Here is a 57,671-nt window from a genome sequence, read left to right as displayed (position 1 = left end):
GGTACTGCTTGTAGCCCACATGCTCCATCATGCCGATGGAGCAGATTCCATCGAATCCGGACTCGGGCACGTCGCGGTAGTCCATCAGCCTGACCTCGGCCAGATCCTGCAGGCCCTCCTGACGAATCCAGTTCTGAGCCCACTCGACCTGCTCCTCAGCCAGAGTCACGCCGATGACGTGAATGCCGCGGCGGGCGGCCGCGATCTCCATGGAGCCCCAGCCGCAGCCCACGTCCAGCAGACGGTCGCCCTTGTTCAGGTGCATCTTGTCCAGGACCATGTTGAGCTTGTGCCACTGAGCGTCCTCCAGGCTGTCGTCCTCCTTCTCGAAGACGGCGCAGGTGTAGGTCATGGAAGAGCCTAGGAAGAGCCGGTAGAAGTCGTTGGACTGGTCGTAGTGGTAGCTGACGGTGGCTGCGTCGCCCCGGCGGGTGTGGGGACGAATGCCCTCAGTCAGTCGCTTGGCCAGGGAGGGCCCTTCGATGGCCGGCGGCTCGGGTACGCGTACCCCGTGTGAGAAGACGGCCGCAGCTGCCCGGGCCAGCTCCATCTTGCTGGGATGCTTGACGAAGTGCTTGAGGCCCATCAGTTCCTTGAGAACCTGGTAGGGGTTGCCTGGCAGCAGCTCGGGAGAATCCAGATCGCCCTGCAGGTAGGCCCGGGCCAGACCCAGGTCGTTGGGATTTTCCGTGATGTAGTACATGGCACGGGAATTCTTGACTTCCAGATGCAGCGGCGCTTGGTCCTGCCCGAAGACCGACCCATCGAAGGCGGTCACCTGCACAGGCGCGTCAGGGGTGAGGAAGAGCCCGATCATCTCGGCTACAGTCATCTTGCTTTTGGCCATGAAGCCCCCTTGTGTGACCCGGACATGACCGAACATGGCGGGTCTGGTAGTTAGTGGATACAAGTACTGTCTTCACCCTACCCCTGACACTGGTCCCTATCAGTGTCATGTTCAGTGAATTATTCCGCATGGGAAACCTTGCCTGGGTACAGACTCTTTGGTAAGGCTGAACAGGGAGGCGAGCAGGAAATGACCAGCAGCGGATCAGCGTCGGCCGGGGCAGATGAGGCCTGGATTCAGCACACGCTTGCCAGATTGGGGCATTCGCGCTTCCGGTCCGGTTTCTCCCTTTCGGCCAAGGATCGCGCCTACGCCCGCGCCAAGGGCAGGGATACCATCGACTGCCACGCCCATGAGATGCTGGCCAAGCGTGTGGGGCCTGCCCACCCTTTGAAGGACGGCAAGCAGACCCCCTACCGCGGGCATCCGGTCTTCACGGCCCAGCATGCCACGGCCACCTGTTGCCGGGGGTGCATCGAGCGCTGGCACCGCATCCCGCGCGGCCGGGCTCTGACCGATGCAGAGGTTGATGCTCTGGCCAGGCTGGTCATGGCCTGGATCGAGCGCGATTTGGTCAATCATCCGGTCCGTCAGGACAGGCGGACCGGATGATTCGTTCAGGAAGCTTGCTTCTGGACTTGTATGCTTGCCTGAGTCTCCAAATCAGCTCTTTCGCGCCAAGATTGAGCATAGTTGCCATAGATGGTGCGGATTCGAGTGTCGACAGGCAGGGCTGGGGACTCGTTTTCTGTGTTGGTTCCCCAATTCACCCATCCGGATTGTGGCCGCTGTACGATCTGGAAACCGCCTGATGGTTGTGATGTCAGCCATATCATGCATCGCCCGTTACTGCTGTTGAATTCTGCAGTGCAATCAGCGGCCCCTGGGAAGATGGTTTGGTCTTTCAGGGATGAGACATCAATTGCCTGACTTGGCATATGCCATGGACGCTCGTTCGCATCAGCGGTCACGTGTGCCTGGGCGGTCACCTGAGCCAAATGTTCTCGGATCTGCGCATCGGTGAGAGCGTGCTCCCAGTATGAGAACAGCCGCCAGTACAAGTCCCAGTGTGCATTGGTCAAATCTCTGTCCAGAAGATTGCGGAAGTATGCGAATCTTGCTGGTTCTTCCTGGGGGTTTTCCTGGTTCTTGGACTCGTTGATGATGGAAGCCACCTCTTGCTTCAACAGGGCTGCATAGGGATCGCCTTCTCTGTAAGGGGTGCGGTTATAGGAATCAAAGCGGTCAAAGACCAGTCCTCCTTCGCCGCTTTCAAATTCATCCCCAACTGTGATGCGATCTAGGGCACAGCGGCCGTTGACTTCAGTTTCGAAGTGATCCACATGGTATCGGCGGTCGAAAAAGTCGACATCACGGTAGAAAGTAAATTCGACCGAGAAGGATTTGCCGCGCAGCTCTGGACGGAGACCATCGGGAATGCGTCCGCTCAGCAAATAGCGGTGCATGACCGGTCCGCATTCCTCAACCGTTACGTGTGCCACCACATGCTCGGGCGGGTTGATAAGCCCATTCTCAGGGGTGAAGAATGGACCATAGAAACCGCCCAGGGCGTTGTTGCCGCTCCTAAGCAAGTCGACCTGCTCCTGCTTGCTCGTGAAGTGTCGGATTCCCCACTTGGATGCGCCTTCTCCCGATCCTGTGCCTCTGCATAGTTCAAGATCGAAGTATCCGGTATCCAGTCTGCATATGGCATCACGCTCGTGGAATGGTTGTATTAGCTTGATGCCTCCCGTGGCTTCAGACGGTTCAGATGTGGAACTAGCTGCACTTTCCGGTTCATATGATGAATCGTCAAAGACTACAATTTGGCCATCATGCGGTTCTACTATGCCCAGATAGACCGAGTTTTCAGGCGTACTCTCCCCAGCTAGGCGTTGGAAGGGGACAGTCCCTTCTTGCTCGACTTGAGCAGTCAGAATCGGCTGGTCGATTGAGCTGGGCAGACGTATGCGAATCGGTCTGGGGCCCGAGTGTGCTGGTCCGGAATAATGAATCCGATAGCGTGCGGATATATTCATGGCTGTTGCCTCCTTATGCGTCTATGCTGGCTGCTCTTCTCCTCAAGAAGGAGAATGAGAAGGAATTCTGCTTCATGCCATCAATCAGGACTGCAATGATGATGACTACGCCTTTGATCAGCTGCTGGGTGAAGAATGGCACATTCATCAGCACCAGACCGGTTGTTAAGACTCCGAAGATGACCGAACCGATGACAGTGCCTGATATGCGTCCTTTGCCTCCGGCAAGTGAGGTGCCGCCGAGTACCGTTGCAGCGATGGCATCCATTTCATAGCCATTGCCAGCCGTCGGCTGTGCCGATACGACCCTGGCGGCGAAAATGCAGCCTGCCAGACCGGCGCATAGCCCGGCGATCAGGTAGACGGACATAAGGACTGACTTGACATTGATGCCTGCCAGACGGGCGGCTTCTGGATTGCCTCCTACTGCGTAGACATGAGCTCCATACCGGGTTTTGTCCAGGACCACCCACATGACCAGATATACGACGACCATGATGATGAAGGGGATCGGTATGTGCCAGATGTACCCATTGCCGATCGCTCTAAAAGACAGATTATTGTCAACAATCGGCAGTCCGCCAGTGATCGTGTATGCCAGTCCTCTCAGGAATGTCATAGTCCCGAGAGTGACGATGAAAGCGGCCAGGTTGCAATAGGCAATAAGCAATCCATTGACGAGTCCAGCTATTGCCCCAACGATGATGCCAAGGGATACGGCAATCAAAGGATTCATGCCTGAGCGGGCTGCCAGTACAGCCACACATCCGCTGACAGCGATTGTCGAGCCTACAGAGAGGTCAATGCCGGCCGTAATGATCACCAGCGTCATGCCTGCCGCCAGGATGGCATTGATGGATATGGCCCTGGCTACGTTGAACAAATTGCTCAGCGTGCCAAAATTCGGTGCCTTTACCAGCATGAAGAGTATGAGCAGCAAAAGGACGAAGGGCATGCCGACCTTCTCCCAGATTGCCGCAATATTGACGTTTTTGCCTTTCATAATGCTTCTTTCATGTTCCAAATGACGGTTGCCGGCTTCCCGGACGATGCATACGGACGGTGGAGCGGAACCATGTGTTTGCTGTCTTATGAGTCAGTGGAGCAACTGCGGTTTGCTCACTCCGGTGGCATATGACATCACGTTTTCCTCAGTCGCCTCTGTGGCTGGAATATTGGCCACCACCTCGTTCTGCCGGACTACTAGAATCCGATCACTGACTCCCAATACCTCAGGCAAATCAGAGGAAATCATCAGGATCGCCTTCCCTGCTTTTGCGAGGGAATTGATCAAGCCATATATCTCTTGTTTGGCGCCCACATCTACTCCACGGGTCGGTTCGTCAAGGATGAGCAAGTCCGATTGCTTGAGCAGCCATCGGGCTAGAACGGCCTTCTGCTGATTGCCACCGGACAAATTGTTGATCTCGGTGTGCTCCATGGTCTGGTCGATGTTGACCTCCTGCATGATGTTCCGAACAGATGCCCGCATCTTGCCCTTGCGGAGAAGATGCATGTATTGGAACTGATCCAGCGATGAGATGGCGATATTTTCTTCGACGCTCATGACGGGGAAGATGCTCTGGGTCTTTCGGCTCTCCGGCAGGTAGGCTACTCCATGATTGATTGCTGATTTTGGAGAGTGGAAAAGAACCTTGTTCCCCTGAAGCTGGACGCTGATGGACGCGCAGCGGTCGGCTCCTATTATGGCACGCGCCATTTCTGTCCTTCCGGCGCCGACCAGCCCGGACATGCCCACAACTTCGCCGGCGTGGACGCTGAATGATACGGGCTGGTCGTCTTCCTTGATTCTAAGATTCTCGACCTTCAGAACCTCGGCGCCTTTCTGCCGGGCATCGTGCTCATAGAGTTTTTCAACCTTTCTGCCGACCATTTTGGATACGACCTGAGATTGGTCGACATGGGAGAGCTCGTCGGTCAACACAGTCTGGCCATCACGGAGTACGGTAATTCGATCAGCCAGACGCCAGACCTCCTCCATGCGGTGCGAGATGTAGATCAGTCCAGTGCCCTCGTCGCGAAGAGTGCTGATCAGGGTGAACAGCTGTTCCGATTCGGCTTTCGATAGGGAAGCAGTGGGCTCGTCCAGAATGAGTATTCGGGCCTTCTGGGCGAGGGCCTTGGCTATTTCGACCATTTGCTGTTCGCCGACGCCTAGTTTGCCCAACTCCGTATTTGGATCGATGTCCGCCTTGATGACCTCAAGCTTGCTTTTGGCTTCATCCTTGAGGCGCTTTTTGTCTATCAGACCGTACCGTGTCTTTGGCTCTTGACCCAAGGCCAGGTTTTCTGCGACAGTCATGGTCGGCACGACGTTGAGCTCCTGATGGATAATGGCAATGCCTTGATCCGTTGCCTGCTTGGGGGTTCGGATCTCAACAGGCTTGCTTTCGATGGCAATGGAGCCGGAATCGAGGCTGAGGTTGCCTGACAGGATGTTCATCAGCGTCGATTTTCCTGCCCCGTTTTCACCCATCAGAGCCAGAACCTCATGGTCATAAAGGTTTAGGCTAACGTTGTCGAGGACTGTTACACCTGAAAAGCTCTTGCAGATGTTCCGTAGCTCCAATAAGGCGGCTTTATTCTCTGACATGCTCACCACCCTTTGTACTTGTTGACGTTGTCGCGAGTGATCATTTCGCTGGGAATCAGGATGGTCGTTTTCTTGGGTGTCTTTCCTTTGACCTTGTCCTGGGCGAACTTCACGGCCTGATCAACCATGGCCCTTGGATTCTGGGTGGCTGCACCGATGAAAGGCGAACCTGCTCGCTTGAGCTCGTCCACTCCTTGTGGGCTGGCATCGATGCCTGTGACGATGATCTGGTCCTGCCGCCCGGCTTGTTCCACAGCCAGGGCTGCCCCGAGGGCAGAGGGGTCGTTCATGCCGAAGATGCCCTGCACGTCCTTGTTGGCGGTGAGCATATCGGTGGTCACTGTCAACCCTGTGGCTCTGTCGTTCTTTGAGGCCTGCTGGGCTACCACTTTGATTCCAGGGTATTTCTTGAGCGCTTGCTTGCAGCCTTTGATCCTATCGGTGATGGTTTGAATGGGTGTTCCATCAACGATTAGGATGTTACCTTTGCTTCCCAGCTTCTCTGAGAGGTAAGAGCAGGCAAGCTGCCCAGCCTGCACGCCATCGGTGGTTACGATAGCATCAGCTCCTTTGGCTGGGGTGTCTACAGCCACAACGATTATGCCTGCGTCTCTAGCCCTCTTGATTGCCGGTTGCAGGCCGCTTTCATCGACGGCGGATACGATGATCAGATCCACGTTCTGCTCGATGAAAGCAGAAATTTGGTTATCTTGGGTAGCCAAATCGAGTTGGGCGTCCTGAACGTTCAGACGTGCTCCGATTCGTTTCGCCTCCTTTTTTGCCTCCTTGTCCATGGAAGAGAAGAAGGGATTCGACATATCTTGAACCATCAGACCAATGCTTTTGATTTCAGTTCGCTTTGGTGCAGACTGCCTGTCTTCGTCGCCATTGCTGCAGCCGGTTAGAGCGAGCGATGCGGACAGAATTGCCGCCATCGCGGCGATGATTTTCTTGGATCTCATAATTTAATTTACCTTTCGCAAAACGGTCAGGCAGCCCCCGTTGGATACCTGCAACCGCACGATTCTCTGATCTTCAGTGATGCTTCAATCGTTTGGTGAATGGGTTCCATCGTCATTTGTGGTTTCCCATCCGGTTTCGAATCGTCGTCACCTCCTTTTCTGTCTTGTTTCTGATCAATCAGTGCAAGAATATGTTCAGCGGCCTTGGCGCCGATTCCATAGCTGTCTTCCGAAACCAGGGTGATGCGTGGTTTCAATAGGTCGGACCATATGAAGTCATCGAACGCCACTAGCGCCAGGTCGTCGGGTATCTTAATCGCCCTTGACTGTAGGGCAGTCATGATCCCTAGCAGTATTGGGTTGTTGCCGGCGATAATGACATCGGGCCGGAATTTATCATGATCCAAAAACTCGTCGAGTGCTTTCCTCGTGGAGAACTGATCGTTGTTGCATTCCAGAACGCGGATGGCGGCTCCGCATCGCGCAGCTGCTTGGCGGAGTCCTGATTCCCTGATATATCGGCTGTTCCAGACCGACGGGTAGATGACTAATAGCCATCGTTTGAAGTGATGCTCTGCCAAATGGTTCCCCAGTTTGTTTGAGGCATCCTTGTTATCTGTTGTGACATAGGAGAAGTCTTCGTGAGCTGATCCAGGAGTCGAATCGACGAAGACTACAGGCATCTTCCACTCCCGCAGCCGTTGCCGGGATGAATCGCTCAGTCCCAGGGTTGATATTATGCCTCCAGGGCGCGTTTCCAAGACATGCTGAAGCAGCAGGCTCTCGGCAGACTCTGAGTAGTGGCCGTCAATGGCGATGTCTGATATGAGCAGGTTTTCGCCCCTTATTTGGAATATGCTTTCGATTCCGCTAATCAGATCCAGGTAGTAGGGATTTGACATTCCTGCTGTAAGGAGACTGACTGAGTGGTGAAGTCCCTTGCGCAGATCCCTGGCATTGACGTTGGGAATGTAGCCCTTGTCTTCAGCGACTTTCAGTACGGCGGCACGTGTGGTTTTGGAGACCCCGCTTAGGTCGTTGATGGCCCTTGACACGGCATACACGGAAAGGTTCAGCTCGTCCGCAATGTCCTTCAAAGTAACGCCAGTGTGTTTCATCATCGAATCCTAAACGTTTATTATTAGCAATATAAAGATATTATCAGGTTAATTTTGTCGGGTCAAGTTATATCTGGAGACGATGGGCGATGATGGCATCTTTTTAATGGCGTCGGACCCTGTGGTCTTTTGCTGTTAACGAAGTGCTTTACTGGCTCGGGGGTATCTCTCCGGAACCTCTGGGGATCAATTCAGTAGGAAGCAGGATGTGGCGAGGTTCGGCAGTCAAGCCATTGATGCGTTCGAACGCCATGTTTGCGGCTATTCGGCCGATGTTCTCAGGATTCTGCTTGATGACCGTGATTCCAGGATCAAGCATGTCAAACATATCGGCGTCATCGAAGCTGATGATTGCTATGCTCTTTTCCAGTCCTCTTGTTCTCAGGGCGCGAATCACGCCTCGGGCGATGAGGTTTTGCCCTGCAAAGATCGCGGTAGGCCGTTTGGTTCGTGCCCTGTCTATCAGTCTGCATGTGACAGTGTATGCTTTGCATTCATCCATATCGTCAACCAGATCAATATTGCCCATCGGCAGGGAGCTCTCTTTGACGGCGGCAAGGAAGCCTTTTCTCCGCTGGCTTACGGTATACACGTTTTTCTTGGCTCCTAGGTAGGCCATGTTCCTATGCCCAATGGATAAAAGCGCCCGGGTCCCATTGATGGCACCGGCATAGTTGTCAGACATGACGGTGTCTGAAGGCAGCCCCATAGAGGTGCTGTCGGCAAAGACGACAGCCAGCCCACGACGCATTTCGGGAATCAGGTAGTCCTGTGAGCTGGCGGCTGTGACCAGGATCAGTCCGTCAATCCGCCGGCTCAGCATTTCGTCTACGGTCTTGGAGTCCCTGTCTTGATTACCGGTAAGCGCCGAGGCCAGAACCAGACTGGAGTGCTGCACGGCGACGCTGTCGATGGACCAGTGCACCGATGAGGAGAAGGGGTTGGGCCTTGCTCCCAGCAGAACCCCGAGGGTTCTGCTGCTGCTTTTGCCGCGTTTCAGATCGGCTGCATGCACGTCGGGCCGATAGTGCAGCTCCTTGATGGCCGAAAGGACGCGCTCCTTGGTCGTTGAAGAGACATAGGGCTCTTCATTGATCACACGGGATACCGTCTTTGGCGCGACTTGTGCAAGGGCCGCCACGTCCTTGATGGTGGGGTGGCTGTTCGCATTGCCGCTGTTCTGTGTCATATCTAGCATTGTCCCCCGTGAATTGACAACGGTCTGTAATTAGTATAGCTTTACATATGTCAACGTTGTCAGACAACGTTGACATATAGTCACTATGAGGTGGCGTTGGTTACGTCCAACGAAGGAGAGACCATGAAACTATCATTCGCTAAGAGGGCATGCACCTGTGCGGTGGCTGCCCTATCCTTATTTGGTTTCGGGGGGTGCGGTTCTTCGCAGCAGTCGGGCACTATCACTTGGCTCAGTGCGAGGCCTGCCAGTGAAGGAAGCATAAAAGCAATCAAGCAGATCGCTAACGAGTACGCGAAGTCGCATCAGGGTTTCAAGCTGGAGTTCCAGAATATCTCTGATCGACCTTCATATAACCAAAAGTTGAAAGTGCTGGCATCCAGTAACCGTTTGCCTGAGTTATGGGATGCGGATCCTGACCCGTACTTCGCCAAGCTTGTCAAGGACGGCCGTGCTGAAGATATTGGAAAACTCTACAAGGACATTGGCGTAACAAACCGCTTTTATCACATATCCACCAAGTACCCGACAATGGCTGATGGCAGTCTGCACCTAATGACTTTCAATGCTAATGCGGAGTACTTTTGGTACAACAAAGATGCCTTCCGCAAAGCAGGCATTGCAGAGGAGCCTAAGACCTTCGACGAGTTGCTGACAGACCTTCAGAAGCTCAAGGACACGGGCGTTATTCCGATCGCTCTTGATGGCAAGGACCAGTGGCCTTTTTATAGGTTCCTGGGGATGATTCCATACAGGGAAACCGGCAATGAGTTTCTTGCCAAACTCAAGGTCGGAAAGGAATCTATGGCCAGTCCGACTGGTCAAGCCGGAATCGCTTTCCTCCAAAAGATGTCAGCTTATTTCCAGCCTGGTTTCACGAATTCGGATGCTACCGCCACTTTGAATCTGTTCAAGAGCAAGCGTGCCGCGATAACGTATGACGGTACTTGGAACCTCCCGTCCTACGTTGACGATTCCGGCAATCTGAAATCGGACATCGGTTATTTCCGCCTTCCCATGCTTGGTAAAGGAGACAAAACTGCGCCCACGGACTTCTTTGCTAATTCAGGCATCGGCACTGCCGTCAGCAAGGGCAAGCTAACTCCTCAGCTGAAGGATTTTCTCAAATATCTATTCGGCAAATACGGTGATGTGGCTTTGAACGATTATCGGGTCATTCCTTCAGTCAAGCCCAAGGGCAGCGTTAAGACCCCACGCATATATCAGGACGTCCTGTCCGACATAGCCAAGGTCAACGATTATGCACAAGTCTGGGATGTACAACTTGATGCAAATACGGTCAGTGTGCTTGGACGACAGTGCCAAAGCCTGCTGGTGGACAATACCTCTACCCATGAGTTTGCGGCCAATGTCGACAAAGCCATCGCTCAATATAACAAGGCCAAGTGAAGACCGATATGGAAAGATCTAATCCAGCGGATTCCATCCCGCCACAGATGGTGCGTCGGAGGTGGGCCTGGCCAGGTCATCCGTCCAAGGGGAACAGAGCCATCAGTTCGGGAGCCGCGTGGCCCTATTACCTGCCTGCGGTCATCATCTTTACGCTCATAGTGGTTGTCCCTATCATCTGGTCGTTCGGCGCAAGTCTGTTTGACTGGAATGGGATAGGAGCCATGCGATTTTCTGGCCTAGCGAATTTCAAACTGATGCTGACCGATAAGGTATTCCGCGCGGCTTTCCTCAACACCATTTTCTTCACCCTTCTGGGTACCTGCGTTCAGATGCTCATGGGTTTGGTGATGGCCCTGTTGGTCTTGTGTATCGACCGATTTAGGACCATCATCAGAACGGTTTATTTCATTCCGTGCGTCATTTCCTCGGTCGCTATCAGCCAGATCTTCGCCCAGATGCTGGCTGTCAATCCGCCGGGGGTTGTGCCGGCAGTAGGCAGTCTGTTCGGGCTGGCTCCTCACGCTTTGCTCTCTGATCCTCATTGGGCCTTGGTGCTGGTGACGCTCATCGATGCCTATAAGTTCGCCGGCATATACATGGTCATCTATTATGCGGCTCTGCAGTCAGTTGATGCCGAAGTGCTGGAAGCGGCATTGATCGACGGCTGCAATTGGTGGCAACAGCTCATCTATATAAGGGTGCCTCTGATCAGGGCTGTCTTGGAGGTGACGTTGGTGATGCTGGTTTCTGGATGCTTGAAGGGGTTCGATGTCTCCTACGTGCTTACTGGAGGTGGTCCCGGTTCGTCCAGCGAGCTGGTGTCTACCTACCTGTACAAGACAATCTTCATATCCGGGAATTTTGGCTACGGCAGCGCCATCAGCATCTTCCTGGCGGTGGAGTGCCTGGTAACGCTTCTTATTCTGCGCCGCCTGTTCGGGAGAGGGGACAAAGCATGACTACGAAGCCAGGCAAGAAAACCAGGGGATTGGTATATGCGATTATTGCAGTTTTCGTTCTGGTGCAGATATACCCGATTCTTTGGGTCACACTCTCTTCGTTGAAAAGCCCCGATGAGCTCGCAGATACCTTGGCTTATCAACTGCCTAAGGGTCTGTATTTGGGTAATTATGTGAGAGCCTTTGCCACATCAGGTCTGCTGCGATATTTGATCAACAGCACGATCGTTGCCGTGCTGACCATTCTGGTCACCGTCATGGTCGGAGCGCCTGCGGCGTTTGCCATTGAAAAGCTGCGGTTCCGGGGGTCGGATAAGGTGCTTTCCTATTTGCTGGTAGGACTTCTGGTGCCTTCATTCGCAGCTTTGCTTCCGCTGTTCGAAGTATTTAACAAAATTGGCATTACGGACACCTATCTGGCCCTCATCATTCCGCAATTGGCTTTCAACCTGCCGATGTGCGTTTATCTGTATGCTGGATTCATGAAGGAGATACCGGATTCGTTGTTGGAGGCCGCTCGTATAGATGGAGCCGGAACCTGGCAGATCTTTTCGAAGATCGTCATGCCGCTTTCCCGCAACACCACTGTGACTGTGGCGACCTACAACTTTGTCTTCATCTGGAATGAATTCGTATTTGCCAACACCTTTATGGTTCGTAGCGATATGAAAACCCTCCCGATAGGTCTGAACGACTTTGTCGGTATGTATGGACAGACCGACCTGGGAGCCACATACTCAGCAATAGTCGTGTCTATGATTCCGACCCTCATACTCTACTTCTTCCTGAACAGACAGGTTATCTCCGGCATGGTGGCCGGAGCAGTCCGCGGGTAGAGGCGCCAGCAACAGAATTAAGGAAAATAATGAATAAGCAATTGGATATCAGTAGCGATTGGAGTGTCCTGCAAGATGTCAATGATGTTGGTGAAAGACTGAAGCTATATGAGGATCGCGACTGTACACAGGTCGGACCGCAGATATCAGAGTGGGAGCCGTTGCCGGCTCTGGAGCATCTTCAGTGTCTGTTAGATGAGCAGCCTTATTGGGGACGCCGGCTACGGTATTTCAATCAGGCGCCTTGGTGGTATCGTCGGCTCATTAAGCTTGATAATTCTGAGACGGACGGCAAGATTCTGCTGCGGTTCAGCAATGTCGATTACTTTTGCAAGGTGTGGATGAACGGGCAACTCCTTGGCTCCCATGAGGGCTACAGTGAGTCGTTCGTCTTTGATGTCAGCAATGTCGTACACTCCGGCACGAATATCCTGATGGTCAAGGTTTGGTCACCTTGGGATAGGCAGATAAGGAATGATGACGTTGAGAACCGTACCTATATGGTTGAAAGGAGATTGGTCAAAGGAACCTACGAGCATGATGACGGCCTTATAGCCCGTGACGTGAATCCCGTGGGCATTTACGGCAAGGTTACCCTATCGATTCATGAGTCTGCTTGTCTGGCTGAAGATCCGCGCCTGAGCGTGTGGATGGATGATCAGGGTCGTGGAAGAATAATCGTTAGAGGGAAAGCACTCGGTTGCGGTAATGATCATCCATCTCTGCTGAGAACCTTGGTGCGGGATCCAGTTGATGGCCGTGTGCTGCTTGACGCGGATAAGCAGGTCCAGGGATCTTTCGAGTTCAAAGCTGCCGTTGATGGCGTGACGCCTTGGTTCACTTGGGATCTGGGAGAGCCGAAGCTCTATGACATGACATTGAGCTTGGACGGCGAACAGGTGGAAAGCCGGAAGATCGGATTCCGGAATGTCAAACTTGATCGTGATGAATCGACAACCCGGTTCGTGCTTAATGGAAAGCCCCTGTATGTGCGTGGGACATCCTATTTCCCTGATGTCTATATATCTCGAATGCACAGAATGCGGTACCTGCGTGATTTGCAGGCTATCAAAATGGCTGGATTCAACTTGATCCGGGTGCATGTGCATGTCGAGAAGCCGGAATTGTACGATTTATGCGACCGCATGGGCATTGCCGTGATCCAGGATTCAGAATACAACTGGAACCAGCCCAGGACTTCTGAGTGGGCGGAAACGTTTGTACGGTTGTTTGTCAGTACCGTCAAAACCCTCGATAGACATGCCAGTGTTTTCAGCTGGATATGCCTTAATGAACCAGGCGTAGTGGATGTGCCGAAGGGCACACAGGGCACGGCTATGCAAGTGAGTCCAGGCCCTGCCATCTATCGGGAGGTCACTCGAACAGACCCGACTCGTCCCGTTATCAAAGGCTCGTATTGCGCTGATGATTTGACCAGCGGAGACAGCCACAACTATACGGGATCGTTGGATACTCCTCCCACGTCGTATACGTTGATTGACGGCACGAAAGAGAAGTTCAATACAGAATTTGGTTTCGACGCCCCCGGCTACTTTGGAAATTTGAGGAATCTCGGGACATTGACAGAGCGTATAGCGGCCTTGGAGCCTTTGACAGGAACATTGCAACGTTATCAGACTGAGCTGCTCAAGTATTACATCGAGCACTATCGGTGTCAAAGAGCTGCACCCAATTGGGGATATGTACAGTTCATGTTCATAGACCTGTGCCCACAAAGCTTCTATGGGCTGTTGGATTGGTGGGGGCAGCCGAAACCTGCATACGAGGTGGTTGCCAGGATCAATCAACCCATAGGTGTTTTCCTGAATAGGTGTAGCAAAAAGATCTCTGGATTGGTTGTTGCCAATGACTCCCCCAAGGATCTAGGTCAGGTTTCCGTTACCTGGCGATTCGTGAATTCGCAAGGGTACGAGGTGCTGAAAGGAAATGCATCTATTTCACTTGCGCCTTTTTCAAGCGTTCAGATACAGGAGGTCTCACTCGCTTCACAGCAAAATGACGGCGACGATTTATCGGCTTACTTGACCCTGTGTGACGGAGAAAAAAGAGTTCTGGCATCAAACAGCTATGACAGTGTCTTCAGCCATCCTGAGCATCCGTCGGGCCATCCTGTAAGGCTCAGCCATGAGTTTGGAGTCCGCCTATATTCTGCCTGAACGGCAGTAAGAAAGTGGTGATGGAATCAAGAATCGGCCGGTGGCTTGAAATGATTTTCTTTTCAAGCCACCGGCCAAATACTTTGCGTGTCGTATTTTCGACACATCGACAGTGAAGCAGCTAAACTGTCGCCTTATTCTCCAAGGAGAAAGAGATCTCCCGTATGCAGCTTAGACATAGTCGCCTAAGCAGAGCCTGGATGTTTACGTGGCTTGACAGTGGTAGCTACTTCTTGTTTTTGGCTCCGGAGCGGGGAATGCCCAGAAGTTTGCGAGTCTCGGCAACCAGCTTTTTCGGTGTCTTGCGCACTCCGCTCTCTTCGGCATCCTTGATGATGGTCTTCACGTCTAGGTCGGGGTTGTGGTCTTGTGTGGCCACCAGGTCGCGTGCTTCCTGCCGGTTGAGCACAGTAGGCAGGGTGCCGGGCATGGGGCGTCGGGCGGTCTCCGCTAGGAAGAGCACGGTGATCAGACCGCAAGTTGAGGTGAACATGATCCAATAGGCGGGTGCCAGGGACTTGCCAGTCGCGGTCACCAGTCCTTCCATAATGACAGGTGCGGTCCCGCCGAAGACGGCTACGGCCAGGTTGTATGACAGTCCCATGCCGCCGTAGCGGGAAGCGGTGGGGAAGAGGGCCGGCAGGGTGGAGGCCAGGTTAGCCACGAAGAAGATGACCGGGATGGCCAGCAGAACCAGTCCGCCGAAGACGGCACCGGTGGTCTCATGCTCCAACAGTCGGAAGGCCGGCAGGGACAGGCAGAGTCCAGTGAAGGCCCCCATGAACAGCACCTTCTTGCGGCCAAAGCGGTCGGAGAGGGCTCCGGTGATGGGGATGCAGAAGGCCACCATGAGCAGGACCGGCAGGGAGAGCAGATTGGCCTGGGCCGTGTTGTAGTGCAGGGTGCCCGACAGGTAGGTGGGCATGTAGGCGGTCAGCGTGTAGCTCAGAGTATTGGCCGCAGCCACCAGGATGAAGGCCATGAGCAGCTCCCGCCAGTAGCCCCGGATCAGATCCAGCAGGCTCTTGTGCTGGCTCTTGGTCTTCTCGTCGCTGGCATCCTGGGCCTGACGGAAGGCGGGGGTGTCCTGGACCTTGGCTCGGAAGTAGACCGCGATGGCAGCCAGCGGCAGGGCAATGATGAAGGGGATGCGCCAGCCCCAGGCCAGCATGGCCTGCGGGGAGATGGAGAACTCCAGCAGGGAGACCAAGGCTGCTCCGAAGGCGTAGCCCAGGTAGGATCCCACATCCAGCAGGGAGGCGAAGAAGCCGCGGTGCCGGTCCGGCGAGTATTCGGTGACCATGGTCGAGGCGCCCGCGTACTCGCCGCCCGTGGAGAAGCCCTGGATCAGCTTGAGCAGGATGAGCAGAATGGGCGCCAGGGGACCGACGACCGCATAGCTGGGCAGAAGGCCGATCAGCAGAGTGGCCGCGGACATGCTCAGCAGGGTGAAGGCCAGAATGCGCTGGCGGCCGATCTTGTCGCCCAGCTGGCCCAGAACCACGCCGCCCAAGGGCCGAGCGATGAAGGTGACGGCGAAGACACCCAGGGAGAAGAGTCGCTGTACGGCATCAGATGCGTCGGACAGGAAGACACGGCCGATCGTCACTGCCAGGTAGCCGTAGACCCCCACGTCGTACCATTCCATGAAGTTGCCGACCACGGTGCCGGCGATGGCCCGCTTGAGAGTGGATCTGTCCACCACGTTGATGTCGGTCAGATGCAGGCGTTCGCTCCAGCCCCGGTGCGGCCGCTGGTTGCGCTTCTTGGCCTTGCGCTTGGCTGCGGCCTGCTGTTTCTTGACCTGCTTGGCTGTCTGCCTGTCGCGACGTTCCTGCTCATGTTCGCTGCTATCTGCAGCCGCAATTTTATCGTCCTCTGCCATTGTTCCTTCTCCGGCCACTAGGCCGTTGTTCGTCTTTTCCGCCGTTGTGATTTCCCTGTTTGCCTCTTCCTTTAGCGGTTTTCACAAAAATGCCATAAATATACAGCTTACCACGCTGTTTTCTTCAAGGTGGAATGATGTAGCCGCGCTACCGAACCCGGTAGTTTTGTATTACTGATTAACTAAATGGATACAGATTTGAAGATGAGGCCGGCGTATCTTGTTTCTGGGGTCGCAATTCAGAACTTTTTTGGCTGTTGTCGTGTACGTAGTGGTATATTCAGCTTGTCAAGAACATCGCAGGGGAACGAAAGGGGTAATGATGTCTGCTTTCGCTAAAGGTTGGTTTAATGCCCTGCCCCGTATCGCGGGGGGGGGGGTAGGCCATAAGCTAATCCATAATTCATGCATTCTCCTCCCTGATGTTTACCCAAATCAAGGAGACTGAAGAATGGGTTACAAAGAAAATATTGCCGCTCTCGCTTTTGACCACAGTGATGATGTCAATGTTGCTTACGGCAATGCCAAAAATCAGCTCAATATGATTCGTACGGCTAATCTGGAAGGGCCGGACAGAATTTTACCTGATGACTTTTCGCAGCAACTGACTAAGCTCAATACCTCCTTCAACCAGCAACTTCCCGATAAGCGTTCTGCAATTGAAGCAGAAGAGAAGAAACTGAAAACACAACATCTTATCTTCCTGCTTGTCAAGATTGCATTGATTGTGCTGGGCCTTTTGTTCCTTGTGAATGACAAACTTCGTGTTCTTGGTCTCATAATGGTCATCGCCGGCATAATTTGCCACTTCGTTTTCAAATCAATTGATGCAAACAAATCTGCCGATCTCCTTGCTGAGTGGAATGGATTCTTCGACGGTTTTGTCGACTCCATTGGGCACGGTGAAACACTGCATTCGCCTTCTACCGGTCTTTTCAAGAAGATTGATGATCTGTTTCTCAAGAGCCTTGATGATAACGCCCGTGGCTTTGAACAGCAGCAGCGACAGATGCAGAAGAACATGGAGGCTCAGGCTGAACAGTCTCGGCGTGCTTTGGCCGCACAGGCCGAGCAGACGCAGGCTATTCAGAAAGGCATGGCTGACATGAGCAGATCGATGCGGCGTCGTTGATGCATCATGCCTTCTGTTGATTCGGATATCGTGTGCCCCGGCTGCGGGGCACCACTTTCGGCTTCGAGTAAGCAATGTCCTTATTGCGGAAGACCTGTTGTTCTAACCTCATTGAACTTTAAACAGGTTCGTCGAGCCACTTACAAGGACTCGGCACGATTCCTCGATAAGTACCAGGAGGTGCTGAAGGATTCGCCCAACGATCCGAAGGTGCTGGCTTCATTGGGGTACGTCCTTTTTGATAGGGGCCAGTACCAAGAAGCTACTGAGAACTTGGAAAAGGCTGTAGAAAATGGTTCTAACGATTCCGATGTTCTTTTCCATATTGCATTAAGCAGGTTCAAGTCTCAAAAACCGTTCAAGATAAAGCTCAAAGAGGCGGAGTCAATAATGGCGACTCTGGATTCTGCGATTGAGATGAATCCACATCCCCAGTATCTGTGTGCAAAAGCAATATTGATCAAACGACTTTTTGAGCAGCGCTACATCAGGTATTCACAATCATCCAAGGAGGTGATGGAAGCGGCCAAGCAAGGAGGACTGACTGATTCCGACAGCCAAGAGATGAATGAACTGTTGATGAAGTGACGATCGATGCTGAAGTTTGTGATTCGGGAAAGGTGTGAATAGGAGTGAGTTTCGAAGACTACAGCGTTGCCATAGATAGGCGTAAGGATACGGCTATGGAGATCTGCGGCATTTTCGACGAGGATGAAGTGGGCAGGGTGGAACCTGTTTCCTACATCCAGCAAATGAACGGTCATATGATGATCACGGTCTGGATGTTCGGAAATAAAAAAATATACTCCGCCATGTTCGAACTTCAGCCTGATAGGGCTGGAGACGCAACGCCTCCTGGTCGCACTTTCTTTGACGTGTATCGGTTCAAGAACATAGTCGATATTCGAGTGGATGACTTTGGGTGCGTCATCAGCATGCGAACCGGGAAAAAGCTGGAACTGAAGTCAAACAGTTATGAAGGTTCGGAGTCCTTCTTGAATTCTGCCCATGGTCTTGTGAGTCTATGGGACGAGTATGACGACTGATTGCTGCTTGACCAGGTAATGGATACGGGTCGAACAATGCATAAGAAAAAGGGGTGTACAGATGGCTGTATTCAAGCGCAACTCCAATGAAGCCGCTTTTGCAGGCGGTGAGAAGCACTTTGTCGACGTCATCAAGAACCGTTCAGATAACGACACACTCATATTCAAAAACCCCGAAGAAGACTTCAACAACGGGACCACCTTGGTGGTAGGTCCTGGAGAAAAGGCCATCTTCGTCTATCAGGGTACGATCGAGCAAATTTTCGATCCAGGTAGTTATACCCTGACTAGTGCCAATTATCCTTTTATATCCCGTTTGAGGAACAGTCTGTCCGGCGGAGTCTCTTCGTTCCACTCGCTGGTCTATTTTGTTCGTACAGCGACCAGCAGGGAAATCAAGTGGGGCACACAGACACCTATCAAGGTCTACGACAAGGCTCTTGGCGACCAGTTCCAAGGGATCGGCGTTGAAACTGAGGTGAGGGCAAGAGGCGCTTATCGCATCAAAGTTGACGACTGCGGCATTTTTCTTACTCAATTGATCGGCAATAACTATGATCTGACCGATCAGGAGTCGATTACCGACTACTTCCGCAACCAGTTTCTTGGCCACATCGTTTCTATCTTGACCACTGAGCTGACCAAATGGGAGGGGCCCCTAATCTCGGTGCCTGCCAATGCTGTAACCTATGCCAAGACAATAGAGGATGAAATCGCGCCTATTGCTGCTGAATACGGCATGAAAGTACTGAACTTCAGCATTTCCGCAATTGACATTGTCGACAATGAAGCCAGACAGGAAGCCCAGGAGCTGGTATCCAAGAATCGCGAGCAGTTCTATGGGCGTATGGCCCAGGGGCAAGGCGAAGCGGCATATGCGCAGGGCCAGCAGTCTGCGTATGAGACTTATGGCACCAACTATCAGCAGGCTCAGGTTTTGAATGCCATGAATGGTGCCGCGTCCAATCCTGGCTCTGACGGTGGAGCTCTCCTAGGGGCGGGTATGGGATTGACCATGGGAGCCGGCATGGGTCAGGTCATTCCCAACATGGTCAATCAGACGATGGGACAGGCACAAGCAGCTCCTCAACCGGCCTCCGTCGACCCTGTAGAGCGGTTGAGCAGACTGAAGGAAATGCTGTCGAAAGAGCTTATTTCCCAAGAGGAGTATGAGGCTAAAAAGGCCGACATACTCAAGGAAATGTAGGTGACTTGAATGAAGTATCTAGTTTCGATTTTTGCAACGGTCCTGACGCTCATAGGTTGTGCGGCTTTCATGGCTGAAATTGGTACCTATGGCTTTGCCCCTCCCGCTCAGTGGATAGTGATGCTCTTCCTATTGTTGTTCACTGTTTTGTGCTGGGTGGCTCAGTCGCGTAGCGATGAAGATGCTGCATCAAGGAACGAAAATCTTTATTACCGTCTGATAGCTGAGAATGTGGTATTTCCGGCTGTTGGTTATCTGATTCAGGGTATTATTGCGATTTTCTACTTTTCAGCTTGGAATGCCCCCTGGTGGTCCGGGAATCTCACCTTGAGGCACATATTGCCTAGTGGATTTTTCATCCCCCTCCTGGTCGAAGTTCTGCTCACCATCGTGGTCATTTCCTTGTGGGTCGGCAACATTACAGCCAACGTGCATACGGTTCGCCAGCAGGTCGTGAGGGACGAAAAGGTCGCCAACCGTGCACAGCTGAAATCTCAGGTGCTCTTCCTTGATTCGTGTTTGGATCCGAATGACAAGGAGGCGACTGATATCAGCAGTCAAATTCAGCGTAAGGTCGAATCCCTGCCGCTTGTTCCCGATGCTACGACCGGTCTCTTCTATTCCCGTGCCATCAATGAAATTCAAGAAGCTACAGCTAAGGGCAGTGTAGATCTTCCTACTCTTCAACATATTCGGGATACGCTCAACAGAGTGCGCTGATAACTCTCGTCACACGAAGCGTCTCATACAATTTTGTGAGGCCCCGAGATGCCTGTTAGCGGAATCGGGTCCGTATTATGCAGTCTGCATAATTGTGCATAGCGGGAACTGTTGTCATGGCTTAAAAAGCGAAGAGAACCCGGCCGTCTTACAGGTCCACCCATTATGGCGTGTCCCTGAAGACGGTCGGGTTCTTTGTTCTTAGGAAGAACCTAGCTCCTGTCAGGCCTTCAGGAAGTTTGGATCAGCAAAGGCGGGGTTGGGATAGGTGTAGAAGCCTTGTCCGGAGTCCTTGCCGGTCTTGCCTTCGTCCATCATCTTCTGGATCTTATCCATGAAGGGCTTGAAGTCAGGGTTGTCACCCTGCTGCTCCTTGGTGATGTTGAAGGCAGTCCGCAGTCCCACAACGTCAAAGATGGCAAAGGGTCCCATTGGGGCACCAGTGCCGATCATCCAGGTCTTGTCCACGGTCTCCGGGTCTGCGATGTCGTGGCCCCAGAGGTGGGCGGCGGCGTTGAGCAGGGGGATGAGAAGGGTGTTCAGGACGTATCCTGGCTGCTCCTTCTTCAGGACGATGGGAACCATGCCGATTTCCTTGGCATAGTCCACGATCTCGTTGAAGACCTTGGGGTCGGTCTGCTCGGAGCCCATGATCTCTGCAGTGTTGTTCAGCCAGACCTGGTTGGCGAAGTGCATGTTCAGGAACTTATCCGGCCTGCCCGTGTCGGGGGCGAAGGTGCTGGGCACGTAGGTGGATGAGTTGCTGGTGAAGATGGTGTCCTTGGGCGCCAGTTTGGCCAGGCTCTGGTAGAAGTCGTGCTTGATGGAGGGCTTCTCGGGGACAGCCTCGATGACCAGGTCAGCGTTCTTGACAGCCTCGGCCATGTCGGCGGTAAAGGACATGTTGTTCAGGCCTGCGTCGAACTGCTCATCAGTGGCGTTGATATCGTGCTTGTAGGAATCCCGCAGGTTCTTGACACGCTCCTCTGCGGCCGCCACAGCCTGGTCGTTGATGTCGTAGATCGTCACTTTCTTGCCCTTGAAGGCTGATTGATAGGCGATCTGGCTGCCAAGCACCCCACCGCCGGCAACCGTGACATTATGAATGTTCGTCATAGAAACCTCTTTCCGTTGCAATGCATCCATGCATCCATCCTTGGATACTCTTCTATTCTACTGGAGATAGCTGGGATTATTCTGGGCGTTCCATGATTGCCGGAAGCTTGGAATAAGGCGCGAAACACGGTTTATCCGCTTGGGCAATCAAATGTGTGAAACATTGAGAATTTTGTCGCTTTGCTCACATGTAGCTTATAGCGGCAGTTGCCGTCGGATGGGAAACGGGTGAACCGAAGACGCAATCGGCCACCTGCATTCCTCGGTATCTGCGAGAGCGAAGAGTCAGCGGACATCAAGAGGACGGTCAGAGAATCTGGCAGAACTCGATGGTCTCCTGGTTGGGTCCGATGACGTTGAAGTAGCGGATTCCGTGCTGCCAGAAGGTGGGAATGGACTGGATGGAGTCCTCTCTGATGGTCAATCCCATCTCCAGGGCATGCTTGTAGGCGGCATCGATGTCTGGCGTATCCAGCGCCCAATGGTTGATGGCTCCGGTGCGCATGGGCGCAGGCTCACCCTCCCAGGTTTCGATGGTCAGATGGCCTAGGCGCAGAAAGGCGCAGCGGTTCTCTCCGTTGGGGTAGATGCCGACCATCTCGAACCCGAGTTTGTTCGTGTAGAAGTCGATGGTCTCGTCCAGATCGCGGGCGATCATGCCCGAGTGCTGGAAGTCAGTGGTGAAAGCCGACATGGTTTGCATAGTGATGACTCCTCCTTGAGGGTTAAGGTACTTGATAGCATGTTAGGGCTGTTTCAGCAGTTCTTGTCAATTCGGGAATGTGACCAATGCCTTGGTCGTTTCACCAATCTTGCCTTCCATGAGTTCAGGAACTTGTTCCAGTTTCAGTTCGTGACTAATCAGGTCGCTGATATTCAACCGCCCGGATTCTAGGAGACTGATGGCATCCATGCAGGAGAGGGGATTGATGAAGGATCCTTTGATGGTCAGTTCTTTCTGGTAAATATCATAGGTGTTCATGGTGAAGTGGGCATCGGGGGCGCCCACCCCGAACATGAGGACCTGGGCACCACGTCTGCACGCTTGGATGGCCTGCGCCTGTGTGGCTGGAAGGCCAACGGCCTCCACGACCAGATCATAGGCCTCGACAGGCAGAGTCTCGCAGTCAGTCTTGTACGTGGCGTGGATGTTGCTCAAACGTCTGCCCAAGGCCAGTTTCTCGGCACTGATACCGGCTAGATCCACCTGGACCAGACCATAGCATTGAAGAATCTGGGCGAAGAGCTGTCCCATGAAGCCGTCCCCGATGACCAGTGCCTTCTGGCTGGGTCGCAATTCCATGAGATTTACGCCGTGGACCGCACAGGAGATTGGTTCCATCATGGATGCTTCTCGCAGCGCGACTCCATTGGGTACTTTGTAGACTACTTCAGCAGGGGCCGAGAAGTATTCCGCCATCCCACCGTTCCGGGTTACACCGATAGCTGACAAGTGACTGCAAAGCCCGGGTTTCCCGCTTCGGCAGTAGTTGCACTGGTGGCAGTAGATGTTGGGATCCACGGCCACATTATCCCCAACCGCTAGACCGGTCACCTGGCTTCCGACGTATGCGATCCGGCCTGAATTCTCGTGGCCTAGTATGATGGGCGGATCAGCTTTAGCTGAACCAGGAAGACCCAGATACAGATCACGGTCGGTGCCGCAAATACCCGCATAAGCAGTGCGGATGAGGACTTCTCCGCTGCCAGTGTGGGGCGTGGGCACATCCTCCAGGTCCAGTTCTTGTGGGTTTTTTAGAACAAGTGCCTTCATGACTCATCCCCAGGTTCCTGTGCTCCGGGTTGTGCGTTGTCGGCAGCTTCCTTGAAATCGGGTAGCTCTATCTGGATTTTGACATCCTCCTGGTGCCCCTGGGCTGCCCTGTCGAAAGCCTCCTGGGCCTGATCCATTCTGTAGGTTCGGGAGATGAAGGGCGTCAGGTTAATTTTTCCTGCTGAAACTAGATCAATGGACTTCTGGTAAACATTGGCATACCTAAAGACGTTCTCTATACGGGTCTCCCTGGCCTGGACCTCGGTAATATCCATAGGGACGATTCCTTCGGCTGGGATGCCGACAATAACGGTAGTGTTGCCCGGTGCTCCCAGTTTCCAGAGCTCCTGGTAGGCATTGAGGTTTCCAGATGCCTCGAAGACACGGTCCGCTCCCCATCCGTCTGTCTCATCCATGACCCGGTCCAGAAGGCTGTCATGGTTGATGTCCACAGGAATGATTCCAGGGATTTGGGCAGCTAGATTCAATTTAACTCGGGATGAGTCGGACACTAAGACGCGTGCGCATCCCCCGGCCATAGCCGAAGCCGCAGTCATCAGTCCAATGGTTCCGGCTCCAATTACGGCTCCGGTGTCACCTGGTTTTATCCTGGCCTTGGTAGCAGACCACATTCCTACTGAAAGGGGCTCTAAGAGGGCTCCTTCCGCGTAGGACATATTCTCTGGCAACTTGTAGGTGAAGGCTGCGGGGTGAACAATTTTTTCGCAGAGGCAGCCATCAACGGGCGGAGTTGCAAAGAAACGGACAGAGGGGTCAATATTGTATAGTCCCAGCTTGGAGGCTTTGGAATTCATATCAGGGATTCCGGGTTCCATCGCCACCTTATCGCCGACCCTGAACCCTTTGACCCCGGGTCCGACTTCAAGAACAGTCCCTGAGGCCTCATGTCCGATGATCATCGGTTTTTGCACGACGTACTTGCCCACTCTACCGTGTAAGTAGTAGTGCAGGTCTGAGCCACATATGCCAACGGTATGAGGAGCTATGAGCAATTCGCCAGATCCGGGTGCGGGTGGATCGGGGACATCCCGCACCTTGATGATGCCTTGTTTCTCTAAAACGACCGCTTTCATTTGCTGCTCCTTTAACCGGGCTAAAAGGGGGGTTGGATTTACATCGTCATTGACAACTTGCTTCCATACTATGCGTCACTGATGGGATGAATATATTGCCCTATAACCAATAGTGGTATTATTTTGACTTCTCATCTGATCTGCGGGGGAAGGACAGCACGAATAGGTTTTCGATAGCTTTGTTGCACTTGATAGTGTCAGATTGCAACGGAGGTTTACGTATACATGAGAGACAGCGCAGTTGATCGTGGGGCCCTTGAGGTTGTGGTGCCACGGGGAGATGAATCAATCCGTTGGCTGGAGCATGGCTACCCGTCCGCTCTGGCCCGGTGGCATTATCACCCGGAGATAGAGATCCATTTGATCAGAGAAAGTAGAGGCTACATGATGGCTGGTGACGGCATGGTCTCTTTTTCTCCAGGGCAGGTCTCGCTTTTGGGAAGCAATGTGCCACACAATTGGATTTCTGATCTGACTGCAGGCACCGTCATCTCGCACAGGGATGTGGCTTGCCAGGTTCATCCCAACCGTATCCAGGCCCTTGCGCGGATCTTTCCTGAGGCTGGCCAGATTTCGGCTCTCCTGCAGCGGGGACATCAGGCGATCGTACTTTCCGGTCAATCCGCTGTCCGGGTCGCCACGATACTGACCGACATGGGGAATCACCGTGAACTTGACCGCCTGATTGACCTCTTGGAGATATTCAGAGTCTTCGTGCAAGCTCCGAGCAACGAATGGTCCACCATGGTCACTCCGGGCTATGAGCCTGATGCTTCGGTAGATATGGCTAACCGGATCAATCAGGTCCTGGCCTATATCAATTCACATATTTCTAGTCAGATCAGCCTGAACGAGGCTGCAGAGGTTGTCTCGATGAGCCCATCGGCTTTCTCTAGGTTCTTTAAGAAGGCCGCAGGGATCAACTTTTCCGACATGGTCCGTAGGTTGCGCATCTCCCGAGCAACCCGCCTCCTGGTCACGACCGACTTGCCCATTGCCCGTATCCGTATCCGGAGCGGATTTGGCAATGTTGCCAATTTCAATCGTCGGTTCAAGCAGGAGATGGGAACGACGCCAAGAGCCTACCGGCAATCCCATCGGTACTGAGTTGACCAACCAATGATACTTATTTGTCAAATATTAATGCTGTCTTGTCATTTTTGGGCGTCTCAAGGAACAAAGAATTGCAGGTGGCTTGGATTAGCGCTATCTTATTTTGTGCAACGGATTGATTAAATAAGATCCGTCCTGTACTCATCCTTGAACACTCGCGATGAAGCGTGTTTTGGTGTCGCAGAAAAGAGAAACAAATGGTAGCAAAACAAACGAAAGCATTGGCAACACTGGTGTCACTGGTTCTGGCTTGCGGAGGCCTGTCTGCTTGTGGCGGGGGGGGGGGGGGGGGCTCCGATGCTCATGACAAGGAACTTGTGTTTCTAGATGGATATCCAGAACGGAAGGATGACTCCCCATGGGGAAAGGCCGTTCAGGGATGTGCACCCGAGGGATACACGATAAAGCGTCAGCTTCAGGACGAGACAATGAATCCCCTGACCATTGCAGTCAAAGAGAACAATGCGCCTGATATCGCCATGATCGACAATCCATCCATGCCAACCGCCGTTGATTCAGGAATGGTGGTCGACATGAAAGAGGCCGGCGTTGATACCAGCGGATTCGATAAGAACATAGCTGCACCAGGAATCATCGACGGCAAGACTTATGGAGTCAGTTACGGTGTCAATACCTTGGGCTTGTACTACAAACCAGATATTTTACAGAAGGCCGGGGTCGATCCGGCTGGCATCAAGGATTGGGATTCGCTTAATGCGGCCATCCAGAAGGTAGTCCAAGCAGGTTTTAAAGGTATTTCATTCTCAGGGATAGCCACTGAGGAAGGAGTTTTTCAGTACCTTCCTTGGTTCTGGGGCGCAGGCGGGGATCTGGAAAATCCTGACTCTCAAGCTGCCCAGGATGCTCGCGACCTCCTTTCAGGGTGGGTTAAGAACGGGTGGGCTCCAAAATCATCCACCACGAATAACCAGTCAGCTGCTTGGGATGTCTTCATGAGCGGTGAGTATGGTTTCGCTGAGAATGGCTCTTGGCAGGCGGAGAGTGCCTCCAAGAAAGGTTACGGAGTGCTTTCCATCCCTGCTAAGAATGGCGGGCCGGCTAAGGTGCCGGCGGGTGGCGAGTTCCTGGTCCTTCCCTTCCATAAGAAGGGTGATGAGACCAAGCAAAAGGCTGCTGCTCAATTCCTGAATTGCTTGACGGGTCGTGACCTTCTCAAGGCCAGTGAATCTACTGGGTATCTTGCTTCGAAAAAAGCGGTAAGAGAACAACAGTTAAAGGATCAGGCCTACTTGCAGAGCTGGGATCAACCTGCGGCAACCGCCCAAGGACGCACCACCCGACTGGGGCTTAAATACGAGAACGTTTCTTCCGACCTCTCCAAGAAACTCCAAGCCGCTCTCAACAAGTAAGTTCATGACCATTCGGTAGAGCGACTCCAGCCGGGAAAGCAACTTGTGACTGGTGGATTCCGATCAGGATGGATAGCCCTCAAGTACTTACGGCTATCCACTTGATGTCGGTAAGGGGCCTAGAGCTGATTACCGTGTCGGATCGGAACAGTCGCCTACCGTGTTTCTTCACTTCATTCACATTCAGATTCTGGGTCTGTTGATTGCCTCCCTCTGCCCAGCAGGAGAGGCTTTGCTTCAACTAGTATCTTCCTGATTTTCATTTTGAAAGAAAAACATGATTTCCTTCCCATCCTCAATTACGAGGAGACCACGGCGGTTCACCCGCCTTGCGGCTTGGGGGTTCGCACTCCCGCTCTGCATTTACTTGCTCCTCTTCTACGTTGCCCCCCTCTTGCAAAACATCTCCATGAGTCTGCACAGGTATACCCGCCGAACCTTCGTGACTGGAGGTGCCCCCTTTGCTGGGCTGGATATATATAAAGAGGTGCTCTCTTCAAACGAATTTTGGACCACTCTTCTGCACACTCTTATCTTTGTGGTCGCCTCCATTGCCGTTCAGTACACTCTCGGACTGGCCCTGGCTGTTTTTTTCAACCAATCGTTCCATCTATCCTCCTTCTTAAGAGGCATTTTCCTGGTCCCTTGGCTTCTGCCCCCAATGGTTTCAGGAACGGTCTGGCAGTGGATGATGGATGCTGACAACGGAATTGTTAACAAGTTCTTGGGTCTATTTGGAGTCGACCCGATTTGGTGGCTGCAGGCAGATCATTCACTGTGGTCTGTGATCATCGCCAACATCTGGCTTGGAATACCTTTCAACCTTGTAATCCTCTATGCGGGTCTGCAGAACATTAACGGAGACCTCTACGAGGCTGCCGCGATTGACGGAGCAAATGCCTGGCAACGCTTCTGGAAAATTACCTTCCCCCTCTTGCGGCCAGTGACTCTCATTACCCTTATGCTGGGCTTCGTCTATACCCTAAAGACCGTCGACATTATCTGGATCATGACCCAGGGTACTGGTACCTCCCAGACCCTTGCTACCTGGGCCTATGCATTGGCTTTCGCCAAGGGTAGCAACATGACAATCAAGTACTCGGAGGCATCCGTTATAGGGACGGTGTTGATCCTGGTGGCCCTCATCTTTGCATTCATCTACCTCTGGGCACAGAAAAAGGAGGATGAACTGTCATGAAACCACGTCCTACATGGTGGAAAACGTTGATTGCGATCCTGATAACAATGGTCATGCTCTTCCCGCTCTACTGGATGATCAACATATCCTTCACCCAGCGCAGATCGATTCGAGCGGCGGACCTGTACCCCAAGGATTTCACACTCTCCAACTATTCGGCCATGATTCATACCCAGTTGCCCTACCTAGGCACTTCGCTCTTGATAGCTTTCAGTGTGGTCATTGTGACGCTTATCATAGCTCTCCCGGCTTCCTATGCTCTGAGCTTCCTGAACTTCGCCGGCAGTCGCAGTATGAACTTCATCCTGATCCTGGCCCAGATGATACCGGCTGTGGTTATGTCATTGGGCTTCTATCAGATCTTCAATGACTTGGGGTTGCTTGACTCCATTCCAGGGCTAATTCTGGCTGACAGTACCTTATCAGTTCCCTTCGCGGTCATCCTGCAGACTGCTTTTATGCAAACTATGCCTAAGTCTTTGATCGAGGCGGCTAAAATCGATGGGGCTTCAAATTGGCGGATATTCATGGAGATCGTCATACCGTTGTCCCGGAACACTATAGTGACGACATCCCTTTTCGCCTTCCTTTGGTCTTGGTCGGACTTCATGTTCGCTTCGACGCTCAATGCAGGAGGCGGCAAAATGAGGCCCATAACCATGGGCATCTATGATTTCATTTCCGCCAATAACGAGGAGTGGGGCCCGTTGATGGCAACTGCCGTTATGGCTTCCGTTCCTACGGCTGTTCTTCTCTTGGTAGCACAGAAATATGTGGCAGCCGGCGTTACTGCCGGAGCCATTAAGGACTGATGAAATTTGAGCCGTACAATCCGACCGACTTGGCGTTCCGTAGAACTCGGATTCAATAAGCAAATTTCATTTAATACACAAAGTTTGGAGAGATCATGACGCAATTCAAGACAACAGAAGACGGTAAGGCCCTTCTCTGGACAGGGGATGGGGAATATCTGAGGATCGAACCATGGGGTCAGGGGCTGCGCGTCCGTGCTTCTATGATGAGCCCGATCTCGTTGGATCAGGATTGGGCCCTCCTACCCTGCAAGGGCCCAGCTAATTCCAGTATCGAGATCTTTCCAGATGAGGATCGGGCTACGGTGACCGTCGGTGATATCCGACTAATTGCGGAAGGAGGGTATGAGTGGAACGGCTCTCGTGGATATGGAGTTTCCACTTGTAGACTCCGGTTCTTCAACAAGGAGGGAAAATTCCTTTTTGAGGAGGGTGACGACGGGGGTTCGCTGAATCTGAAAGCCAGAGACTACCAGTCCATATCGGGTGGTGATTATCGAGCTACTGTTACTTTCCATGCTCCTGATGATGAGTGTTTGTATGGGATGGGTGAGTATCAGCAGGATAGGTTGGATTTGAAGGGGTGTTCGTTTGAGCTGGCGCATCGGAATTCGCAGGCGTCGGTGCCGTTTGTGGTGTCGAGTGCGGGGTATGGGTTTTTGTGGAATAATCCGGCGGTTGGCCGGGTGTCGTTTGCGTCGAATGGGACCAGGTGGTGCGCGGCTTCGACGCGGCAGATTGATTATTGGGTGACTGCTGGCTCGTCGCCGCGGGCTGTGGTGCGTCGGTATGCTGATGTGACGGGGCATGCGCCGGTGATGCCTGAGTGGGGGTTGGGTTTTTGGCAGTGCAAGCTGCGCTATTGGAATCAGCGCCAGGTGGAGGATGTGGTGGAGGGGTTCCGTCGTCGTGGGATCCCGTTGGATGTTGTGGTGGTGGACTTCTTCCATTGGCCGCATATGGGCGATTACCGGTTTGAGGATGAGTTCTGGCCTGACCCTGAGGGCATGTGCGAGCGGCTGCATGCCCAGGGCGTCAAGGTCATGGTCTCCGTCTGGCCACAAGTAGCACTATCCAGCGAAAACTATGATCTAATGAGGCAGAACAACCTGCTGATCCATGCTGAAAAAGGCGAAGATATAGCTATGATGTGCTGGGAGCCCTGTACTTTCGTCGATGTGACTAATCCTGATGCTCGTAGGTTTGTTTGGGATCTTTGCAAGCGCAATTATGCGGACAAGGGGGTGGATGCGTTCTGGCTGGATGAGGCTGAGCCTGAGTACGGGACGTATGATTTCGACAATTACCGGTATTATGCCGGGCCCAATGTGGAGGTGGGGAACATTTATCCCCTGGAGTACAACAAGGGCTTTTATGAGGGTCAGCTGGAGGCGGGCCGGGAGGGCCGGATCGTGAATCTGACCCGGTGCGCCTGGGCTGGTTCGCAGCGGTACGGGGCGCTGGTCTGGTCGGGGGATGTGGGGTCCTCCTTCCAGGATCTGAAGGCGCAGATCACCTGTGCCATCCACATGGGCATGGCTGGCATCCCCTGGTTCACCACCGACATGGGCGGCTTCCACGACGGGGACATCGAAGACCCCCAATTCAAAGAACTATTCATCCGCTGGTCTCAATTTTCCTGCTTCCTCCCTGTTATGCGGAACCACGGCAACCGCAGTCTTTCCCACCCACATGCCGATGACCCATCACTTGCCGCCTTGGATGCTCCGCATGAACGGCTTTTGAAAGAGGAGGGGGAGTTCAAGGAGGTCGTCAGGGCCCAGGATGGTTCACCACGGTTCTATTCTGGCGCTGATAACGAGCCATGGTCCATGGGTAAGGAGGTTGAGGCCATTCTCGTAAAGTACATCACCATTCGAAATAAGATGCGCCCCTACCTCCGTGAGCTATTTGACCAGGCCCACAAAGATGGCGACCCTATCGTACGGGGTCTCTTCTACGAGTTCCCTCAAGATCACAGGGCTGCCAGGTTGAGCGATGAGTACATGTTCGGACCGGATATATTGGTGGCTCCTGTGGTTCAGGCGGGGGCGCGTTCGAGGGAAGTCTACCTGCCAGGCGGGGAAGAGACCATATGGGAGAATCTCTCTGACGGCCAGATTTACCATGGTGGTGCATGGCAGACGGTTGAAGCCCCCTTGGACGTCATACCCCTCTTCGCGCGTCAGGGCAAAGATCAGGGATTAAGAAAAGCTATACAGGAGGCTTCCGCCTGAGCCTTTCTTGCCTTATAAGGCACCGTCGGGCCTAAGAACTCGACGGTGCCTCCTCTGCTTGCATGGTGAAGATGTGTTCTGTGAATATGAGACAGAACTTTTCTTTATCGTTGTTTTATAAGAATGATCCCCAGCCTAAGTGAGCAGTTGATTGCGTCTTTCTTCAGGATGGACCTCAATAGGCCAACCGATATCAAGTTCTTCCGTTTGTTGTCATCATTCTGCATCAGGTCGGGGCACGTGCCTTGGCTTTCCAGATTTCATAACGCACCCATTCGTGGATTAATTTTCATAGTTGGGTGATGGCTATTTTCGTGAGTACCACGATTCTTCTGACGCACCTGAATCACAGCATTCAGAGCCCTAATAGAGGGTTGACCGAGGTATACGCAGATCCGAGGATGACAGCTATGGTTAATAGTCATGGCCGAAGTACCATTCCGTCTGAGAACGTCAAGATGGAATGGCACTTCGACAGGTGCTTGGTTGAAAGGTACAGTCTACAAATCTGCATGCAACCAGACGCTCATCGCTCCTTCGGCGCGATTAGCCCAGGCATAATAGGGGATTAGCGTCATTGTCGATTTTTGGCTGCCTATCGATTCTTGGGCTGAATCATACGATTCGTATAAATTCGACGAGGTATTCTCCTGTAGTTCACATGGCACTTTTAGGGTCATAACACCGCCTAGTAGATCTTTCTGATACTTGGTTTTCACTTCGTTGCCCGGCCAGCTCAGGGCTTCATGGGTGACGCGATACCTATGGAGCGGTTGGTCGTTGTCAACGCTTTCGGCGCAGAAAACCTGGGGGCCACGCATGAATGCCACCTTGTAGGAGTCCGCTCGAACGGTTGATGAGGCGACCATAGCCTTGGGTTCCATATCCAGTGTGAGTGACACTGATACATGATCATCATCAGGTCCGATTTCTATAAATACGAAGCCTTGATATGGCTTTGTTGTGATAGGCTGACTATCCCTTACAACGATATAGCGCTTCTGCGACCAGGACGGTATGCGTATGGCAAAGGAGAATTGGGCCTTCTCTGGGTTGTCAATTTCGAATCTGATCGCTCCTGTTCGAGGGAAGTCGCTTTGCTGTTTGATGACGATTCCGTGGTCAAACTTTGTCTGGTTGGCTATAAATTGATGAGAATAAATGATATCCATGCCATTATGACGATCGACAACATAGATGTATTTATCAATAGAGGCAACTAACCGGGCAATGTTCGATGGGCAGCAGGCACAGCCGAACCATTCAGCACGATGTGTGAGCACATGAGCATAGTCGGGGTTATATCTTGATGCTTCGGGATCTGCGTCAAGAGGGTTGACATAGAAGAAATGCGAGCCGTCCAGGGACATCCCACTGATAGCTCCGTTAAACAGTTCCTTTTCTAGGATATCGGCGTATTCGCTGCGTTGATCAATCTGAAGCATCCTGCGGGCGAACATCGCCATAGCTACTGAGGCACACGATTCTCCATACATCGTCCCATTGGGCAGGTCGTAATCGTAAGTGAAGGCTTCTCCCTGATGTGTGGAACCCACTTGGCCAGTGATATACATCCGGCGATGGACGATATCTGTCCATAGTTTTTGAGCCTCTTGAATCAGTGATGCGTCATTCGTCAGTCGGCCTGTCATGGCTGCCCCGATGCACAGATAAATTAGCCTTACGGCATGACCGTTGGCGGATTCCTGCTGGGTGAAGGGTTTGTCTATTTGGTAATAGGCATGATCGAATCGGTTGTCGTCAAGCACTGGGATTCCACTGGGGCCTTGACGGAATTGCTCGTCTAAGAAGTCCGGATTTTGCCCACGTTCATGAATGAAGAATGAGGCCAGTCTCAAATAACGCCTCTCGCCGGTCACTTCGTAAAGGCGGGGAAGGGCTATTTCAATCTCAGGATGTCCATCTACTCCATGTATCTTGCCATCTTCTGGACCGAAATGTACGTCAATGCAATCTGCCATGCCACGTGCAATGAGCAAGGCTTTTTCGTTGCCTGTGCTTCTGTAATAAGCTGTAGCAGCTTCGATATAGTGCCCCATTGTATAGAGCTCATGCGATTGGCGGAGTCTGCGGAATCGCTCCTTTGGCGCGTCAATTTGGAAAAGGGTGACTAGGTATCCATCTTTGTCTTGGGCCATGCCGATCAGATCAATGAGTCGGTCTGCCAGAGTGCGCAGGTCGTTATCGTGTCGGTATTGAAGAGTGTAGGCGACAGCTTCCAGCCATTTGTAGAGATCCGAATCCTGGAATTGGTATCCCGTGTGATGTCCTGATTTGAGCCCCGCCGCAATTTCAAGGTTACGTAGGGTATGGCCTCGCGTGGGTTCTGACATTTGTCCTGACGAAGGGTCCTTGGGAGTGCTGTATTGCCTTTCGTCGGCCATGACTGACCACTGATAGGGCAGAACTTTTTCCGCGACTAGTTGTCGATAATTGTTCCAGAATTCCGAGGTGATTTTGACTGAAATATTGTTGGAGATTGACATGACTTTCCTTGTGTGTTGAGCGACGGATGCTTTGCTTCCTGAGGACTTTTATCCCTTGACAGCACCGGACATGAAACCTCGCACATAGTATTTCTGAAGGGCGAGGAAGAGAAATGCGCAAGGAATCATCAGGACTACAACACCTGCCTCGGTTATGCCATAGTCTATGGCGCCCAAGGCTTGGGAACGCATGTTGACCATGGCAAGAGGCAACGGTGCGTTCTCTGAACCGACCAGGTAGAGGGGAATCATGAAGTTGTTCCAAGCTTCGAGGAAGGCTAGGAGCCCAACTGTGATCATGGACGGGAGGACGGACGGGACAAGTATGCGAACCAGGGCCGTGAAAGAATTGCAACCATCGCATAGGGCCGCTTCCTCCAGAGATTTCGGAACCGTATTGAAGGCGATGCGCATGATGAATGTACCCATGGGCAATTGGAAAAGCGTCAGAACAAGCCCTACTCCGACCAGGGAGTCATTCAGGCCGATGTTCTTGAACCAAACCATCATGGGAATCAGCAAGGAAGCATAAGGCACCATCAGTATGCTGAGTGTCACCATGAACCCCAGATTTCTTCCAGGATAACGGAAACGGCTGAACGAATACCCAGCCAAGGTACAGACGACAACGGAGAAAACTACGGCAATGACAGTAACGATCACCGAATTTAAAACATAGTGCAGTAGACCTTCCTGGTAATGGGCCAGTTTAAGGTAGTTGGCGAATCCCCATCCTGAGGATTGCGATGATCCGGGTTGTGGAGACACGGAACAGACCACCACCCATACAAGAGGCGCTAAGAAGATCAGAGCGAGTACGGCCTGAAGCATCCGTGCCGTGTATGTTTTCCAACGAGGTGTAGACATAACCTGCTTCTTTCAGTCGTTATCATCGCGCATGCCGCGCAACTGAATGGAATTCAATACAATCAGGGCCATCAACACACATAGCGACAGGGCAGCGGCCATGCCTAGGTCCTTCTTAGATTCAAAGGCGAAGCTGTAAATGAGCTGTACAACGGTCAAGGTGGAGTTGTTGGGTCCTCCGCGTGTGATGATGAAAAATTGGTCGAATGCAAGGATCGATCCTGTTACGCAGTAGACCAAACACATGATGATGGTCGGTCGCATCAAAGGCAGGGTTATCGACGTGAAGATACGCAGAGGGCTTGCCCCATCCATCCTGGCCGCTTCATACAAGTCACCGGGTATCGCCTGTAGGCCGATCATCATGAGGAGCATGTAGTATCCGGAGAAACGCCACACGATTACGACAATTGTCGCCCACATTGCGCTGCGCCCTGTGGCAAGGACCGAGTCGCCCGGATTCATGAGTCCCAGGAAACTGAGGATGCCGCTTACTGGGCCGACCTGTGGAGAGTACATTGCGTAGAAAAGAAGTGACGCGGAGGCCAGACCTGTGGCGCTAGGCAAAAGGAAGCAGGTTCGGAGGATGCTGTTCCACCGGCTTGATTCCTGCACGATCAAAGCCAATCCCAATCCCAAGGCCAGGAGGATCACAGTCACGATGACCGTGTACTCGAGAGTGAAAACAATGGATTGGCCGAGTAATGGGTGCTGGAATACCTTTATGAAGTTGTCAGGGAAGTTGAATCCCCGGCTTCCGCTCATTAGGCCCCAGCGTGAACATGCCATGACGACCAGGAGAAGGCATGGGATAAAGAGCAGGGTGACTATGAACACCCAATCAGGGAGTGCGTAGAGCCATCCTCGTCTAGTCTCGGCCTTTTCGACATCAGTCAAGCCATGATTTTTGGATCTTTTGCCGCGTGCCGGATTCCGCGTATTTTGACCGGCCATTGTGTTTCCTTTCATGGATGGAGATAGAATGCGCATATACGAGTGGGGTATTGCAGACGCTTTTAGCTGTGGATTAAGCGATTTCAATGAGCTTCAAGGTATGAGCAATGGCAAGGTACCCTACTGTTTTCAACTTCGCAGGGCACCTTACCAAAGAGTCGACGGATGAGTATGCCAATCACTGACTGAGGACAGCCGTTATCGCCTTATTGTCGGCTTCGAGCTTTGAGGCATCTCCCCATATTTGATTCTGCAGGAGAATCTGCCATGGTGATCCGGAAGCGTTGAATGCTTCATTGAAATGTGGAGAGACTGGTGTGCGGCCATTTGCTAGAGTGCTGTTCTCGATCTGTATCCGCGGATCTGATTGGCTGTACCCATTTTTGAGCACTTTCAGATTTGCGGCCGTGTCACCTTTGTCAGCGAAGGCACCTTGCTGCGCCTTTTCTCCTGTCAGCCACTTGAGGAAGTTCCATGCCTGGTCGGTCTTCTTTGAATCCTTGCTGATGCCTATGGCATCTCCGCCTAAGAAAGTCGATCCTTTGCCTTCCTTGGTGCCTGGGATAGGAGCGACGCCAAAGTGGAATCCGCCATTCTGCTCGTTCTTTATCAGGGAAGCAATGGCAGTACCGGAGTATGGCATGACGCCAATCTTGCCGTTGAGGAAGGGGGTCGTCCACGTTGAACAGTTCTCTTCCTTGGAGCCTGCGCCGATTCCATTTTTAGTCTCTGCCAGGTCTCTGTATGCTTCATACACCTTCTTAGCGGAGGGGCCATCTAGCAAGGATTTGGTACCTTCCTTATTCATGACTTGGTCTCCGCTGGCCCAAACCATGGGGAAGAGCATAAAGATATCGGCCCCTCCGCATTGGCCGCCGACATAGGTTCCGGCAACCCCCTCATGGTCAAGCGCGGCAACCGCTTTGGCTTGTTGCTGGAATTCCTGAATTGTTGCAGGTCCCTTCTCGGGATCCAAGCCTGCCTGTTTATAGAGATCTTTGTTCCAAACCATGACTGAAACATCGGTGAAGAAAGGCAATGTATAGTTTCGGTTTTCCACCGTACCTGCGTCGATATGCCCCTGTTGCAGGTCTTTAAGATTGCTTAGGCCCTTGATCTGCTTGGTTATGTCAGAGAAAATCCCCTCAGAAGCCCAGTATGGTATCCTCACCACGTCTCCTGACAGAAGATCTGGCAGAGAATCCGTCTGGGAAGAGCTACCTACTTTTCCCTCCATATCTTCACTGGGCACAAGCTTGAGTTTGACGGAGTTCTTATGGGACTTGTTGTACAGGTTGACCACGTTCTTAGCCTGTGATTCCTTATCAGAGCGAACCCAAAGGACCAGTTCGGTTCCATCGTCGGTTCCGTCAGCCGTGATGTTTTTTGTGTTGGCTTCGCTGCTGCTGCCGCAGGCGGCGAGTTGGCCGATGCAGAGCACAGAAGCCATCAGGCCAAGACATAAGCGCTTTGTAATTGATATTGGTGTACGAGGATTTACCATATTGGCCTCCAATGCCCGGAACTCTTCTTCGAGCGGTTTCCTGTATGTACATTCCGGTTTGAATAGACGATTTTTTAGTAGACTAAAAGCTCAATCTGTTCAAACCTTTTCACAATATATAACATCAGTAAAAACATGTCAATTTGGAGTTTCTATTTCTCGTTGTGAAATAAATGAACTCACTATTTTCACTAGTAGTAAACTTGTTTGAGATTAGCGGTTTCGGCATGTATCCAGGGGGCAATATGGAAAAGGGCTCAAGAAAAAAATCTGCAAGACTAGTGGATGTAGCGGAGCGGGCTGGGGTTTCTGTGGCCACCGCTTCAAAAGCCCTTCATGATAATCCACGTGTGAGTGCACGAACCAGGAATCATGTCCAGAGGATCGCCAGTGAGTTGGCCTATACCCCTAATAAACTTGCCCAGTCGCTGGTCAGCGGGCTTACGGGAACTGTCGGACTGGTTACCTCGGATATGCAAGGCCGGTTCTCGACTCAGATTCTGATCGGTGCCGAGAATACACTTGAGGCCGAGTCCTTCTCGGTTCTCCTGACCAATGCTCGGGGCGATCCGTCCTTGGAGGCTTTGCATGTCAGGAAATTGCTTTCCTTGAAAGTCGACGGTTTCATTCTGATGGGAAGGGAGACTGACCCCCGTGCATCATGGGGTTCTGATTTGAATGTACCCTTAGTGTACGCTTATGCTCCCTCTACAGATCCGAGCGATGCTTCAATCACGTGCGATAACGTTGATGCCGGGAAAATGGCCGTCAACCATCTCATTTCCTGCGGTCGTCACAAAATTGCCATAATTGGTGGGGATGGAACCTTCGCAGCATCACAGGACCGGACCAAGGGCTCCATGACTGCACTCAAAGAAGCTGGCCTGAGGCCAGCGGGTCCTGTTCGATTCGGTCAGTGGGACGGCTCTTGGGGAAGGGGGGCCACTCGGTTGTTGCTCGATCAGGATGTCGATTTTGATGCGGTTGTGTGTCAGAATGACCAGATAGCGCGGGGTTGCATTGACGTGTTGAAGGAGCGCGGGATTCGGGTTCCCGAAGATGTCGCGGTTATCGGACATGACAATTGGAGCGAGCTGGTTGACATTTCCCGTCCAGAACTTACCAGCATTGACAATAACGCCATTGAAATCGGCAGTCAGGCTGCACAGATGCTTCTGGATGCCGTAGGGGGTAAGCCCCACCATGGCATCCGCTATCTGCCTTGTCGTCTTATACAGCGGGGATCGACGGTGCTGCTTGATTAGCATTTATGGTCAGCAATACCGGTGGGGATACCTGCGTCAGGCGTCTTCAATGGCGGCGGAGTAAGGCACATAGATAGTGCAATACACTTTCTTGCTTTTCAGGTGTTACTCCGGCAACCTTGTTTGGCAAGTGTCAATCTAGCCTTTTTTCCGACATTGTGATGCACAAGGCTGTTGCAATCGTTCTGTGTAATGTCTGAAAATCTTGTGGATAGTCGAATTATGGGTTTAGGGATCAAATTTTATAAGGCATAAGAGGGTGGATTGTTGGATGTTCTAGCCGAATCCAGTAGGTAGGCACTGCGAATGAGCCATATTATGAAAGTCCTTTCAACGCCATATCGGAATCCGAGCCACTCTTCTTACGCCAACGAAGTTCATCTGTCTTCATTCGCCATGTTGAGCATAGGGCATCAGCGATCAGGAAGGCTCATGCCATTACCGGATAAGCAGGCTTAATTGTTGAGTTTGCGGTAAGCGTCACGCATGCCACCGTCCATGGCATCGTCAAAGACGGCTGATTTCGTCGCTGACATCGGCATCTATTGAAATGAACAGATTGCGTCCGAATGATGGATATCGGTTGGGCGTTCGCATCCTGGTGCTCTAGCATCGTGGCCATGGAGAAAACGACATCACTGAAGCCTTGGTTGCCCAAGGGTGCCTTCTTCTATGTCGATGCCCGATGGCGTTGATGTTTTAGCCGGTTCTTCTTCTGATTCCTATATCTACCTCGGTGGTTGAGGTTGCTCTTTTATTATCTGCGGACATGCTGCCATAGGGAATTCGTATCTATGGCGTACAGAATCGGCATCGGGCGGGGTTTCATTGCCGTTTTCAATCCGCAGTATTTGACCTAGGAAGTGCCCTAATGACTATCAACGTAACTATAGAATCCTGCCGGTTCTCCAGCGGCCTCGATGCCCTGGCTATCTACAGGCGGCTGTGCACCAGATATCGGGAGGATCAGCTCTTCCTCCTAGAGTCTCTGAGTGGCCCCGATAAGGACCGGAATCGCTCAGTTATCGGATTCGAACCGATGTTGGTCGTGAGCGTGACGGACCACGTCATGACCATCGATCCTTTAGGCGATGCTCAGCTGACGGGCCTGCTGGAGGCTTTCGGACGGATTGAGCAGGGGGTGGTTCATCATCCGGTCCCCGACATCCACGAGGTCTTTGCAGTGCTGAGGCAGCTAGAATCCTCCTTCGCCATCAGCGGCGACCACGAAGGTCCTTTTGGGATGGGCTGGTTCGGCTACTTCGGGTATGACACCATCTTCATGATCGAGGATTTGGAGGAGCACATACCGAGGGATACTGCCTTGCCTGTCATCTCGCTGACGCTTTATCGGGGAATCATCACCCTGGATCTGAAAACCGGAGGTTGCAGCGCCACCCTGATCCATGTCGATAAGGATCCTGCTGGATGTGACAGCCGCGAGGGCAAGGAAAATCTGCAAGAGCGCGGATCTTCTGCACAGTCTGGTCCACAGATCCAGACTGCGGCAATCAAGAGCGGCAAGACCAGGCATGGATCCGTGTCCTTGGAAGATGTGCTAGGGCTGCTCCAATCCGACGCATCGCCGGGGCAATCTCCTGAATCAGATGTTGCCCATACTGGCATACAGGATGGCATAGGGCCGGACTATCCATATGAGGCCCGCGACACGATCGACCGGGGCCGTTTCTATCAGTGGTTTGCCAAGGGCAAGGAGCACATAGCCCAGGGCGATGTCTATCAGCTCCAGCTCGGGCATGAGATCCAAGTGGATTCTCGTATCCCGCCCTTCCAGGTCTACCAGCGGCTGCGTCTGCAGGATCCGTCCCCCTATATGTACTACTTCGTGACTCCCCAGGGGGTGCATGTCATCGGAGCCAGCCCCGAGCTCTTTATCGGGCTGACTCCTGATGGTGACATAACCCTGCGGCCCATCGCCGGAACGGTCGGCAATCCCGGAGATGGAGAGGCCCGCCAGGCGGCCATCAGGCAACTGATCGGCGACCCCAAGGAGCGGGCCGAGCACCTGATGCTGGTGGACCTGGGCCGCAACGACGTAGCCAGGTGCTGCACTCCTGAATCCTTGGAGGTGGACCGGCTGATGACCACCGAGGTTTACTCCCACGTCATTCATATGGTCTCGGATGTGGTCGGTCGAATCCGGCCTGGCCTGGACAAGTACGACGTCTTCTCGGCCGCCTTCCCCGCCGGCACCATGACAGGAACCCCCAAGGTGCGCGCCGTGGAGATCATCGAGGAGACCGAGGTCAGTTCGCGCGGGGTATATGCCGGGGCGGTGGGCTTCCTCGGATTTGACGGCCAGGTCCTGACGGCGCTGTGCATAAGGACGGCCTCCTACTATTCGGGCAGGTACCACCTGCGCGCCTCGGCCGGAATCGTCGAGGATTCTCAGCCGGAAAGCGAATGGCAGGAAACCATGAAGAAGATGAGTTCGGCCTACTTGGCCATCACCGGAAAGGAGCTGGCCCATGAGAGTCTTGCTGGTTGATGCCTTCGACAGTTTCGTCTACGTGGTCAAGAACTACGTGGACCTGCTGGGCGCCGATACGACCATTGTCCGGGTGAACCACCTTGCCGAGGTGGACCCGCTCACCTTTGACGCGGTCATTCTGGGTCCCGGACCGGGTCGCCCGGAAGACTGCGGCTACCTGGAGCTCTTGGACCAGGTGGCAGGACGGAAGCCGGTCTTCGGCATCTGTTTGGGCATGCAGGCCATCGCGGTACATGCCGGAGCTCGGGTGGTCAGAGCCTCCAGTCGTCAGCATGGCAAGGTGAGCGGGATAAGAAACGACGGGAAGGGCTGCTTCAAGGGCCTGCCCGATACCTTCGATGTGACCAGATACCATTCCCTGGTTGCCGACGAGGCCTCGGTCAGTCAGGTCGCCGACCTGGAGATCAGCGCGCGCTCGCTTCTGGATGGCTATGTGATGGGTTTGAGGCGGAACCAGTCGCTCATGGAGGGCGTCCAGTTCCATCCCGAGAGCATCGGCAGCCAGTATGGTCACCAGGTTATTGGCAATTTCTTCAAAGAGTACTCCGGCTGATTTGATGGGGACTGTCTCATCAGGACCGGATCGGGTTGTTTTCTCCCGCAATCCGCTATTCAGCAAGCAAGGCCAGTGATCTCTCTGCGTAAGTCCATCAAGATGCTGCGGCGGATTCGATTTGGCAGCTCATGACCTGACGCTCATACGATCAGGGGAACTTGTGCGACCGCTCTCTAAACTCACAGGTCAGGGAGGACAAAGGTGGGTAGCCACCCGAGTGTAAGGTTCGGCCGGTCAGGACATCTCGCTGCGGCCCTGGCGCCAATAACCCATGAAAGATACGTTGCGACGGTCCATTCCCCGGTCTCTGACCAGCATGCGTCTCAGCTCGCGAACGGTGGCTGCCTCTCCGGCGATCCAGGCATACAGGTCGTCGGCATGAATAGAGGCATCGGCTTGGGTGGCATCGGCAGTCTCCCAGAGCAGCTCTTTGTCGATATCGACCTCTGTGAATTCCTGGGAGGATTCAGCGGCTGCGGCCGTAGGCGAATGGATCGGCAGGTCCTCCAGCAGGCTGCGCATGGCTTCAGTCAGGGCGTGCCCATGCCCGGATTCGTCGCAGGTCGTCCAAATTATGCGGATTCCTTCATGCTCGGGCAGCGGAAGACGATCCTCTTCGGTCGGGACTTCGATCACTGCCACCCCGTCGCCCTGCCAGTGGTCGCGGATCAGACTGTCCATTATGGCGGCGATGGCTGGTACCGCCGTCTCGTCGCCCACTAGGAGGAGATGTCTGGATTGCCCTGGATGAAAGTCCATACCTGCGACCGGTCCTCCGGCCTGTGCATTCGGGCCGATGATGATGGCCTGGTCGCCAGGCCTTGCAGCCTCCGCGAAGGCTCCAGCCGGTCCGGCATGATCGTGGATGACGAAGTCCACATCGATTTGCTCGCTCTCGGGTCTGACCTTGCGAACCGTATAGGTGCGCAGGGGATTGCGGCGCTCTGCGGGCAGGGTCCTCCACTTTCGGTACCAAGCAAGTGGATCTTCAGGGGTCGCCTCGAAGAAGGAAGAGGGCGGCACGGATCCGTCGGGGAGGGGCAGGAGGATTTTGATTCGCTCATCGTAGCCAGCGTCTGCAAAAATCTTCAGATCCGGTCCCTGGAAGACGATTCGCTTGAAGTGGGGCGAGAGCGTTTCCGCTTTGGCTACGCAGACACGGAAAGGGATCAATGGTACAGGACGACTGGCTTGGTGTTCCATGGCTGGCTCTCTTTCGGTTGGGGCTTATGGATTGATCCGGAGGTCAAGTTGCCTGAGGATGGGGCTCCGCTCAGGTTGTCACGGTTCGTGGATCGGTGGTTTTAAGGCTTTGTGGTTTGGGACATTGGTGGTAGCGGTGCGGAGAACAGGACGAGGGGTTTACTTCAGGGGCTTTGCTTCATTGGACCATCTGGTGTCGTCCTGTCGAGTCATTCCAGTGTACGTGTACATTACAAGCCGCGCCAGAGTGAGCTGCAAGACTATGGAGGGGCGCTGGTGTCATCAGCGGGGTGCCGGTGGGCCCATCCTTCACCACGGTGGACGCGATGTCGAACACCTCCGTGACCAGGTTCTCGGTCATGACCTCGTCGGGAGCGCCCAGGGCGACCCTCCTGCCATCCTTGATGGCCAGGATCCAATCCGAGTATCTGGCGGCCATGTTCAGGTCGTGGAGAACCATGACCACCGTGACGCCCTCCTGCCTGTTCAGGGTGCTCAGCAGGTCAAGCACCTCAAGCTGGTAGGCGATGTCGAGGTAAGTGGTCGGCTCGTCAAGAAGGAGTATGTCGGTCTGCTGGGCGAGGGTCAGGGCAATCCAGGCGCGCTGGCGCTGGCCTCCGGACAGGCGGTCGATTGGGCACCCCGCCATATCGGTCAGTCCGGTCAGGGCAAGGGCCCGTTCCACCGCCTTTTCGTCCTTGTCCGTCCACCGCTCGACGAAGTGGTGGTGGGGGTATCGGCCGCGAGCGACCAGGTCGGCGATGGTGATGCCGGCGGGGGCTGACGGGTTCTGTGGCAGCAGCCCCAGAATCGTTGCAACCTTGCGGGTGGGGATGCTGGTGATGGGCTCTCCATCCAGCATGACGGCCCCCGAGGCCGGTTTCAGTATCCTGGCCATGGCCTTGAGGAAGGTTGATTTTCCGCACCCGTTGGGTCCGATGATGGACCCCATCGTGTGTGGGGGTATATCCAGACTCAGGTCCTCGATGACCGTACGCCCGCCATAGGTGAGGCGAAGGTGCGAGGCGGTCAGCTTATGCGCGCTGCTCCAGGAGTCGTGTGCCAGGGGTGACGTCATGATGTTCAGAGCTCCTGTCTGCGGGTCATGAGGACCATGATCAGGATGAGGACGGGGCCGCCCACAATGCTGGTGATGATGCCGACCGGCACCTGGGTTGTGGGCAGATGTTGAGCGACGATGTCCGACCCAAGAACCAGGCAACCTCCCACCAGGCCCGACTGGATAAGGGCCGATGTTCCCCGACCAACCAGGACTGCAGCGATGGGGCCGGAGAGGAACGAAACAAAGGAGATGGGACCGGTGGTCGCCGTTGCGACAGCCAGGAGTAGCACACCCACGATGATCACCTCGAACTGGACACGGCTTACTCTGACTCCCAGTCCGGCGGCCATCTCCGGTCCCAGCTGCAGTGTGCTGACATTCCTGTCGAGTGCCAGCAGGAGCATGGCGCCGACGAGGGTTGTTGTTGCCAGTATGGGTAGATCGGACCACTGGGCATCGGCCAGGCTGCCCGTCAGCCACCGGGTTGCTGCCTGGATGTCCCATTGGTTGCTGCGAACCATGAGCCAGGAACCCAGAGCATTGAACCCTGCGGCCACTCCGATTCCGATCAGTATCAGCCGGGTCGGGTCGAACGAACCGCGCCAGGCCAGGGCCATGACCAGGAGGGCTGTCAGGAGACCGCCCATGACCGCCAGGCAGGCCAAGGGCATGCCCGACAGACCCAATACGACAATGCCGAAGATGGCGGCCGTGTTGGCTCCTGCCGTGATGCCGATGATATCCGGGCTGGCCATCATGTTGCGCAGGAGGTGTTGGAAGCCAATTCCGGCCATGCCGAATGCGATGCCGGCGGCGCAGCCGATCAGTGCCCTGGGCATGCGGAGTTGGAGAATCACGAATCTGGTCCCTTCGTCTCCCTGCCCCAGAAGCGCTCCAATCAGGTCGCTCATGGAGTATGTGCGGTGTCCCAGAACCAGGTCGGACAGCGCGAGAGCAACCAGGAGTACCACAAGCAGGATGGTGACTGCCAGTGAACGAACGGTATGGGTCCGTCGTATCCGTTGCAGGTCGGTCATCGCATCGGGTCTATGCGCATCATGAAGGAGGCAAGCATCCATGCCTATACCTCCGCGGTTCTTCTGCGCCCGGCCAGAATCACGAATACGGGAGCCCCAATCAGTGCCGTGACGATGCCGACCTCTACATCGGATGGACGGGTGATTATCCTGCCCACCACGTCGGCGCCAACCACCAGAAGGGGGCCGATGAGGATGCTCAGAGCCATGATTCGTCTGTAGTCGGGTCCTATAAGCAGTCGTGCCACATGGGGGACCACCAATCCGACGAAGCCAATCGGACCCGCCAGTGCCGTACAGGAGGCGCAGAGGAGTATCGCCGCAAGCCAGGCCAGGCTGCGGACACGTCCGACGTGCATACCCAGTCCTTCGGCCATCTGATCACCCAGGGTCAAGGCGTTGATTCCGGGCGTCAGGCAGAAGGCGAGTATCAGTCCAAGAGCGAGAAGAGGCAGGACCGGCATCATGAGGTCGAACCGGGCGCCCGAGATTCCGCCCACCTGCCAGAAACGATAAGAGCTGATGACATTGATGCGCGGCAGAAGGATGGCGGAGGTAAGGGACCCCAGTACCGAGCTGATTACGACGCCGGCCAGGGTCAGCCGCAGTGGAGAGGGACCGGATGGCCTCAGGGAGCCTATGGCCCAGACGACCAGTGCGGTCGTCGCACTGCCCAGCAGTCCCACCCAGACATACTGGGCCGGGGTCGATAGGGAGAAGAAGGCTATGGAGCAGACGATCGCCAGGGCCGCCCCCGTATTGAAACCCAGAATCGACGGGTCCGCCAGTGGATTGCGTGATATGCCCTGCATCAGGGTTCCGGCCACCCCGAGCCCGGCACCGACCAGGAGGCCGAGGACGGTGCGGGGGATTCTCAGGCGAATGGCCGAGACCGCGATGTCATCCGGGGAGGCGGACAGGGCGTGGAGGATGTCGGAAGGGCTGACGGAACGGGATCCGAAAACCAGGGACAGGGCGCAGACCATGACCAGGCAGACCGCCAGAATCAGCCCGGACAAGACCATGGGTCCGTTTCCATTGCGATGCATGGCTGCCCGCCGACCGCATATATGCGCCACCTCTCCCTCTTTCATCCCCTCACCTGCGGCCTGATCAGACCTTGGCGGCAGCCTCGCCCAGAAGCCCTGCGTATGCGTCGGTCGTCTTCTGGATGGACAGGGCCGAGGGGTCAAGGGCATTGGCCATCTCGCTGTCATTGTCGATGACCACGACGGATCCGCGCTCAACTGCGGGAATCTTGGAGAGGAGGGGGTCCTTGCGCATCGCTTCAAGCAGGTCCGGGGTGCCGTAGGTAACGATGATGTCGACATCCTTGTACCTGTCGGCATGCTCGGAGGAGATCTCCTTGTAGAAGTTCTTGGTGCTCTTGGAGTCCTCCTTGATGGACTCCGGAGTCTCCATACCGAGGTCGTTCAGGAACTGAGGCCGGGCGTCGGAGGTGGTGTAGACGCTGAACTTAGAGAGCTTGGAAGCATCGAAATACATAACTGCCGCGGTCTTGCCCTTGATGGCCGGTTGGGTCTCTCCGGCCTTTGAGATGCGCTCCTCCAGGTCGGATATCAGCTGCTTGCCCTTTTCGGGTTCTCCGATGGCTTTGGCTGTGGACGTGATGACCTTGCGCCAGGGGTCGCCCCAGGCAACCTCTTGATAGGCGATTGTCGGCGCAATCTTGCTCAAGGTGTCATACTGCTTCTTGGTCATGCCGGAGAGCAGGCCGATGATTAGATCGGGCTTGGACGCGGCGATGGCCTCGACATCGATGCCGTCCGATTCGTCATGCAGCTTGGGCATATCCGCCTTGGCCACATGCATCTCATCCAGGGCATCCTTGGTCCAGGGCAGATACCCTCCATCCACGGTCTTGCCGAAGGAGTTCTTCTGGATGCTGACCGGCACGACCCCCAAGGCGATGAGGTTGTCGGGAGTGGCCCATCCGACGGTGGCGATGCGCTTGGGCTTGGAAGGGATCGAGGTGGTGCCGTAAACATGATCGATCTTGACGGGGAAGGAGCCTTGCCCTTCCGAGGCCTTTGACTGGCTGGACTGGCCTGCCTGCGAGCCAGATCCGCAGGCGCCGAGGAAGAATAGGGCGCTTGCCAGTATCAGGATGATTGCGATAGTGCGCTTGAATCGAGTGAGGGAAAGGAATGGTCGAATGTGCATGTGGTTCCTTTGATCGTGCTGTCGAATTGGCATGGTGCACCAGAGCCAGGTACCAGATGTAGCATCGGCCCGGCGGGAAGAAAAGAGTTGATTTCCTTGGTTGCGTGTGTTAACGGAGCATCTGCAAAGGCGGTAGGCAAATGCCGACCTCAGCGTCTTTGTGATCAAGGGCATGGGTAATCTAATGAATTCAGTGTTCCTTGCTGCTTCGTAAATGATCTCCAACCACTTCGGTGCGGCATATATCAAGGTTTTTCAGATGGGTTCAGACTGGGCGTGATGCATGAAGGCGGTCCTCTGCGATCGCCATCATCGGCCTGGGGAATGGGTACCCCGGCCCGGTGTATAGTGGCAAGCGGGTTCCTGCGGGGGCCCGGATACATGCATGGGGATGGGCCCTTGCGCCCGACCTCTTGTGTCCTTTTATTATCAGTGGATGGTGAAGTCATATGACTGCCGGCTTCCTTTGCGAGAAGCTGATCCCGGGCAGGGCCCTCTGAAGCCCTTTAGGCTCTGTAGGCCCGCTGGTTCAACCCGCCCATAGGGGCGGCGACTCCGTTATGCCCGGTCTGGCGTCCCTGTGAGGCGTCTCTCGTGGTACTCCGGACCGCATTGGTTCGATTCCGATTTCGGTCCCGGTCTGGGTGCACATGAATTTGCAAGCACTGAGCACGGAAATGGCATTTATTTTGATTGATTTCATCAAGCATTCCAACATAGGTATACGTGAAGGTTGCAGGTCTCCGCAGGCCGGAGGTGATGAGAGTCCGGCCCTGGCCCTCTCCCACGTCTGGCGGTCCTTCGCCGGAAAGCGAGGTGGGAGGAAGGAGGGATCCCAAACAGTCCTATCGGACATCAGTCTGAAGGTGGATCGGAGAAAGATACAGGCCTTGGTCGGTCTGAATGGGGCCGGCAAGACCACCCTGGTCAAAATCGCTTCCACACTTCTAACCCCAACCCGTGGCGAGGTGAGCGTGGACGGAGTGGATGCCCTTGCCGATCCGAGCCAGGCCCGGAAGAGATTGGGGCTGGTGCTCGGTGGGGACAGGGGTTTCTACCCCAGGGCCACGGTGATGGCCAATATGCGTTTCTTCGCCGACTTGGCCGATGTGCCTTACCGGCAGAGGGACAGAGAAATCGGCCGTGTCCTGGAGGCGGTGGGTCTGAACGGTAAGGAGCGTCATGCAGTATATGAGCTCTCGCGAGGCCAGACCCAGCGTCTCCACATAGCAAGGGGGCTCTTGGGTTCCCCCAGCCTCCTCCTTTTGGACGAACCAACTGATGGCCTGGACCCGAGCGCAGCCCTGCGCATCCGCAGCCTGATCCGTTCAGTGGCGGATTCGGGGGTGGGCATCCTCCTGACCAGCCATGGCATGGAGGAGGTGGAGGAACTGGCCGACCGTATAGCCGTCATCGATTCGGGCAGGATCCTGGTCGATGGGTCCCTGGAGGTCGTCCGGCGGTTCGCCGACGTGGGTTGGGTGGCTTCCTTCACCCTGAGGCCGGACCAATTGGCCGACCCGGGTATTCTGATTGACTGGGTTGGTCGGCGCGGTGTGGTTCTCACACGGCCATCAGGTCCCGACTGGATGATCTCCATCCTCTGGAAGCGAGCCTCGGAGAAAGAGCTAGGGCCTGCGGGTGCAGAGCCGATCCGTCTGAGACGAGGAATGGCCCGGTTCTTCGCGGACCGATCACTCGACTGTCCGGCAGATCTCCTAGTCAGGCCTGCAGGTCTGGAGGACGCTTTCCTGGCCCTGGCCGCCCGTCCAGGCGCGGAGGCGAATCTATGATGAGGATGCTCAGAGAGGCCGCCTTCCAACTGTGCGAATACACCAGAACCACCTACTTTATTGAGATCCTCCTGGTAGCCACCCTCTCAACCTGTCTGGTCCAACGGTTGGGAGTCAGGGCCTGGGGATCCGACCCCTATCAGGGGTTTCTCCGTTCAGCCGTCATAGGCCTGTGGACCTCCTGCACCTCCGCCGCAGGTCTGATCGGTTTCGAACGGCGCAAGGGGACCCTGGCTCATCTCATGGTCAGCGGGTCCGGCCCCCGGCCTGCCATCCTGGCCCTGATCTCTTCAACTGCCACCTTTGGCCTGCTGGCTTTTCCCCTAGCCGGTGTGGCCTGGCTGATTCCAGGACCGGGTGCCCTCCTACCCACCGAGCTGGGGGAGCATTGGCCGGTCCTGGTCCTGGGAGTGCCCCTGATTTGGCTAGGGGCCCTGGTCATGGCTCTGGTGGTGGCCTGTCTCTTCGTGATGACCCCCTATGCCACGGCCTATGAAGGCCTGGTCCTTGTCCCCTGTATGGCCCTGTCAGGGGTTTTCGAGGGTCAGGCAGGAGCGATTGACCTGGGGGAGGGGTTGAAGAATCTGATCCCCACCCGGCCTGCCCTGTCCATTATGAAGGCAGGTGGCATTGCCTTCGGTCCGGAGGCTCCCATCCTTTGGTGGGACCTGGCTTGCTGGCTGGTGGCGCTCCTCCTGTGGATCAGCCTGGCCGCTCGCCTTGCCGACATTTCCGAGGCTAGAGCCAGGCGTGACGGCACAATCGAGGTGATCTGACTGTGAGTTGGGTTCATAGGATGCTCACCGTTGCCAATGTCAGCTGGCGCTCTTCCATGCCTGCTGGCCGGCCCCTGGCCCTCCTGGTATCCCTGGTCGTTGTCCCCATTCTGGACGTGGCCTGCCAGCTCATGCTCGGAGGAAGCCTGAACTCCCCCGCCCTGGCTCGCATCGGATACGCCGGTGGTCTGGTGACTGCGGCCTGCCAGGTGGCGACCGTCATGGCCAGCGGCATGACCATGGACAGGGAGGAGGGAATCATCCCACAGGTCCTGATACGCCGTCCGATGGACCTGGCCTACTGGATTGGTCTGGGTCTTCCAGGTGTGGTGGCTGCCTCAGTCACAGGGCTGGTCGCCCTGGCCGGAACCCTGGTACTGAATGTCGGACACGGCCCGTCTGATTTTCTCCGGGCCCTGAGCCTCCTGCCCACCGCCCTATTTGCAGGTTTGGCCTTGGGACTCCTTGTGGGTGGCCTTGGCCTGTTGACTGCGGATTCCTTCGCCCCGCTGAATGCGGTTACTGTCTTACTCCCGGTGGCTGTGGGTGTGGTCGTGCCCGCTGAAGCCTATCCGGTCCCGCTTCGTTGGTTCGCAACCAACCTCCCCTTGGGGGTCACGATCCAGGCCGTGGAAGATTATGGCCTATCCTGGACGGCGGTCCTTCTTGCCGAGGTCATCAGGGGGCTGGTGGAGATAGCCATCGGTCTAGCGGCCTCTGTAGCGGCCCTGCGCAGAATACGGTCAGGGGCCTACCTGAGGTTGTGATTCAAGGATGCGGAAGACAGGAGGGGCTGCGCGCGTGCATGCACCCCTCCTCCTGTCTCAGGTGTTCGTCTAGCAAGACATTATGTCGGCGTGAGAATCCGTTTCGACTCCTTTATCTTTCTTTATTTTCGGTCTTTAGTCTGGCTCCTGCCACAAGGAAACGAATAGGAGCTGACCATGCGTTACATATTGAGGACCGAGGGGCTGACCAAGGTCTTCGGCCACAGACAGCGGGCCGTCGACCAGGTGTCCCTGCATGTTCCTGAGGGCGGAGTCTACGGGCTCCTGGGCCCAAACGGGGCCGGCAAGTCCACTACTTTGAAGATGGTCACAGGCATGTTGCACCCCACTGGCGGATCCATGATTCTGGATGGGCACCCCTGGTCGCGCCGGGACCTCTATGACATCGGCGCCCTGATCGAGCAGCCGCCCGTCTATCCCAACTTGACGGCCCGTCAGAACCTCAAGGTGCGCACAACCCTGTTTGGCCTGCCTGATGAGCGGATCGACCAGGCGCTCTCCATTGCCGGGCTGAGCGATACGGGCTCCAAGAAGGCTGGGCAGTTCTCCCTGGGTATGAAGCAGCGCCTGGGGATAGCCAACGCCATTCTGACCAAACCCCGTCTGCTGATTCTGGACGAGCCCACCAACGGGCTGGATCCGTTGGGCATCGAGGAGCTGAGGGGGATGATACGCAGCTTCCCGCAGCAGGGGATGAGCGTGATCGTCTCCAGCCATATCCTCTCCGAGGTGTCTATCCTGGCGGATCACATCGGCATCATCGCTGACGGTCGCCTGGCTTATGAGAATGAACTGCACGCCGGGGAGGACCTGGAGGGGCTGTTCATGGACGTGCTCAGGAGGTCACGATGAACGAGAGGAATGCCAGCGAACTCATCCAGCAGAATACGACTGCTTCAGACAACCGGGCCGAGGCAAGGCTCGGGACTAGGGGCAACGGCATCCCCTTCGGCAGAATCCTGGCAGCGGAGATCATGAAGGGCCGGTCGGCCGCACCCAGGAGGATGGCCTTGGCCTTCCCCCTGGTGCTCATTGTCATCGTGGCTTGCTTCGCATTCGGTTTGCATGTCTGGATGCCCTCCTGGATCAACTACTGGTATGTTCTGCTCCTCCCAGCCATGACTGCTCTGATAAGCGTCGCCGTGGCCAACATCGAAGGAAAGCAGCGTTGGAGAACAACCCTGTCCCTGCCCGCCGCGCCCGTTATGGTCTGGTGGGCCAAGATCGTCTACTGTCTGCTTCTGGTTGGCCTCGCCACCCTGCTGGCTCTGGGCCTTTCGGCACTCATAGTCGCCGTTTCCGGGGTTCAGGGCCCCTCCCTGGTCGATTTTGTAGTCAGCGCCCTGATGCTGGTCCTGGCCTGCTCCTGGATGATACCGACTGGACTGGCACTGACCGCCCGATTCGGCGTTCTGATCGGGTTCGGCCTGCCTTACATGGTGGACCTGCTGGTCTCAATCATCTTCTGGGGAAGCCAACGGCTATGGCCCTTCCTGCCGCCCGCCGCCATGATCAACCTGCCGGTGCCCTTCATGAAGGTCATGCCTGATGGTGTGCCCCTGGAGACTGAAGACAACAGTCCCATCAAGGCTGCGCTGTCTGTCTTCGGCGGGCAAAGCCTGACGGCCTTGGTGGCCGGTCTGGTCTGGTTCCTGCTTCTGTCCGTCCTGACGGGCATCTGGTTCTCGCGGAAGGAGACCAACTGACATGGCTGGGATGACAGTCGGCCGGGTCGTGGCCTCGGAAGTCGTGAGATTGCACGGATCTGTGCTTATCGCCATCCATGTCGTCTGCGGGTTGGCGGCCGGACTCGTCTGCGGTGCCTACTTCGCCGCAGCCCCCTATGATCCCGGGTTGGAGACCGATGCCTTCTTTCAGGTCCTAGGCGCTTTCATGCCCCTAATGGCTGCCATCGTAGTTGCCATAAACATCGAGACTGAGCGTGAGGCCGGCGACATGGCCAACCTTCTGGGGATTCCCAGCCGCCGTCTGGGTCTGGCAGCCAAGGTCCTGGTGCTCTGGCTTCTGGGTCTGCTGGCCCTGGCCTTGGCGGCTCTGGCATTCTGCCTGCCCATGGCTCTGGCTGGCGGACTGGGCGCACCAATCTCGGCCATCGCGCTCGCCACCCTGGGCATGGCAGGCGGTTCCCTCTGCCTCTACCTTTTCTCCATCGCCCAGGCCCTGAGCTTCGGCCGGAATGCGACCATCGCCATTGGTGTCCTTGGCACCGGGGTATCCATCAGTTCCCTTGGTGGCCTCTTCAACGGCCTGTACAGCCGTACTTTATCCGGTGTCGCGAGCACGCCCGGGATCAGCCGGTGGATACCCTTTACCTGGCCTACCAGGTTCGGCTCCCTGGGGATCGAGCAGGCCCTGGCCTTGACCATGCCGGGAGGGGAGGGCCTGCGTGCCTCAATCGGCGTGACGGCTGTGGATAATCTGGTTCCCTGTCTGGTCCTCACCCTGACCTTGGGCCTGGCCCTCTTGCTCTGGATCGGCAGGTTCGAGGATCGGCGAAAGGCCAGCGATTAGACTGGATTGCAGGGCATCCGGTCCGTAAGGAATCTGTCCTGCAAGAAAATCGTCCTGCAAGAAATCAGGCTTACAAGAATCCTGGCCTGCAAAAGGTCCATTCTCAAACGTTGCTGGGCCGGGTCGCTAAGCGCAGAAAAGGAGCCAATCGTGGCTGACGTGCACGCCGGAGGTTCCCCCGGGGACGATCGGTATCGGGCCTCCATCCTGGTGGTGGATGACGATCCAAGGATCACCACCCTGCTGATGGCGGCCCTGTCCAAGGACGGCTATGCCGTGACCGTGGTCAACGAGTCGCGGAAAGTTGTAAGCATGGACCTGTCCTCGGTCGACCTGATTCTCTGCGATGTCATGATGCCTCACATGGACGGCTTTGCCCTCCTGGCTGCCATCAGGGAACGGGTGTCCTGCCCGATCATCTTTCTGACGGCCAAGACCGATGAGGACAGTGCGGTCCTGGCCTATGGTCTGGGTGCCGACGACTATATACGCAAGCCCTTCGGCATTGCCGAGCTCCGAGCCAAGGTCAGGGCGAGGCTTTCCCAGGGCAGTCGGCGCGGGCGCCCGCTCTTGCATTTCGGATCCTTGGACATGGACCTTCAGGCGCGGCAGATCAGGGTGGACGGGCACAACGCCAATCTGACGGATGCGGAATACCGCATATGCGCCCTGCTGGCAGAACATCCCGGTCGGGCCTACGCGCCCATGCAGATATGGGAGGCCTGCCTGGCCGCAGAGGATGATCCGGCCGCCGACGATGCGGACAGCGATGCCACGGCTTCGGTAAGAGTGCATCTGAGCAATGCCCGGCGCAAGCTCAAAGCCCTGGGGGTGGACCCCATCAGGACCATCTGGTCAGTGGGGTACCAATGGGTGGCCTGACTGACGGCGCGCCCGAGTCGCCGATGGAGCAGAGCCTCGACGGCAGGGGCCGGCCAAGCCGCAGGGGAATGCCCATCGTTCTGCTGATCATCAGATACTTTCTCTACGTGCTGCTGATTCTGGCTCTGCTGTTCGCCGGCATATATATGGTCTGGATAAACCTGGGGGCCAGGGGCGACTTCTTCTGGGCCAACTATGGCGAGCAGCATCTGGAGAAGGTGGGGCGCTCCATTGGCCGTACGACCACTGTTGTCGAATCCCTGATTCCCGCCGCCTACTGGTACCGAACCTATGACAGTCAAGGGCATCCCGTGGGGGGCGATATGAAGGGCGGCATGGCCAGCGAGGCCGATCAGCTGGCCGCCGACCATCGGGCGCATAGCGTATCTAAGCCATCGGAAGAGCGGAGAGAGAAGACGGGACGGCCCCTTGCCACTCGCGCAAAGCCGGATGCGACCTATGTCGTCTATGCCACAGCCGATGGGCGGCCATGCGTTCTGGCCTATCGGATTCAGCCGCAGTGGGCGTCAAGGCAGACCCGGGACCGCTATCCCAATCCCCAGAACCTGCTGCTCGCGTCTTACGGGATCGCTTTGCTGCTCACCCTCCTGTTGGTCGGGCTGCGGGCGGCCCATGTCATATCGTCCAAGCTCAAGGTCTTCAACCAGGTGGCTGACGACATAGGGCGGCAGGACCTGGACGCCTCACTGCCCTGCAGCAACGTGCTGGAGATCAACCGGGTGCTGGGGTCCTTCGACAGGATGCGCGTCACGTTGAGGGAATCGCTGGAGAAGACCTGGACGGCCCAGGAGTCCCAGCGTCGGCAGGTGGCGGCTCTGGCTCACGACTTGAAGACGCCGCTGACCATCATGCGAGGCAACGCCGACCTGCTGGGGGAGACCGGGCTCAGCCAGGAGCAGCAGTCCTACCTGGACTCCATTGAGGATGCCATCCGTGAGATGGCCGACTATGCCCAGGCCATCAGCCAGGGTTCCATGGGCACCGCTTCAGAGCGATCCGGGGTCACGACAGTTGCCTTGAGGGATATGGTCGACAACCAGGCCCAGGGGTACCTCAATGCTCGGGGTCTGCGACTCGAGAGGGATGACCGCCTGGGTTCAGAGACTGGCCAGGTTTCCGGTAATGCTGTTGACCTTGCCCGGGCGATCATGAACATCGTGGCCAACGCGGCTGACTACTCGCCGGACCATGGTCTGGTGACGCTGACATGGAAGCTGGAGTATGGCCAGGAGGGCGGGCGAGCCTTGGTCGTGACCGTGCATGACCAGGGTCCAGGATTTAGCAGCCGGGCTCTGGCCCACGCCACGGAATGGCTCTATCAGGCTGACAGCAGTCGGCACGGCTCCGGCGGCCACCATGGCATCGGCCTGGCTGCCGCCCGGTCAACTGTCGAGAGTGCAGGAGGCCGCCTGACCCTGGGGAATGCAACCGATGGCAATGGCGCAGTAGTCACGGTATCTTTGCCGGTGCAGTGAATGAGGCGGGGTGAATATCGGCCACGGCCAACTCGGTGTCCGACTAAAAATTGCACAGTGATAAAGATCTGGAAATAGTGTTAATCATGGATTGATAATTATAAAAACATCAATTTTTAGCGATTATTTTAGTAATCAATTACTAAAGTTTGCCATTCTTTAGTAAATCTGTATGATAAAGATAACAGAGATTATCAATTTGTAGGGGCCTGTATGCAACAATCAGATGACGCTGAACAAAACGATCTGTCGCTGGAGGAGGTTGTGCGTTCGATTCAGCGCAAGGGTTGCGAAGGCCAATCGATAGAAGTCAAAGCCGCCAGCCAGGGGACTCCGAAGGTGTATGACTCGCTGTCGTCGTTTTCCAACCAAAACGAGGGCGGCATCATCGTATTCGGGCTGGATGAAAGTCTTGGATTTGAGGTTGTCGGCGTCCATGACGCGCAGGAGCTGGAAAAGGCGGTAACGGCACAGGGCAAAGAGATGTATCCCGAGGTCAGACCGGTCTATAGCGAAAGCCTGATTGACGGCAAGACCGTGGTGTCGGCTTACATCAACGGCAAACCCATGGGCGAGAGGCCTGTCTACCGTAAGACAGCAGGCATCAGCGCAGGCAGCTACACCCGGATCGGGGATGCCGATGCCCGCATGACGCCTACGCAGCTGTATGAGATCGAGACTTTCAAGGACGGTCGGCGCGACGATGTATCGGTAGACCCTCAGGCCGATTCCGATATGTTGAACCCAGGAAAACGTCATGATTTCATTAGTCGCGCACAGCGGGAACGCCCGCTCCTGGCCAGAAGGAATGAGGACGAGATCCTGGAGCTATCAGGTGTCTGCCGTCGTGGATCTCCCACTCTTGCAGGTCTGATGACCCTTGGCGAATACCCGCAGCAGGTGTATCCGAACCTCTGCATTACCGCCGTGGTTGTGCCGGGAACCAAGGCCGGAACTGGTCTTGGGGGAGAGCGGTTCCTTGACAATCAGCGCTTTGAAGGGACCATTGACCGCATGCTTGAGGATGCCATGGCCTTTGTGCGGCGCAACAGCAGAACCAGGACGGTGATCAGGGATGGGGTGCGCACTGATATTCCTGAGTATCCCGAAACCGCAGTCAGGGAAATCCTGACCAACGCATTGATGCATCGTGACTATGGCCCATACTGCAACGGAACGCCGGTCAGATTGACGCTCTTTGCCGATCGTCTTGAATGCTGGAATCCTGGTGGTGTATATGGCGGTCAGAGCATCAACGACTTGGGCTTTGCCAACAGTCAGACCAGGAACCCTACCCTGGTCAGTCTGCTGGAGATTGAGGGTATTGCCGAGAATCGGCACTCAGGGATTCCGGCTATCCGCGAGGAGGCCAAACAGTGTGGATATAAGCCTGTAGAGTTTCAGGATCGGCAGGCTTCCTTCACTGTGCGCTTCTACTCTGTGCCGGAGCGTGCTGGTGCGGCGGAAGCAACCGTTCCTTGGTCCGGAACCGCAGTATCAGATCCTGCGAAGAAGAGCATTGGAATACGAGACAGGATTCTCGATTTCTGCAAGGAGCCCCAATCGCTCGAGAGTGTTGCGCATGCGCTGGGATTAGGCAAGTACTATGTCCGCAGGCGGTACATCGAGCCGCTGCTCGTAGAAAATGCACTCTCCATGACGCTTCCCGATAGACCCCGGAGCAAGTACCAACGATATGTGGCCAATGATTCCTTCTCTGAAGTGTCTTCGGGGAAGCAGCCGTGAATGGCATACCGTAAGGGCAGGCATTGCCGGGCGGCCATGATGAAGCAGGGTCATAACATGGTGAATGTCTTTTTCTCGAGATTATGCCGCCCGGCTTGAATCCCGCTCCACCAGAATCGGTTCAATCAATACAGAGCCGTGTACATGCCGGGAGTTGCTGAACTCGTCCATCAATAGGGCTGCGGCCTTGCGGCCCATGTCGACGCCGGGCGCAGCGACGACTGACAAGGGGACCTTGGGATAGTTGCCCGTGCGGGCACCTTCGGTGCCGATGATTTTGATGTCGTCGGGTACGCGATATCTGTGCTTCTCCTGCAGGGCATTGATGATTCCCACCCCGAGCACATCGGTGCCGGCAATGATGCCGTCAGGGACTGTCGTAGGCGGGAGCTGGCTGATCTCGCAGCCGACCTCATAGCCGTCTTCTATCATGATTCCGTGTGAGTCGATGATTGACAACTTGGCCTGGGACTGCTCTCGCATGGCCCGCTGAACCCCCGTATAGCGGTCGTATATGGACTGATAGTCGAAGGAGTGGGATACGAAGGCGATGTGTTGGCATCCAGCTTCCAGCAAATGCCTGGTCGCCATCTGCCCTACGGCGAGGTTGTTCTCCAGGACGCTGCAGTTTTTGGTTTTGCTGCTGGGCTCCACATGATCGACCAGCACTACGGGCAGCTTGACCGAGGCCGCCCACTCCAAGTCAGCGGTGCAGTCCACTACGCTGCAGAGAATAACCCCCTTGACGCCCAGTGAGTAGAAGAGCTTGAGCAGGCTGGTCTGGCGTTTCGAATCGGAATAAGCATTGGTGCCTATCAGCTGCATGTCCTTGTCTTCGCAGATTTCCTGAGCCCCTTCGAATACGGAGGTGAACAGGGAATGCTCGATATCGGTCATGATGATGCCGATGGTGGACTGTCCGGTCAGGGCCGCGGCTCCACGAGCTGGGCGGGGCACATAGCCGAGTTCGTCTATTGCTGCGCTGATGCGTTCTTTCAGAGTCTGCGAGACGCGGTCGGGATAGTTCAGATAATTAGAGACAGTGCCCAGCGAGACTCCGGCTTTCTGGGCGATGTCTGCAACGCCCACCTTGCCTCTGCCTGACGGGACGGCTGCGTCTTGTGCGGACGACATTGTGT

At 55.0% G+C, this 57,671-nt stretch carries 49 protein-coding genes and 1 pseudogene (1 of these 50 running past the window's edge); 28 read left to right on the top strand and 22 right to left on the bottom strand.

The features are described from left to right. Positions 1–847: the 5' portion of a class I SAM-dependent methyltransferase gene (locus QRX41_RS03145; RefSeq protein ID WP_306221500.1), read on the bottom strand. The gene continues 443 nt to the left of window position 1, outside the view; only the first 847 of its 1,290 coding nucleotides appear in the window; the start codon lies at positions 845–847; its stop codon lies beyond the left edge, outside the window. A 189-nt stretch (positions 848–1,036) separates the two neighbouring features. Here QRX41_RS03145 and QRX41_RS03140 point away from each other — a divergent pair, with 189 nt between their 5' ends. Next, complete coding sequence (locus QRX41_RS03140) at positions 1,037–1,459, top strand: DUF4186 domain-containing protein (RefSeq protein WP_313838610.1); 423 nt, start codon at positions 1,037–1,039, stop codon at positions 1,457–1,459. Positions 1,460–1,464: 5 nt separating this feature from the next. On the opposite strand, the gene QRX41_RS03135 is transcribed toward QRX41_RS03140, so the two are convergent. From QRX41_RS03135 to QRX41_RS03110, 6 genes are all read right to left on the bottom strand, one after another. After that, complete coding sequence (locus QRX41_RS03135; protein WP_313838609.1) at positions 1,465–2,886, bottom strand: hypothetical protein; 1,422 nt, start codon at positions 2,884–2,886, stop codon at positions 1,465–1,467. A gap of 13 nt (positions 2,887–2,899) precedes the next feature. Beyond that, a complete protein-coding gene (locus QRX41_RS03130; protein ID WP_029676084.1) occupies positions 2,900–3,889 on the bottom strand; it encodes an ABC transporter permease in 990 nt (329 codons plus the stop codon). A gap of 93 nt (positions 3,890–3,982) precedes the next feature. Further along, positions 3,983–5,500 carry a sugar ABC transporter ATP-binding protein gene (locus QRX41_RS03125; protein ID WP_313838607.1) on the bottom strand — a complete coding sequence of 506 codons (1,518 nt, stop codon included), beginning with the start codon at positions 5,498–5,500 and terminating at the stop codon, positions 3,983–3,985. 2 nt (positions 5,501–5,502) lie between these two features. Then, positions 5,503–6,462 carry an ABC transporter substrate-binding protein gene (locus QRX41_RS03120; RefSeq protein ID WP_313836231.1) on the bottom strand — a complete coding sequence of 320 codons (960 nt, stop codon included), beginning with the start codon at positions 6,460–6,462 and terminating at the stop codon, positions 5,503–5,505. A gap of 26 nt (positions 6,463–6,488) precedes the next feature. Next, entirely contained in the window at positions 6,489–7,583 is a 1,095-nt protein-coding gene (locus tag QRX41_RS03115) for a LacI family DNA-binding transcriptional regulator (protein WP_313838606.1), read from the bottom strand. 145 nt (positions 7,584–7,728) lie between these two features. Further along, positions 7,729–8,769, bottom strand: a complete 1,041-nt coding sequence (locus QRX41_RS03110; RefSeq protein WP_313836227.1) for a LacI family DNA-binding transcriptional regulator — start codon at positions 8,767–8,769, stop codon at positions 7,729–7,731. Positions 8,770–8,901: 132 nt separating this feature from the next. Here QRX41_RS03110 and QRX41_RS03105 point away from each other — a divergent pair, with 132 nt between their 5' ends. The 4 genes from QRX41_RS03105 (at position 8,902) to QRX41_RS03090 (ending at position 14,163) form a co-directional block, all read left to right on the top strand. Further along, positions 8,902–10,188 carry an ABC transporter substrate-binding protein gene (locus QRX41_RS03105; RefSeq protein ID WP_313836225.1) on the top strand — a complete coding sequence of 429 codons (1,287 nt, stop codon included), beginning with the start codon at positions 8,902–8,904 and terminating at the stop codon, positions 10,186–10,188. A gap of 224 nt (positions 10,189–10,412) precedes the next feature. Continuing rightward, positions 10,413–11,150 carry a carbohydrate ABC transporter permease gene (locus QRX41_RS03100; RefSeq protein WP_313836223.1) on the top strand — a complete coding sequence of 246 codons (738 nt, stop codon included), beginning with the start codon at positions 10,413–10,415 and terminating at the stop codon, positions 11,148–11,150. Further along, positions 11,147–11,986, top strand: coding sequence for a carbohydrate ABC transporter permease (locus QRX41_RS03095; protein WP_313836221.1), 840 nt, complete (start codon positions 11,147–11,149; stop codon positions 11,984–11,986). Before QRX41_RS03100 ends, QRX41_RS03095 begins: the two co-directional genes overlap by 4 nt. Before the next feature lie 29 nt (positions 11,987–12,015). After that, a complete protein-coding gene (locus tag QRX41_RS03090; protein WP_313838605.1) occupies positions 12,016–14,163 on the top strand; it encodes a glycoside hydrolase family 2 protein in 2,148 nt (715 codons plus the stop codon). Between the two features lie 226 nt (positions 14,164–14,389). Here QRX41_RS03090 and QRX41_RS03085 read toward each other — a convergent pair whose 3' ends face one another. Continuing rightward, a complete protein-coding gene (locus tag QRX41_RS03085; RefSeq protein ID WP_313838603.1) occupies positions 14,390–16,048 on the bottom strand; it encodes an MFS transporter in 1,659 nt (552 codons plus the stop codon). Between the two features lie 451 nt (positions 16,049–16,499). Here QRX41_RS03085 and QRX41_RS03080 point away from each other — a divergent pair, with 451 nt between their 5' ends. The 5 genes from QRX41_RS03080 to QRX41_RS03060 all read left to right on the top strand — a co-directional run bounded on the left by QRX41_RS03080 (position 16,500) and on the right by QRX41_RS03060 (position 20,153). Next, entirely contained in the window at positions 16,500–17,180 is a 681-nt protein-coding gene (locus tag QRX41_RS03080; RefSeq protein ID WP_045925009.1) for a hypothetical protein, read from the top strand. Positions 17,181–17,186: 6 nt separating this feature from the next. Continuing rightward, a complete protein-coding gene (locus QRX41_RS03075) occupies positions 17,187–17,768 on the top strand; it encodes a tetratricopeptide repeat protein (protein WP_024627045.1) in 582 nt (193 codons plus the stop codon). Positions 17,769–17,812: 44 nt separating this feature from the next. Beyond that, positions 17,813–18,226, top strand: coding sequence for a hypothetical protein (locus QRX41_RS03070; RefSeq protein WP_024627044.1), 414 nt, complete (start codon positions 17,813–17,815; stop codon positions 18,224–18,226). Positions 18,227–18,287: 61 nt separating this feature from the next. After that, a complete protein-coding gene (locus QRX41_RS03065) occupies positions 18,288–19,433 on the top strand; it encodes an SPFH domain-containing protein (RefSeq protein ID WP_045925008.1) in 1,146 nt (381 codons plus the stop codon). A 9-nt stretch (positions 19,434–19,442) separates the two neighbouring features. After that, positions 19,443–20,153: a hypothetical protein gene (locus tag QRX41_RS03060; RefSeq protein ID WP_313838599.1), complete on the top strand. Its 711-nt coding sequence runs from the start codon at positions 19,443–19,445 to the stop codon at positions 20,151–20,153. A gap of 222 nt (positions 20,154–20,375) precedes the next feature. Here the strand turns inward: QRX41_RS03060 and QRX41_RS03055 are convergent, their stop codons facing one another. The 4 genes from QRX41_RS03055 to QRX41_RS03040 form a co-directional block, all read right to left on the bottom strand. After that, complete coding sequence (locus tag QRX41_RS03055) at positions 20,376–21,269, bottom strand: 3-hydroxyacyl-CoA dehydrogenase (RefSeq protein WP_313838597.1); 894 nt, start codon at positions 21,267–21,269, stop codon at positions 20,376–20,378. A gap of 307 nt (positions 21,270–21,576) precedes the next feature. Further along, on the bottom strand, positions 21,577–21,963 hold the full coding sequence (locus tag QRX41_RS03050; protein ID WP_373924696.1) for a VOC family protein: 387 nt from the start codon (positions 21,961–21,963) through the stop codon (positions 21,577–21,579). A 75-nt stretch (positions 21,964–22,038) separates the two neighbouring features. Continuing rightward, positions 22,039–23,043 carry a zinc-dependent alcohol dehydrogenase family protein gene (locus QRX41_RS03045; protein WP_313838596.1) on the bottom strand — a complete coding sequence of 335 codons (1,005 nt, stop codon included), beginning with the start codon at positions 23,041–23,043 and terminating at the stop codon, positions 22,039–22,041. Next, positions 23,040–24,137 (bottom strand): NAD(P)-dependent alcohol dehydrogenase, encoded by a 1,098-nt coding sequence (locus tag QRX41_RS03040; protein ID WP_313838595.1) that lies wholly within the window; start codon positions 24,135–24,137, stop codon positions 23,040–23,042. The genes QRX41_RS03045 and QRX41_RS03040 overlap by 4 nt, the downstream gene beginning before the upstream one ends. Positions 24,138–24,362: 225 nt before the next feature. Between QRX41_RS03040 and QRX41_RS03035 the strand changes: the two genes are divergently transcribed. The 6 genes and pseudogenes from QRX41_RS03035 to QRX41_RS03015 all read left to right on the top strand — a co-directional run bounded on the left by QRX41_RS03035 (position 24,363) and on the right by QRX41_RS03015 (position 30,867). Then, on the top strand, positions 24,363–25,244 hold the full coding sequence (locus QRX41_RS03035) for an AraC family transcriptional regulator (RefSeq protein ID WP_313838593.1): 882 nt from the start codon (positions 24,363–24,365) through the stop codon (positions 25,242–25,244). Positions 25,245–25,447: 203 nt separating this feature from the next. Then, positions 25,448–26,620 carry an extracellular solute-binding protein gene (locus QRX41_RS03030; protein ID WP_313838591.1) on the top strand — a complete coding sequence of 391 codons (1,173 nt, stop codon included), beginning with the start codon at positions 25,448–25,450 and terminating at the stop codon, positions 26,618–26,620. Between the two features lie 277 nt (positions 26,621–26,897). Beyond that, positions 26,898–27,818, top strand: a complete 921-nt coding sequence (locus tag QRX41_RS03025; RefSeq protein ID WP_313838590.1) for a carbohydrate ABC transporter permease — start codon at positions 26,898–26,900, stop codon at positions 27,816–27,818. Further along, positions 27,815–28,630 carry a carbohydrate ABC transporter permease gene (locus QRX41_RS03020; protein WP_313838589.1) on the top strand — a complete coding sequence of 272 codons (816 nt, stop codon included), beginning with the start codon at positions 27,815–27,817 and terminating at the stop codon, positions 28,628–28,630. Before QRX41_RS03025 ends, QRX41_RS03020 begins: the two co-directional genes overlap by 4 nt. Before the next feature lie 95 nt (positions 28,631–28,725). Beyond that, positions 28,726–29,295, top strand: a pseudogene (locus QRX41_RS08485) (TIM-barrel domain-containing protein); the annotation flags it as partial. 84 nt (positions 29,296–29,379) lie between these two features. Next, a complete protein-coding gene (locus QRX41_RS03015) occupies positions 29,380–30,867 on the top strand; it encodes a TIM-barrel domain-containing protein (RefSeq protein WP_313838587.1) in 1,488 nt (495 codons plus the stop codon). A gap of 500 nt (positions 30,868–31,367) precedes the next feature. Here QRX41_RS03015 and QRX41_RS03010 read toward each other — a convergent pair whose 3' ends face one another. The 4 genes from QRX41_RS03010 to QRX41_RS02995 all read right to left on the bottom strand — a co-directional run bounded on the left by QRX41_RS03010 (position 31,368) and on the right by QRX41_RS02995 (position 36,699). Then, entirely contained in the window at positions 31,368–33,374 is a 2,007-nt protein-coding gene (locus tag QRX41_RS03010) for a glycoside hydrolase family 127 protein (protein ID WP_313838586.1), read from the bottom strand. A gap of 48 nt (positions 33,375–33,422) precedes the next feature. Further along, positions 33,423–34,241, bottom strand: a complete 819-nt coding sequence (locus tag QRX41_RS03005; protein ID WP_313838585.1) for a carbohydrate ABC transporter permease — start codon at positions 34,239–34,241, stop codon at positions 33,423–33,425. 12 nt (positions 34,242–34,253) lie between these two features. After that, positions 34,254–35,195 carry a carbohydrate ABC transporter permease gene (locus QRX41_RS03000; protein WP_313838584.1) on the bottom strand — a complete coding sequence of 314 codons (942 nt, stop codon included), beginning with the start codon at positions 35,193–35,195 and terminating at the stop codon, positions 34,254–34,256. A gap of 178 nt (positions 35,196–35,373) precedes the next feature. Beyond that, positions 35,374–36,699, bottom strand: coding sequence for an ABC transporter substrate-binding protein (locus tag QRX41_RS02995; protein ID WP_313838583.1), 1,326 nt, complete (start codon positions 36,697–36,699; stop codon positions 35,374–35,376). A 245-nt stretch (positions 36,700–36,944) separates the two neighbouring features. On the opposite strand from QRX41_RS02995, the gene QRX41_RS02990 reads away from it, so the two are divergent. The 3 genes from QRX41_RS02990 (at position 36,945) to QRX41_RS02980 (ending at position 41,029) form a co-directional block, all read left to right on the top strand. Next, positions 36,945–37,964: a LacI family DNA-binding transcriptional regulator gene (locus QRX41_RS02990; RefSeq protein ID WP_313838582.1), complete on the top strand. Its 1,020-nt coding sequence runs from the start codon at positions 36,945–36,947 to the stop codon at positions 37,962–37,964. 871 nt (positions 37,965–38,835) lie between these two features. Continuing rightward, a complete protein-coding gene (locus QRX41_RS02985; RefSeq protein WP_313838581.1) occupies positions 38,836–40,473 on the top strand; it encodes an anthranilate synthase component I family protein in 1,638 nt (545 codons plus the stop codon). After that, a complete protein-coding gene (locus QRX41_RS02980) occupies positions 40,454–41,029 on the top strand; it encodes an anthranilate synthase component II (protein WP_313838579.1) in 576 nt (191 codons plus the stop codon). The genes QRX41_RS02985 and QRX41_RS02980 overlap by 20 nt, the downstream gene beginning before the upstream one ends. Before the next feature lie 237 nt (positions 41,030–41,266). Here the strand turns inward: QRX41_RS02980 and QRX41_RS02975 are convergent, their stop codons facing one another. From QRX41_RS02975 to QRX41_RS02955, 5 genes are all read right to left on the bottom strand, one after another. Further along, complete coding sequence (locus QRX41_RS02975) at positions 41,267–42,235, bottom strand: siderophore-interacting protein (protein ID WP_313838577.1); 969 nt, start codon at positions 42,233–42,235, stop codon at positions 41,267–41,269. A 178-nt stretch (positions 42,236–42,413) separates the two neighbouring features. Next, positions 42,414–43,313, bottom strand: a complete 900-nt coding sequence (locus QRX41_RS02970) for an ABC transporter ATP-binding protein (protein WP_313838576.1) — start codon at positions 43,311–43,313, stop codon at positions 42,414–42,416. A gap of 5 nt (positions 43,314–43,318) precedes the next feature. After that, positions 43,319–44,335, bottom strand: a complete 1,017-nt coding sequence (locus tag QRX41_RS02965; protein ID WP_219997291.1) for a FecCD family ABC transporter permease — start codon at positions 44,333–44,335, stop codon at positions 43,319–43,321. A gap of 44 nt (positions 44,336–44,379) precedes the next feature. Next, on the bottom strand, positions 44,380–45,360 hold the full coding sequence (locus QRX41_RS02960; RefSeq protein ID WP_313838575.1) for a FecCD family ABC transporter permease: 981 nt from the start codon (positions 45,358–45,360) through the stop codon (positions 44,380–44,382). Between the two features lie 88 nt (positions 45,361–45,448). Beyond that, positions 45,449–46,519 carry an iron-siderophore ABC transporter substrate-binding protein gene (locus tag QRX41_RS02955; protein WP_313838573.1) on the bottom strand — a complete coding sequence of 357 codons (1,071 nt, stop codon included), beginning with the start codon at positions 46,517–46,519 and terminating at the stop codon, positions 45,449–45,451. 890 nt (positions 46,520–47,409) lie between these two features. Between QRX41_RS02955 and QRX41_RS02950 the strand changes: the two genes are divergently transcribed. From QRX41_RS02950 to QRX41_RS02910, 9 genes are all read left to right on the top strand, one after another. Next, complete coding sequence (locus QRX41_RS02950) at positions 47,410–48,312, top strand: ABC transporter ATP-binding protein (RefSeq protein ID WP_231575807.1); 903 nt, start codon at positions 47,410–47,412, stop codon at positions 48,310–48,312. Then, on the top strand, positions 48,312–49,088 hold the full coding sequence (locus QRX41_RS02945; protein WP_156147979.1) for a multidrug ABC transporter permease: 777 nt from the start codon (positions 48,312–48,314) through the stop codon (positions 49,086–49,088). Before QRX41_RS02950 ends, QRX41_RS02945 begins: the two co-directional genes overlap by 1 nt. 2 nt (positions 49,089–49,090) lie before the next feature. Further along, a complete protein-coding gene (locus QRX41_RS02940) occupies positions 49,091–49,855 on the top strand; it encodes a hypothetical protein (RefSeq protein ID WP_156147978.1) in 765 nt (254 codons plus the stop codon). Between the two features lie 177 nt (positions 49,856–50,032). Then, positions 50,033–50,728, top strand: a complete 696-nt coding sequence (locus QRX41_RS02935) for a lantibiotic protection ABC transporter ATP-binding protein (protein ID WP_313838570.1) — start codon at positions 50,033–50,035, stop codon at positions 50,726–50,728. After that, the gene (locus QRX41_RS02930) at positions 50,725–51,582 is read left to right on the top strand and encodes an ABC-2 family transporter permease (protein WP_313838568.1); all 858 of its coding nucleotides are present in this window, start codon (positions 50,725–50,727) and stop codon (positions 51,580–51,582) included. The genes QRX41_RS02935 and QRX41_RS02930 overlap by 4 nt, the downstream gene beginning before the upstream one ends. Position 51,583: 1 nt before the next feature. After that, positions 51,584–52,408 (top strand): ABC transporter permease, encoded by an 825-nt coding sequence (locus tag QRX41_RS02925; RefSeq protein ID WP_313838567.1) that lies wholly within the window; start codon positions 51,584–51,586, stop codon positions 52,406–52,408. Between the two features lie 150 nt (positions 52,409–52,558). Continuing rightward, positions 52,559–53,290, top strand: a complete 732-nt coding sequence (locus tag QRX41_RS02920) for a response regulator transcription factor (RefSeq protein ID WP_110413570.1) — start codon at positions 52,559–52,561, stop codon at positions 53,288–53,290. Beyond that, entirely contained in the window at positions 53,278–54,786 is a 1,509-nt protein-coding gene (locus QRX41_RS02915; RefSeq protein WP_110413569.1) for a sensor histidine kinase, read from the top strand. The genes QRX41_RS02920 and QRX41_RS02915 overlap by 13 nt, the downstream gene beginning before the upstream one ends. Positions 54,787–54,999: 213 nt before the next feature. Next, entirely contained in the window at positions 55,000–56,532 is a 1,533-nt protein-coding gene (locus tag QRX41_RS02910; RefSeq protein ID WP_110413568.1) for an ATP-binding protein, read from the top strand. Positions 56,533–56,613: 81 nt separating this feature from the next. On the opposite strand, the gene QRX41_RS02905 is transcribed toward QRX41_RS02910, so the two are convergent. Then, positions 56,614–57,666 (bottom strand): LacI family DNA-binding transcriptional regulator, encoded by a 1,053-nt coding sequence (locus tag QRX41_RS02905; protein ID WP_045924975.1) that lies wholly within the window; start codon positions 57,664–57,666, stop codon positions 56,614–56,616. Positions 57,667–57,671: the final 5 nt, after the last annotated feature.

The organism is Bifidobacterium kimbladii (assembly GCF_032193675.1).
In the GTDB taxonomy this organism is placed as follows: Bacteria; Actinomycetota; Actinomycetes; order Actinomycetales; family Bifidobacteriaceae; genus Bombiscardovia; species Bombiscardovia kimbladii.
The sequence above is the reverse complement of the archived record's forward strand: the minus strand, read 5'-3'. Positions and strand labels throughout refer to the sequence as shown.

What these genes read in the sequence shown, in the direction of transcription:
- QRX41_RS03140 (WP_313838610.1), top strand. Translation starts at nt 1,037, where the DNA reads ATGACCAGCAGCGGATCAGCGTCGGCCGGGGCAGATGAGGCCTGGATT.
- QRX41_RS03135 (WP_313838609.1), bottom strand. Translation starts at nt 2,886, where the DNA reads ATGAATATATCCGCACGCTATCGGATTCATTATTCCGGACCAGCACAC.
- QRX41_RS03130 (WP_029676084.1), bottom strand. Translation starts at nt 3,889, where the DNA reads ATGAAAGGCAAAAACGTCAATATTGCGGCAATCTGGGAGAAGGTCGGC.
- QRX41_RS03125 (WP_313838607.1), bottom strand. Translation starts at nt 5,500, where the DNA reads ATGTCAGAGAATAAAGCCGCCTTATTGGAGCTACGGAACATCTGCAAG.
- QRX41_RS03120 (WP_313836231.1), bottom strand. Translation starts at nt 6,462, where the DNA reads ATGAGATCCAAGAAAATCATCGCCGCGATGGCGGCAATTCTGTCCGCA.
- QRX41_RS03115 (WP_313838606.1), bottom strand. Translation starts at nt 7,583, where the DNA reads ATGATGAAACACACTGGCGTTACTTTGAAGGACATTGCGGACGAGCTG.
- QRX41_RS03110 (WP_313836227.1), bottom strand. Translation starts at nt 8,769, where the DNA reads ATGACACAGAACAGCGGCAATGCGAACAGCCACCCCACCATCAAGGAC.
- QRX41_RS03105 (WP_313836225.1), top strand. Translation starts at nt 8,902, where the DNA reads ATGAAACTATCATTCGCTAAGAGGGCATGCACCTGTGCGGTGGCTGCC.
- QRX41_RS03100 (WP_313836223.1), top strand. Translation starts at nt 10,413, where the DNA reads ATGCGATTTTCTGGCCTAGCGAATTTCAAACTGATGCTGACCGATAAG.
- QRX41_RS03095 (WP_313836221.1), top strand. Translation starts at nt 11,147, where the DNA reads ATGACTACGAAGCCAGGCAAGAAAACCAGGGGATTGGTATATGCGATT.
- QRX41_RS03090 (WP_313838605.1), top strand. Translation starts at nt 12,016, where the DNA reads ATGAATAAGCAATTGGATATCAGTAGCGATTGGAGTGTCCTGCAAGAT.
- QRX41_RS03085 (WP_313838603.1), bottom strand. Translation starts at nt 16,048, where the DNA reads ATGGCAGAGGACGATAAAATTGCGGCTGCAGATAGCAGCGAACATGAG.
- QRX41_RS03080 (WP_045925009.1), top strand. Translation starts at nt 16,500, where the DNA reads ATGGGTTACAAAGAAAATATTGCCGCTCTCGCTTTTGACCACAGTGAT.
- QRX41_RS03075 (WP_024627045.1), top strand. Translation starts at nt 17,187, where the DNA reads ATGCCTTCTGTTGATTCGGATATCGTGTGCCCCGGCTGCGGGGCACCA.
- QRX41_RS03065 (WP_045925008.1), top strand. Translation starts at nt 18,288, where the DNA reads ATGGCTGTATTCAAGCGCAACTCCAATGAAGCCGCTTTTGCAGGCGGT.
- QRX41_RS03060 (WP_313838599.1), top strand. Translation starts at nt 19,443, where the DNA reads ATGAAGTATCTAGTTTCGATTTTTGCAACGGTCCTGACGCTCATAGGT.
- QRX41_RS03055 (WP_313838597.1), bottom strand. Translation starts at nt 21,269, where the DNA reads ATGACGAACATTCATAATGTCACGGTTGCCGGCGGTGGGGTGCTTGGC.
- QRX41_RS03050 (WP_373924696.1), bottom strand. Translation starts at nt 21,963, where the DNA reads ATGTCGGCTTTCACCACTGACTTCCAGCACTCGGGCATGATCGCCCGC.
- QRX41_RS03045 (WP_313838596.1), bottom strand. Translation starts at nt 23,043, where the DNA reads ATGAAGGCACTTGTTCTAAAAAACCCACAAGAACTGGACCTGGAGGAT.
- QRX41_RS03040 (WP_313838595.1), bottom strand. Translation starts at nt 24,137, where the DNA reads ATGAAAGCGGTCGTTTTAGAGAAACAAGGCATCATCAAGGTGCGGGAT.
- QRX41_RS03035 (WP_313838593.1), top strand. Translation starts at nt 24,363, where the DNA reads ATGAGAGACAGCGCAGTTGATCGTGGGGCCCTTGAGGTTGTGGTGCCA.
- QRX41_RS03030 (WP_313838591.1), top strand. Translation starts at nt 25,448, where the DNA reads ATGGTAGCAAAACAAACGAAAGCATTGGCAACACTGGTGTCACTGGTT.
- QRX41_RS03025 (WP_313838590.1), top strand. Translation starts at nt 26,898, where the DNA reads ATGATTTCCTTCCCATCCTCAATTACGAGGAGACCACGGCGGTTCACC.
- QRX41_RS03020 (WP_313838589.1), top strand. Translation starts at nt 27,815, where the DNA reads ATGAAACCACGTCCTACATGGTGGAAAACGTTGATTGCGATCCTGATA.
- QRX41_RS03010 (WP_313838586.1), bottom strand. Translation starts at nt 33,374, where the DNA reads ATGTCAATCTCCAACAATATTTCAGTCAAAATCACCTCGGAATTCTGG.
- QRX41_RS03005 (WP_313838585.1), bottom strand. Translation starts at nt 34,241, where the DNA reads ATGTCTACACCTCGTTGGAAAACATACACGGCACGGATGCTTCAGGCC.
- QRX41_RS03000 (WP_313838584.1), bottom strand. Translation starts at nt 35,195, where the DNA reads ATGGCCGGTCAAAATACGCGGAATCCGGCACGCGGCAAAAGATCCAAA.
- QRX41_RS02995 (WP_313838583.1), bottom strand. Translation starts at nt 36,699, where the DNA reads ATGGTAAATCCTCGTACACCAATATCAATTACAAAGCGCTTATGTCTT.
- QRX41_RS02990 (WP_313838582.1), top strand. Translation starts at nt 36,945, where the DNA reads ATGGAAAAGGGCTCAAGAAAAAAATCTGCAAGACTAGTGGATGTAGCG.
- QRX41_RS02985 (WP_313838581.1), top strand. Translation starts at nt 38,836, where the DNA reads ATGACTATCAACGTAACTATAGAATCCTGCCGGTTCTCCAGCGGCCTC.
- QRX41_RS02980 (WP_313838579.1), top strand. Translation starts at nt 40,454, where the DNA reads ATGAGAGTCTTGCTGGTTGATGCCTTCGACAGTTTCGTCTACGTGGTC.
- QRX41_RS02975 (WP_313838577.1), bottom strand. Translation starts at nt 42,235, where the DNA reads ATGGAACACCAAGCCAGTCGTCCTGTACCATTGATCCCTTTCCGTGTC.
- QRX41_RS02970 (WP_313838576.1), bottom strand. Translation starts at nt 43,313, where the DNA reads ATGACGTCACCCCTGGCACACGACTCCTGGAGCAGCGCGCATAAGCTG.
- QRX41_RS02965 (WP_219997291.1), bottom strand. Translation starts at nt 44,335, where the DNA reads ATGACCGACCTGCAACGGATACGACGGACCCATACCGTTCGTTCACTG.
- QRX41_RS02960 (WP_313838575.1), bottom strand. Translation starts at nt 45,360, where the DNA reads ATGGTCTTGTCCGGGCTGATTCTGGCGGTCTGCCTGGTCATGGTCTGC.
- QRX41_RS02955 (WP_313838573.1), bottom strand. Translation starts at nt 46,519, where the DNA reads ATGCACATTCGACCATTCCTTTCCCTCACTCGATTCAAGCGCACTATC.
- QRX41_RS02945 (WP_156147979.1), top strand. Translation starts at nt 48,312, where the DNA reads ATGAGGATGCTCAGAGAGGCCGCCTTCCAACTGTGCGAATACACCAGA.
- QRX41_RS02935 (WP_313838570.1), top strand. Translation starts at nt 50,033, where the DNA reads ATGCGTTACATATTGAGGACCGAGGGGCTGACCAAGGTCTTCGGCCAC.
- QRX41_RS02930 (WP_313838568.1), top strand. Translation starts at nt 50,725, where the DNA reads ATGAACGAGAGGAATGCCAGCGAACTCATCCAGCAGAATACGACTGCT.
- QRX41_RS02925 (WP_313838567.1), top strand. Translation starts at nt 51,584, where the DNA reads ATGGCTGGGATGACAGTCGGCCGGGTCGTGGCCTCGGAAGTCGTGAGA.
- QRX41_RS02915 (WP_110413569.1), top strand. Translation starts at nt 53,278, where the DNA reads ATGGGTGGCCTGACTGACGGCGCGCCCGAGTCGCCGATGGAGCAGAGC.
- QRX41_RS02910 (WP_110413568.1), top strand. Translation starts at nt 55,000, where the DNA reads ATGCAACAATCAGATGACGCTGAACAAAACGATCTGTCGCTGGAGGAG.
- QRX41_RS02905 (WP_045924975.1), bottom strand. Translation starts at nt 57,666, where the DNA reads ATGTCGTCCGCACAAGACGCAGCCGTCCCGTCAGGCAGAGGCAAGGTG.